Source organism: Levilactobacillus sp. HBUAS70063, from assembly GCF_038374745.1.
Lineage (GTDB): Bacteria > Bacillota > Bacilli > Lactobacillales > Lactobacillaceae > Levilactobacillus.
The window spans coordinates 1-57671 of sequence record NZ_JBANSM010000003.1; the positions used below are offsets into that span (position 1 = coordinate 1).

Genomic DNA, 57671 nt, shown 5'->3' on the forward strand with positions numbered 1-57671 from the left:
TGATGTGCTTGAATAGCTCATCGATTGTTGTTACATTTTTAAAAGCGAATTGACTTCGCAAATATTGTTTGGGTTTGAATAAATTCAAACCGCCCTACACATATTTGGTTTGTCGAAACAATGTTCAGTTTTCAAAGGTCTACCTAAGTGATTACCAACGTAATCAGCTTAGTTATCATATCATGTTGCTGATGTGATGTCAACAAGAAGTTTGATTTAACAACGTTTCCCGCTGATATGCTGTCTTAAACGCGACAACTTAACCACTATACCATTTCTTTGACTTATCTGTCAACAAGTATTTTATAACTTTTAAATTGGTCTAGCTAAGCGTCTCACATGACAACGAATATAACTATACCAAGCCAGTGGGCCCCCGTCAATGAAAACTATGAATAAATGGTATCTTTTTTTCAAAAGCGAATGACCTTGGTTAACATCCCCAACTTGATACGGATAGACCGTGTGTTTCTTCATTTGGTTACGCCGATGGTTCGCCCGTGTTTTTCAGAGCCGGCAGGACCCCGACGATTAATCCCAGGACAATCAGGCCATTCACGAGACCACATAACAAAAATAGTAATGAAAAGGCCTGCGATGAGCCAATGATTAAACCGCCCATCACCGGACCCACTGCCTTACCTAATGAAGAAAAAGCGTTGACTAGTCCCTGGTACTTCCCCTCATTACCAACCGTGTAGGCATTAATCAGTGCAGGAACACCTGGGACATAGATGGCTTCGCCCAGCGTTAGCAACGTCATCGCCACAAATAGAACCAACACGCCCGTCGTACTACTTAATAGTAGAAATGAACAGCCAATGGCCCCCAATCCCAGGATAATCTGGGCCGGTAAAGTCTTGGTCCGACTGACTTTAGTCATGAGTGATTGCACCACAATTAAGAGCAAACCATTGTAGACCCACAGGTGACTGTACAGGCGAATGCCGAGGCCCTGATTCTGAATATAAACGGAAACGTTACTCATCCATTGGGCGTACGTCAGCCACATCAACGTCAAACTCAGCAAGATCACCCCAATCTGAAAGGGTCGCAACATTGCTGGCCGGCCCTGGGTCGCCGTAACCGCTGCGGTGGCCCCGGTTCCCCGAACAGGTTGAGCCAACCGGTCGGCGTATTTAAGCCACAGACCAATTGCCCCGCCGTAACACGCAATTAATAGAAAGAAGATGGGTTGGAGGCTATGGTGGAACAGCACCCCAATGCTAGCCGTCCCCACAACCAAGCCTAGGTTAATGAAGATATACAGCACGTTGAAGAGCCGACCACTGCCCCGACTGAGATGGGCCGCCAACGCCGTAATCAGGGTTAGCATCCCCCCGGTAAGCAGACCAAAGACGACCAGCACCAGCGGGTATGCCACCCGACCGTTCCAAAAGAGACCTGCCACCGCATCAACGACCAGACCGGTCAACAAGGCCAAACCCACGCGTTTAACCGGGAACCGGTCGGTCAATAGGCCCCCAAGATAGCCACCTAACACGTTGAATCCCGAATAAACCGCCAAGATCACGCCGCTAACGACCAGACTAAGGCCCAAGTTCTGATGTAAATAAATGGTTGTTAACGGCCACATCACGCTATACGCCGTGTTGACCAACAAGCCTAAGACCAGTAGTGGCCACAGCGAGCGCACCAGTTTCCACATTGCAATTCCTCCTTACGGTAACCATCAGTCTATCATGTTTCCACCGGGGTCCGAAACCACCACCGGCCGGAAAAATCAGACAAATTATATTAAACCGTTTTCATTTTGACCACCGGCTTCATTCACCGGTCGCGTTTTGGCTTTTTCCTTATTTAACGGGCAATTAGGCTTGCTTATTGACCGAAAATCAACTAAATTTAAGGGAGGTCTGGATTCAATAGAACTTTTGAATCAATACTTAATAGGAGGACACAACATGGGTAACAGCAAAAATAATAATGCCGCACCGACCGATCTGAATGATCAGATGCAGGTTCGTCGGGATAAAATGAACAAGCTACAAGAACAGGGCATCGCGCCTTTCGGTCACCGCTTCGATAGAACTGACGACAGTAAGTCGCTTACCGAAAAATACGATAAGTACGATAAAGAAGAGCTGATGGAAGACAAACATTATGTTGCTGTTGCGGGTCGGATTACCGGTAAGCGTGGCAGCGGCAAGGCCGGCTTCATCGATTTACTCGACAGAACCGGTGTCATCCAGGGTTACGCGCGTCAAGACGAATTGGGCGAAGACAAGTACGCCCTCTACAAGACGTTAGATTTAGGTGACTTCATCGGCGCCAAGGGTTACGTGATCAAGACGAACACCGGCGCCTTAACCTTACGTTTCACTGACTTTGAATTCTTATCCAAGGCTTTACGGCCACTGCCAGACAAGTATCACGGTCTGACTAATCCTGAAACGATCTACCGTCAACGTTACCTGGATTTAATCTCTAACCACGACAGCTTCGACCGTTTCGTTAAGGTCACGCAAATCAAGCGGGCCATTCGCGAATACTTAGACAATGCGGGTTACCTCGAAGTCGACACGCCAGTTCTCCAAACGGAAGCCGGTGGGGCTGAAGCACGGCCATTCGTGACCCATTCCAACGCCTTCGATATTCCGTTATACCTGCGAATCGCCACAGAACTTTACCTGAAGCGCCTGATCGTTGGTGGGATGGAAAAGGTATACGAACTGGGCAAGGACTTCCGGAATGAAGGGACCGACTTACGTCACAACCCCGAATTCAACATGGTCGAAGTCTACACGGCTTACGCCGACTACACCGACGTCATGGATTTGACGGAAAACATCTTCCGCTACGTGGCCAACAAGGTTAACGGCTCCGGTCAATTGACTTATCAAGGTAAGGCTATCGACCTGGACAGCGACTTCAAGCGGGTTCACATGGTGGATGCCGTCAAGGACGCAACCGGCATCGACTTCTGGCAACCAATGTCCGATGAAGACGCTCGGAAGTTAGCTGAAGACAACGGTATCCACTGCGAACCTTACTGGAAGGTCGGTCACATCATCAACGCCTTCTTTGAAGAAAAGGTTCAAGACACACTGGTTAACCCCACCTTTATCTACGGTCACCCGGTTGAAATTTCACCGCTGGCTAAGAAGAACCCTAAGGATCCTCGGTTCACCGACCGTTTCGAGCTTTATATCGACGGTAACGAATACGGCAATGCCTTTACCGAATTAAACGACCCAATCGACCAACGTCAACGGTTCGAAGCCCAAGACGCCGAACGGGCAGCCGGTAACGAAGAAGCCCACGGGATTGATTCCGACTACATCGAAGCGATGGAATACGGGATGCCGCCTACTGGTGGTCTGGGAATCGGTATCGATCGGATGACGATGCTGTTAACCGACTCCACTTCAATTCGTGACGTCATGCTCTTCCCAACAATGCGGCCAAACGACTAATCCGAAAAGAGGCAATTGCATGAGAGTAAATCAGTTGATTGCGCTTCTCCAAGAACACAACTTGTATCAAGGCACCACGCTAACCGATGACGAGGTTGCTTTTGACGGTCTGGCTTACGACTCGCGTCAGGTCACGGCCAACAGCCTCTTCGTCTGCAAGGGATTCAACTTCTCAGTCGATTACCTGCAACAAGCAATCGCCAGTGGCGCCAGCTGTTACTTGGCCGAAAAAGACTACCACCTAGACACCCCGGGGATCTTCGTTTCCGACGTGCGTAAGGCGCTGTCTTTAGCGGCCCAACTGTACTTTGGCTTTCCCCAAAACGACCTGTTCGTGATTGGCTACACCGGGACGAAGGGAAAGACCACCTCCACGTATTTCACGCGAAACATCCTGGAGCGGACCTTTCCCCATCAAGTGGCCATGTTCTCCACGATTAATCACATCTTGGGACCCAAGCCGCAGGACCAATTCAAGGCGCACCTCACCACGGCAGAATCCTTCGATATCTTCCGGGAAATGCGGGAGGCTGTGACGAATGGCCAAAAGGTGTTGGTCATGGAAGTGGCCTCGCAGGCCTATCTGTTGGACCGGGTTTACGGTTTAAAGTTCAATGTAGGCTTGTTCCTCAACATTACGCCGGATCACATTGGGATCAACGAGCATCCCAACTTCGCCAACTATCTCTTCTGCAAGATGCAGCTCATGATTAACTCGGACAACTGCATTATTGATGCGGACACCGATCATTTTGACGAGGTGCTAGCGGCGGCCAAGGTCTCCACGGCGCCCGACCACATCTTCACGTACGGCGTTAATCAGCCCGACGCGACCGTTTCACTGACCAGCGAAGCGGCCACGCTAACGGACAGCCAGTTTAGCCTGACCGTTAACCGAGACGCCGCGCGGTTCGCCGAATTAGCCACCACGTACAGCGTTTCCGTCCCCGGCGACTTCAACCAAAGCAACGCCACGGCGGCCATTCTTGCCAGTTCTCTGGCGGGTGCCCACGTGGCCGACATGCAATCCGGCCTCGCCAACACGACGATTCCGGGGCGGATGGAGGTCTTAACGACCAAGCAACACGGGACCGTCTACATTGACTACGCGCACGACTGGGGCAGCATGAACGCCCTGCTTCATTTCCTTCACGCCCAATTCCCCGATCACCAGATTAAGGTGGTTCTGGGGAGCACCGGCGACAAGGGTGAGGACCGGCGCGAAGGCTTTGCTAAGGCCCTCAACGACTACGCGAACGTCGCCTTCCTGACGACGGACGACCCGGGCCACGAAGACCCAGCGGCCATTGCCAAGGAAATTGATAGTCATATCGATCACACGAAAGTTAAAACAACACTGATTCTTCAACGGGAAGCGGCCATTCACCAGGCGATTGCTTCCGCCACTAATCACGATTTGGTTATCCTTGCCGGTAAGGGCCAGGACGCTTACCAAAAGATTAACGGTGTCGATACCCCTTACGCCACGGACCCTGTTGTGGCGCAGGAAGCCATCGACGATTTGGAAAATTAGGATAAAAAAACGACGGACAAATTTGTCCGTCGTTTTTTGTTCGTTTCATAAAGTTACCGTCTCTTACGACGATTCCGGCGCCGCTTCTGACTGTATTTCAAGTGCTTAGCGGGCCGCTTCTTGATCAGTTGTTGATCCGTTGTGAAAAGCGACCGCCCCATGGCCGGGTGCGCGTTCAGATAGTCTTGCGTGAAGGCATCCACGGCCGCATGGTCATTGGCATCTACACCGGCCCGACGCATCGCAGACGCCAGTTCCTCGTAGAAACTTTCCAGTTTAGGATTATACATGGTCACCAGCGCCTCGTGGTTCTTCGCCACCCAGACCAACAGCTGGTCGGCGTGCTTTAACTGATGTTGCTCATCCAGATAGCTGAACAACGTGGTCAAGGCAAAGGGCACCAGGTTAAAGAGCGCGGGCACACGGTCCGACTCGTCCAATAAGTGGGTAAATGGCCCGAACATGATGGACGACACGGCCGCAACGTCCCAATCGGCCGGTTGACATTGCTTGCCGGTAATCATGAGCTCCGCCGTCGTGTGAACGATCGTCACAAAGTGTTGCCGGTCCTGGTCACTTAAGTTCGTGACCTCCGGCTGGGTGCCCATATCCTGAAGCCAGGATTCGACCAGCGTCACCACGCCCTCATAGGCCGCTTGTGCCGCGGCGGCTTCCTCGTGTTTTTCAACTAACGCCGGCCGCGCTTGCTTGAGGGCCGCTAGCAGGTCCTTGACGTTCGGTGCCGCCTGCGCCTTGAAGTAGGCCGTCAAGACGGGGACGACGGCCACGTAATAAACGTGCGGCCGTTCGACCACGGTCGGTAAGGCGGCCAAGGTGCCGGTCAATTGTGAAACCGACCACGCACCGGTCCCGAGATCAACGGTCTGCCGCGTCTTATCCACGTCCGTCAAGATATCCGCCGCATACTTCTGTTGGTTGGCGGATAACCGAGCTAAATGCTCCGGGGTCAGGAACGCCTTGGGCGTCATTAGTTCGGCTGCTGTTTCAGTTTCTTCCATAACTACAATTCCCCTATCTGTTAGAATTCCACCTCTCATTATAAGCGATGACCGTCCGAATGGAAAATCAACCCCTAATATTAACACGCAGATCCGGATGCCTGAACGTTTTGTCATCAATTATCAACATCCAGTTACTAATAATAAAAATTAATAATTAGGTTGATGCTGCCAATTTGACTCGGATTTCTTTAAGAAAACGCGAAGTCTCTCGACCACCGCGGCTAAATTCAAGACAAATCAGTAAAAGTCGGTTATATTTAAGGTTCGGAGACTTTCGGAAAAAGGAGAACGACTTAACATGGCAGAAGAAGTTGTAATTGTTAGCGCAGCACGAACCCCCATCGGAAAATTTGGCCGGGGCTTACGGTCCATTTCGGCCGTCAAATTGGGGAGTATCGCTGCTCAGGCCGCCGTTACACGCAGCGGCCTCGATCCCGCCATGATTCAGCAAACCATCTTTGGTACGGTGCTCCAAGCCGGCCTGGGGCAAAACGTCGCGCGGCAAATCGAACTCAACGTGGGCCTACCCGAAACGAGTACGGCCATGACCATCAATCAGGTGTGCGGGTCCAGTCTCAAGGCCATTCGGCTGGGACAATCCGCCATCCTCATGGGCGATGCCGATGCCGTCCTGGTTGGCGGCACGGAGAGCATGAGCCAGGCGCCCTTCCTGAATCATCAGTCGCGATGGGGCCATAAGTTTGGCGACGTTACCCTGACGGACAGCCTGACGCGTGACGGCTTGACCGACGCCTTCACCAACGTTCCCATGGGCATCACTGCGGAAAATGTGGCGGAACGCTTCAACATCAGCCGCGAGGAACAGGACGCCTTTGCCCTGGCTTCCCAACAAAAAGCGGTTCAGGCCCAGCAACATTACCAATTCAATGATGAAATCGTACCCGTACCCGTGGGTGAGACACTCGTTACGCAAGACGAGGCCGTTCGGGCCAACACTTCTCTGGAAAAATTAGCAGCGTTACCCCCGGCCTTTCGCGAAGATGGCACCGTCACCGCCGGAAACGCCGCCGGGCTAAACGATGGGGCCGCCGCGATGGTGCTCATGCGTAAATCGGCCGCCCAAGCCGCCAACATCCCCTACTTAGCCACCTTAACGGGGTATCATGAAAACGGGATTGATCCCGACATCATGGGCTATGCCCCGGTATACGCCATTCAAGACGTCCTCGACCAACACCATTTACAAGTCAGCGACATCGATCGGTACGAGGTCAACGAGGCGTTCGCCGCCCAGTCGGTCGCCATCGCACGCGACCTGAAGTTGCCTAGTGACCGTCTGAACGTTAACGGTGGCAGCATTGCCTTGGGCCATCCGCTGGGGGCGTCCGGCACTCGAATCGTGGTAACCTTACTGCACGAACTCATCCATAGCGATAGCCACCGCGGATTAGCGGCCATGTGTATCGGCGGAGGGATGGGCATCGCCCTGCTCATCGAACGGAATTAGCCGTCCACAGCGACTCTTCTGGTATAATGACGACAACGACTCAGAAAAAGGAAGCGCGCCATGTTAACTACGGATTTTGACGTCAAACTAAAATTGATCATTCTGGCAGTAGTGGGACTCGTTGTCCTCACCGGGATTCTCGGCTACGTTTATCACCTCGATCACCGCTTCAACCGCCGACTCTTAGGCATACTAGCGGTCATGATCGTCCTGGTCTTCGTGCTGATTTCACTACTCATGATTCATCAATAATTAAAAAAAAGTCACCGCAATGGCAGTCGTCGTTGCGGTGATTTTTGCGTTAAACGTTAAGGGTCTTGCGCGGAACCGCCACCAGATCCCCGGTCATTAAGAGGTAGAGGTATTGGTTCGTGACCGGTTGGCCCGTCATCTGGGTCAAAGCGGCCGCGTACAGATTAACCTGCCCACTGTACCGGTCGATAATCTTAGCGGTACTTTGATCAACGGCCTGAGCGTTGACGTGATCGGTCTTGTAATCGAACAAGGTGATGCCGTCGGCCGTCTGCAAGTAACCATCCACAATCCCGTGGACCAGGACCTGTGAGTCGGCTTCCGTGAAATCTTGAAATAAACTCTTAGCCGGCATTAATAGTGAAAACGGGACTTCACGATGGACTTGGTCGGGGTGCGCCAAGATCTGCTGTCCCACCGGCGTATCAAAGAACCGAAGAATCAAATCGGCCCGAACACGGTCGGCCACCTCGTGCGTTAAGATGCGGTCGGCCACCAGGCGGTCAATCACCGCCTGAATCGAGGCCTGCGTTGGCGGAACCGTCACGTCCAGCTGTTGAAGAACCAAGTGCGTCGCCGTCCCAATCTCGGTGGGTAAGGGGGCGCGGACCGTTTGCAGAAATTCGGGCCGGGCAAAGTCATGCGTCACGAAACGCCGACCATGCTGGCCGTTGCCCACCGGCTGATACTCCCCGATGGCGGCGTTGTCCGGGTCTTCGAAGAGTCGTTTGGCTTCCGAGACGGACTGGTAAGCCGTGGTCTGGGTCGCTGCTTGATGCGGATAGCGAAAGTCCATAATCTGGTGAATTTGATCAACATCAATCTCGGCTGGTGGAACCGCGTCCGCCTGGGGCTGGTTGGCCTTAATCCAGTCGGCTGTAGTCGCTTGCGCCGTGGCTAGCGATTGAAGGTCGTGGGCCGAGACAAACCGCACGGAAAAATTAGCCGGATCGCCCGCTAGCGCAGAAAGCGCCTGCCCGGCCGGTTGATCCGTCTTAAACTTCGCGTCTCGAACCAGACACATCCCAATCCAATCGAGGTAATTGGCCACCGTTGACTTCTCGCGCAGGGTCGCGTTTAAGACGAGGTCGGGACTCTGAAAGGCCTGCTGCCAGGTGCTCAGGGCCTCTTCTTCGGTTTGATGCGACCCCACGATATAGATTCGCGACTCGGCCCGCGTCAAAGCCACGTACAGTTTTCGCATTTCCTCGGCGAGGCTGGCCCGCGAGATGGCCTGAGCCGTCACGAGTTTCTGCAGGCTGGGGGCCTTGATTCGGCTGGTCGTGTCCAGGTAGTCAATCCCAATCCCCTGCTTACCGCTCATCACGTAGCTGCCTTGTTGGTCCTGCCGGTTAAACTGCCGCGAGGCGTCCATCAGGAAAACGACTGGGAATTCCAGTCCCTTACTTCCGTGAATCGTCATGACGGAAACGGCATTTTCTGCAGCCTGAACCGGTGCGCCGGCCAAATCATCGTCGCGCTCCTGTAGGCGTTCGACGAACCGTAAAAATTGAAAGAGGCCTTTGAAACTACTGTGTTCGTAGCCTTGGGCGCGTTCGTACAGGGCGTGCAAGTTCGCCTGCCGCTGTTCACCAGCCGGCATGCCACCCACGTAGTCCAGAAAGCCCGTGTCCTGATAGATGCGCCAAATCAGGGTAACCAATTGGTTTTGCCGAGCAATGTCTCTAAAGGTCGTCAATTGTTCCAGGAAGTGCCCCACCTTGTCGTAGAGCACCTGCTGGAAGTCACTGGCATTGTCCGGCGAATAACTCTGCTGGAAGTGCAGTAACGCTTGGTAGTAGTCGCCCGTTCGTTGATTGATGCGTAGGGCCGCGAGTTGATTCTCGTCAAGTCCGACGATTGGCGAACGCAAAACGGCCGCTAAGGGAATGTCCTGATAGGGGTTATCGATAATTTTCAACAGCGCCATCATAATCTGAATTTCGGTGGTCTTGAAATAGCTTTGCGCATCGTTAACCACAACCGGGATGCCCAGTCGCCGCAACTCATCCGTAATGATAAGGTTATTGGTTCGCGTGGGCGTCAATAAGGTGATATCGCCATAGCGAATTGGCCGAACCTGCCGCGCATCACGGTCATAGATTGGCGTTTGCGCGGCAATTAAATCCTGAATCTTTTGACCCGCCACCAATACCTCACCCTGATGTTTATTGTCCACCTGAAAACGTTCGTTCATGGCTTCTTGGTCCGGATCGTCCGACGCCAAATCGGCGGAACCGTCCGTCTCGTCATCCGTCAAGTACACCAGCAATTCGGCGGTACTGGTCACGTCATCGGGATAGTACGTGGCCCCAAATTTCAGTTGGGCGGCTCCCGTGTAGTCAATCTCTCCCAGCTGCCGATCCATGAGTTGCTTGAAGATCAGATTGGTAAAGTCATCGACATTTTTCATGGACCGGAAGTTCTCGGCCAAGACAATGAGTTCGCCGGACTGTGGGTCCACCGTATAGCGATCCGTCTTGTCCATGAACAGCGTGGGATCGGCCTGACGGAAGCGATAGATCGACTGCTTCACATCCCCCACCATGAAGAGATTTCCGGCCGGCGCCGGTTGAGCAATGGCCGTTAGAATCGCTTCCTGCAAGCCGTTGGTGTCCTGATACTCATCGACCATAATCTCGGCGTATTGCTGGCGGAGTTGCGCGGCAACCTGACGGGACTGGTCCGTATCCTGCGTTAAAATGGCGAGCGCCGCGTGCTCAACGTCGGCAAAGTCGAGGACGTGACGGCGCTGCTTCTCGGCGGCGTAGGCTTGCCGGAATTGCTTGACCACCCGGGCCAGTTCACCGACTAATTTACCAGACTGTTTAATCGTGGTCATGGCGGCCTGCTCCGATTGAATCAGATAGCTCTTCTTCAGCGCGTCTAATTGCTTGCGGGCTGGGTCATAGTAGGTCGTCTTGAGGCGATTGTAAACGGGATAGTCCGCATTGTTCTTACGCACGCTGGGCATCCGCCCCCAATTAAAGTCACTGACGGCCGCTCTAAGCGCGTTCCAACTGCCATGGTCGACGAGTTCTAAGACCGCGTCTAGTGCGCTGACAAGCGGCTTTAAATGGTCAGATTGCTTGGTTAAGTTCGCTTGCTTGGCTAATTGCTGGGCACTGGTCAAATCGGCTTTGATTTGCTGCAGTTGCTCTGTGAACAGCGGTTGGAGTTGTTCGCGATAAAACGTGGTCCCCGTGAGGGCCTGGCTATCCAGCTGATAGGGTCGGGGCAAGTTATCCAACCAAGCATCCGGGTCGGCGGTCGCGTTGGCAAAGGTATTCGTCCGTTGAACCAGCTCGGCTAACCCATCATCCCCCCGATCACCGGAGAAGTTTTCCGTCAGCTGGGCAAATAAACTAGGTGCCCCGGCGGCCAACAGTTCTCCCTTGGCCGGGGCTTGCTCACCTTGGGCATAGAGGTCTTCGCGGACGTCCGCCCAGACCTCATCGCGTAGGAGTCCGTTCTCCGTTTCATCGGCTAATAGACGAAAGACCGGGTCAAAGTCAATCACGTAATAGTAATGCTGCAAAATCCGCAGACAAAAGGCATCCAGCGTACTAATATCGGCCACGGGTAATTGATTCAGTTGCCGCAAGTAAAATTGCTGCTGGTCGCTATCCCCCTGACTATGGGCCAATTCCTGACGGAGCGCGGTCTGAATCCGGTCTCGCATCTCGGCGGCGGCCGCCTTGGTGAAGGTCACGATGAGCACTTCATCAATCCCGGTCCCCGCCTTGAGCTTCTCAATCACCCGCTGAACCAGTACCCGGGTCTTACCGGAACCGGCCGAGGCTGAGACCAATAAATTGTTGCCAGCATCATGGATGGCTTGATCCTGACTAGGGGTAAAACTAAATTTCGTGCTCATGAGGGTCCTCCTTTGCGAGTTCCTTTTTAATTCGGGCCATGACATCGTCCTTCTTGAGGGGTGCTAAGTCCCGGTAGTTGTTTTCCGTTAGTAGCGGATCGAATTGCATAATTGATTTGTACGGCGAGAATTGCAGGGCGGTCTTGTTCTGCTCCCGCGTGGGTGCCAAGTCCACCTTCCCATCGAAGATTTCGTTAGCCGCCCGCTTAATGAGGCCTTCCGTATGCTGGAGCAGGAGATTCAGCTCCGTTGGATTGACCAGCATTTTACTATACGAGGTGTAGTTGCCCTTAACGCCCCGGCGTAATCCGCAGAAGAGTAAGGAACTCCCGTGATAATCCGGCGTAGCAAAGAGCGAGTCTAAATTGGCGAGGAGATCGGGATCGTCCAGTAAAAGTCCCTGATACTGTTCGGCCTTCAGTAAGGCCAGCATCGGATCCTCGTCTAAGACATCCGCCGCTCGTAAGATTGGGTTTTGTAAATGCAAGTACACGGCTCCCGCCAACTCCGCCTGGTGGGGATCGAGTGACGAATCGGCCAGGAGTTCCGGCAAGTTCTTCTTAACCGCGTCCAAGTACGTCAGCATTTGCATGGCTTGACCATAGTAGGCGTCTTGATAACTAAATTTATGCTCCGAGCTCTTGTAGTCCACGATACCCAGATAGGCCTTGTTCTGGTCCTTGAGTTGCAGGGCATCCAGTCGATCGATTCGCCCCCGAACGGTCACTTGATGCTGATGCCCTAGATCAAAGGATAAGGGCGCCAGGCCATGCGGATCACCCAGGCCAAATTTCAATTCCATCTGCTTAGGCCGGAGTTGCGTGCGGCTACTCTGTTCGCGTAACGTCTTGGCCATTTGACGCATGGTTTTGATGAGTTGCGCGCGGATATACCGCATACGTGCGGAACGCTCTAACACAGCAAATTGTGGATTGACCGTCGTGTCTAAGACCTGACCCACCGCGTCGTCCGTCAGCTCGCGTAACTGTTGGTCGTCAAAGTCGGCGAGATTGAGTTGCTCAGCCTTTACCCGATTCATCAAACGCTCCAACGTGGCGTGGAAGAATTCCCCCGTGCTGGCCGGCGAAAGGTCAAAGACCTCTCGTTCCTGCAAGCGGAGACCGTACTTTAGGAAATAGGCGTACGGATTAGCATAGTACTCCTCCAGCTTGGAAATCGAGGTGCTGATTTTTTGTCCATAGAGTTGGATCACCGTATCCTTGGTGAGTTGCGTTGGCACGTTCTTGTAGGCCAAACTCCCCATGAGTTTAGCTGTCAATTGACCGTAATTCGGGTCTTGCCGCAAGGTTCGCCAAATGTAGAGCCACGGCTTAGACAGCGCCACGTTCCGAAGTTGCCCGTCATGACTGGCCTGCACCAAGTGGCGTAGCGTGGTTCGACGTGTCCCCACAAACGGCAAGATGGCCGTGTCTTCGGCCGTTGGGGTCGCCGCTGCTTGGATCACGGGTAGGTTAAAATGCTGGCGAATCCGCTCAACATACGGCGAAATTTGGAGGCCATTATGGTTATCATCGCTAGTGGCAGGATAGCTAAAAATCAAGCGCTCACCGCCACTTAAAAAGGCTAAGTAATTGAGGTAGGGTTCCCCAGCCAACTGGGTCGCCGCATCGTCGCGTAAGTAGCTATTCTCATCTACCGCCTGGAGCTGTTCACTGAGGTCCTGGCGGTCATTATCGGCCAGTAGACTCGTGGGAATCTGGTCGTCGGGCATGTCATCGGCGGTGGCGCCCATCAGAAAGGTAATCTTGCGGTTGTTGGCCTGCACAATCCCACTTTCCGTAATCGTGACCTGGTCCAAGGTAGACGGAATCTGACTGAATTTAGCGCCCTCAAAGCCCGACTGGAGTAACGCTTGGAAATCCGCTAGTTTAAAGGCCATGTCACCCAAGATGCTGTGGCACTCGTCCAACGTTTGACAGAAGGTCGCCCAAGTCTGTTCCGGTTGCCCCGCACGCATCAGATCACCGGCGGCAATCGCCTGATCCCGCCAAGCCATCAGTTGCGCGCTAACACCGGCGCGGTCCAAGAATTGATACAGAACGGTGGCCGCGTCCGTATAGGTCTTAGCGGCCTTTAACCGGGAAAAGAATGGCGGCAACGTTTCCTTCACAAAGTGACGAATGAGATTGATTTGTTGGGTAATCTGGTCATTGTGCGTGGTCTGAATCTCATCATCCCCCGCCGAGAAACGCAGATAAACCCAGTCGTCCTTTTGCGTCCACCAATGCTGGCCTTCGAAGCCATTTTTTAAGACAAAGTTTTCGGTCAGGGCCAACGCTTGGCGATAGGCATTTAATGCCATCGGCTCCCCGTTTTCGTCCTTAGGTAATAGTAGTTCCGACTTTAAAACGCGAAAGACATCGGCATAGCGATAGTCTCGGCGATTAACATCGAAGAGCGCGTTGATCAACTCCACGAAGGGGTGGTCGGCCATCTGGACATCCGCATCGTCAAAGTAGGGAATCTCCTGCGCCTTGAAGATGGGGTCAATGACCGTTTGATAATGATCCAGGTGCCGCGCCATCACGAGGAAGTCTTGATAACGGTATTGACCACTGGCGACGAGTTGGCGAATCTGCGTGGCGACGCGAGAAACTTCCACGTAACGATTGGTGGCCTGGACAATCTGAATATGCGTTGGCACCTGCTTGGCCGGCTGCGGTTGCGGCGATAAGGTATTGGACGCCTGCCAGAAATCATCCAACGCGATTAAATCGGCCGAGACCCGGGGCGCCTGGGCCCGCTGGTCAACGCCCACGGGAATCCCGGCCGCGCGGGCAATGCTGTACAACTGATGATACAGTTTGCCCGACTGGAAGAAGAGGCTCGTGGCCTCGGGCACGGTTTGCGGATAGCCCTTATCCAGATTCAGGGCGACCGTCACGCTGGCCGAGCGTTCAATCAAGGCGGCCGTTAATTTCCGCTCCTGCGCGCTTAATTGTGAAAAACCTTCCAGATAAAAATGAGCATGGCTTAAGTCCACCTGCCGATCCAAAAAATCGGCCAGCTGATTCAGGAGGTCCGTGTTTTCCACGTACTTGCCCAGCATCTGTTGCTCGAAGGCCTCGTAAATCACCATTAAGTCGTGAAGCTTGGCCTGGAGATCGGCATTCGTGGTGGACAGCTTCTCAATCGCCGCCAACAGGTCTGCGGCCGTCACTTGTCCCACCTTTAATTCCGAGAGCTGAGCCGTCAGCTGACTGACAAAGCCCGGACGGTCCACTTCCCCACGGAAAATGGTTAACTCATCGGCATGACTCTGAACAATTTGATAAATTAACATGTTCAAGCCGGCCGTAGAAATACGCGGCACCTGATAGATTGGCTCGTTTTTCATGAAGAACCAAGCCAAACGGGTAAAGGAAAAAATCTGGACCCGCGTCTGCGCAAATAACGCCTGATCCGGTGCCACTTGGGCCTTCAGTGCCGTCAATACATCGACTTCAGTCTCAAACTTAATATGGTTGGGAACGATGTAGTAGCACTGGTCCGTAGGTTGGGCTGTCATCTGGTGGGCCATTGCCGTCACCATTGGTGTTCGGTGGTCACGCCCGGCACTTCCCAGAATAAATTGTAAACTCATATGCCGACCTCCTAATGTCGCTAATTATGGCTAGTCTATCACAGGACCGTCATCTTATTTTGGCTGATCCGAGCCGTTAATCGCTGCTAGTCGTTTTAGTCAAAACGACTGCTCTAGTTCATTGTAACTTGATTATATTTTAGCATAGATTCCAGTGAAAGCGAACATATGTTTGCTACAAATTTACTTGTATTAGCAGACTTATCCCACAGAATAGTCGCCAACTGCCAGTGAGCGTGCTACACTTAGATTTAACATTAAAAATCAATGAGAAAGTGGGCTGTCTAATTTATGGAAGATCGCGAAAAGATTCAAATTCTCCAACATTTAATTCAAATTAACTCGGTTAACGGCAATGAAGCCGCGGTCGCCGACTACATCCAAAAGTTGTTTACCGAACACGGAATCACCGCTAAACAAATCCCCTACGCCGAGGGTCGTAGCAATCTAGTTGCCGAAATCGGGGATGCCTCATCCGACAAGGTCTTCTCGTTGTCCGGACACCTCGACACCGTGGCTACGGGTGACCCCACTGATTGGGAATTCGACCCCTTTGCCGCCCACATTGAGGGAAACCGCCTCTACGGTCGGGGCAGCGCCGACATGAAGAGTGGCTTAGCCGGCATGGTCATTACCTTTCTCAACCTCGCCGACCAGCAAACGGCCTTGCACGGGCGCCTGCGCTTCATCGGTACGGTTGGCGAAGAAAATGGCGCCATGGGGTCACGGATGCTGACCGAACAAGGTTTGGCCGACGATCTGAGTGCCATGGTCATCGGGGAACCGACCGGTGGGAACATCGTCTACGCCCACAACGGCTCGCTCAACTACCACGTATACTCGCAAGGCCGAGGCGCTCACAGTTCCATGCCGGAAAAGGGCATCAATGCCGTCACCAATTTAGCCAAATACATCACGGCCGAAGCCACTGCCTTTGACGATGCTCCGGTCAGTCCTGAACTGGGGCCCTTGGTCCACAGTGTGACCGTCTTCAACGGTGGTGAACAGGTCAATAGCATTCCCGCCAAGGCCGAGCTCCAAGGCAACATTCGACCAATTCCGGAATTCGACAACGCCGCGGTCATCCAGCGGCTAAATGAAATTGTCGACCAACTCAACACACAAAAGGACCAGCACCTGACCCTTCACGTGGACTACAGCTTTAAGCCGATCATTAGCCGGCAGGACTCCCCACTCGTCCAATTAACCAAACGGATTGCCGACCACGAATTCAACCGGGAAACGCAGCTACAGGTGATTCACGGCGCAACGGACGCGTCCGAATTTACCAAGTCCACCAACGACTTTCCCGTCATCGTCTACGGCGCCGGGGAGTGGAGCGAGGCCCACGCGACCAATGAATTTGTCGATCTTGATCAATTTATTCACGTTCAACACGTGTACCAACAACTCGCTCAAGAATTTTTAGCCTAAATAAAATGATTGGTTCTGCGATTACTCGTGGAGCCAATCATTTTTTTCATTATTTGCCGGCCGTTCGATAGTCGTGCACGCCAAAATACTGAAGCCCTGGCAAGGCCTGATTATTCAGCAACTGACTGACCGTCACTAGCTTGTAGCCCTTGGCCTTCAAGCGTTTAATGATGGTCGGCACCGCGGCGACCGATTGTGAGTGGATATCGTGCATTAAAATAATGTCGCCACCACGTGTATCCTTCATCACTTCATTAATATCTTTGTTCTTATTCAGGTAAGCCCAGTCGCGCGAGTCTACCGACCAACGCACGATTGGTTGTTCAATCGACCGGCCCTCAGCCGCCGTAATATTGCCATATGGTGGACGCACGTACTGTGGCAAGGTGCCTGTGGCCTGATAAATGGCCCGGTTGGTGCGGGTTACCTGGCTCACCGTTTTGGCTGTGCCAATGCTGTTAAAATTCGGGTGATTCCAAGAATGGTTGCCGACCTCATTGCCCCCAGCCAAAACGGCCCGGGTCACCTGCGGATAGCGACTGACGTTTTGCCCCGTTTCGAAGAAGGTGGCGTGCACCTTATACTTCTTCAAGGTCTTCAATAGACGCGGTGTCAGCGTCTTATCCGGCCCGTCATCGAAGGTCAGGGCCACCATTTTATTGGTCTTAACGGCCTTGGTGCGGTTAGCCTTAGGTAAGTAACGATTTAAAATTTTTCCCTTGAGCTGCGAATACGGAATCGTAATCTGCTTAACTTTAAAACTATTTGCCAGCAGATTCATCCGTAAGCCTTGTGGCGTCAAAGTGGCCTTCTTGGTCATATGTTTAGGTAACTTCACCCGGTAAACGGCGGCTACTTTACTGCTCTTCGCGTGCGTTTGCTTTAGAATCTGTTGCCGTGCGGCCTGTCGAATCGCGGCCAGACGGTGCGTGTTTTTATTCGTCAATTGACCGAACGTCACGGTCTTGTTGGTCGTCTTGGCTTGTGCCGGCAAACCGCCAATGCCTAGGACCAGTAACGTTACGGCCGCCAGTAAGCCAACATAAACCCATCGTTTGTGTTTCATCATAATCCCTCCTCAAATAAGACTCCCCTGAAACTACCTTAATTTTACCAGCTGTCACGGGAAATGAATCGTAAAACGTCTTACAAATTTGGTAATTAAAAAGCAGCGCAACGCGAACGTTGAACTGCCTAGTTTTCACCATCATCTGGCGGATTAATTGCTTGTTTATTTTCCTTCAGAACCTCGTTGGTATAGTATTCCAAATCGGCTAAGACGGATTCGTCAGTCGACTGCTGAGCCGCCATATTTTCCGCGACCGCCCACCGAGCCAGCGTATCAGAAATAGGCACAATGTCTTGGATGATCGCCATATCGGAGTCCGCGGCGTGTTGTTCTTGAATTGCCCGAAAACTCTCAATATCCGTAATCAATCGCAACACTTTTCCCGTCTTCCGCTCAACGGACTGAAAGATGACGAAATGAGCGCGCTGATTAGCTTCATCCATGCGCTCACGAATCGCCTGTAATTGCTGATCGTCTATATTTAATGCCAATGCTTTCACCCCACTGACCTTATTCTAACAAACTATTGCTCACAACAGGCACTATTTTATGGGGAAACGGCAAACTTTGCGAAAGATTTAGCAAATCGCTAAGGATTGGTAGTCGTAGCCCCCCTGCGTCAACAGCTGGGTGGCGACGGTCGCAACTGTTTCACGTGAAACAGTTCCCGCCGGTACGGCCGCGCCCTCCGTTAAGATCTTGGCTTCGCTTGCTGGCGTAGCCGTCATCGTCACCGGTCGTAAAATGGTGTATGGAAATTCCGCTTCGTCCACCAACTTAGCCGCGTACCGCTGTTGGTTGAGGTATTCTTTCACGTCGGTAATGTTCGGATAAGACAATTCGCCCGTCACCTCGTGGTCCACCCCGGCCGTACTCAACATGACAAAGCGGGTCAGCGTCAATTGCTGATGGTACTGCGCATCAAACAGGGCCTCAAAAGCCAGGTCGACATCCATCCCCGTCAAAGCTGAAAAAACAACGGGCTGATCCTGCAAGGCCGCCGTGTACGTGGCCTCCTGAGTCAAGTCACCCGTCAGTTCCGTCACTTGTGCGGCCAATTCGGTCGGTAGAGTCTCGTCTGCGGCATGTAAAACCCGAATCGTTCCGGCCGCCTGTGCCAATAGCCGTTGAGCCACTAACTGACCGACCGGATTGGCGCCAATAATTAAGTAAGTTGTCATCTCGCTGTCGCTCCTTTTCCTTGCCTCCCAGTGTACCAGAAAGTCCGGGGCAACTGCGCATTTCCGATCAAACTTTCGGCGAGAATCTCCCCTTTTCATCGTAAAATTCGGTATAATGAACGCGTAATGAATCCGGTACCAACAGCCATTTATTAGGAGGTTAATGATGACACATACTCAGGTAACGATTGGTAAAACTGACGTGACGGCCACCCCGTTGGGACTCGGAACCAATGCGGTGGGCGGCTATAATCTCTTTCCGAACTTAAAAGATGAAGATGGCCTCAATCTGGTCAAGGCCGGCTTGAATCATGGAATTAAACTGCTGGACACGGCCTTCGTCTACGGCCTCGGCCATTCCGAAGAGCTGGTGGGCCAAGCCATGCACGACTTTGACCGGCACAGCTTTGCCCTAGCCACCAAGGGCGCTCAGGACTTTTCCACGGGTGAACAGGTCATCAACAACGATCCCGCCTTCCTGACGCAGCAGGTCGAAGCGAGTCTGAAACGACTCAACACCGATTACCTCGATATTTACTACATTCATTTTCCAGATAAACAGACGCCCAAAGCCGAAGCCGTGGGTGCCCTGCAACGCCTACGCGAGCAAGGAAAGATTCGGGCGATCGGCGTATCCAACTTTAGTCTGGCCCAGGTCAAAGAGGCTAATGCGGACGGCTACGTTGACGTGGTCGAGGACGAATTTAGCCTGCTTCACCGCGATCACGAAGCAGACCTCATGCCTTACCTAAAGGACCACCAGATTAGCTTCGTGCCGTACTTCCCACTGGCTTCCGGACTGCTCACCGGTAAATACGATCGGGACGTCACCTTCCCGGCCGATGATATTCGTAGCCAGATCAGCGACTTCCAGGAACCCCGTTACAGTCAAGCCCTGCAGGCCATCGCACAAATTAAACCGATTGCGGCGGCTCATGACGCCACGGTGGCCCAAACGGTCCTCGCCTGGTACATGCACGATCCTCTCGTCAGCGTCGTCATTCCCGGGGCCAAGCGAGCCAGTCAGGTCGAAGCCAACGCCCAAGCCCTGGACGTCACGTTGAGCGAAGCGGACTACCAGACGATTGATTCGGCCTTTGCCACCTTCAAAGCCACGGCTAATGGGAAATCCCTCGCCGATCCGGATTAAGTTTTGATTTTCATCATCTAAGAAATAAAAGAAGATATCCGTCAATTGGATATCTTCTTTTATTCACGAACTTTCATTTTATAATTTTATTTGTAATTCGTGATTGCAATCATCTAAAATTCATGGTAAGCTCTTTTAGTAGTGATTTGAGAGAGAAACCCGAACAATATTCTCGAACGTTCGGGTCTACTATGTTTAAGGGAGCGCATACGATGCAGAGAATTGCCAAATTTTTTCAGTTTGAGGAATTAGGGACAAATTATAAAACAGAAATTTTAGCCGGGATTACGACCTTCGTTTCGATGGCCTACATCCTGTTCGTGAATCCACAGGTTTTAGGCGCTTCCGGCATCAGCCAGGGGGCGGTCTTCACCGCCACGGCCTTTGCTTCCGCCTTCGGTTGTGCCTTGATGGGAATTTTAGCTAACTATCCCATCGCCATTTCCGCCAGTCTCGGGATCAACGCCTTCTTCGCTTACTCCGTGGTTATTGGCATGAAGGTGCCTTGGCAAACGGCCTTAGCGGGCGTCTTCGTTGCCTCGATTCTCTTTATGATTTTGACGGCCTTCAAGTTACGAGAAAAGGTCGTAGACGCCATTCCTCGCGACTTAAAGATGGCCATTAGCGCCGGTATTGGGCTGTTTATCGCCTTTATCGGTCTGAGCCAAGGCGGGCTAGTTACCGCCGACAAGTCAACGGTCGTTACCCTTGGGTCCTTACAAGTCGGGAGCACCTGGCTCACCATCTTCGGCCTATTGGTTACGTTAATTCTGATGAGTGCCAAGGTTCCCGGTGCCATCTTTATCGGCATGGTTGCCAACTCCGTATTGGGTTTAATCACCGGTTTGATTCCCATGCCCGCACACATCGTTGCCGGTATTCCTAGCATCAGCTCCACGTTCATGGTCGGGCTGACCCACGTGGGAAGCATTAACTCCTTACAATTAATCGTTGTGGTCCTAACCTTCCTGTTGGTCACGTTCTTCGACACGACCGGGACGTTGGTCGGGCTGGCCGAACAAGCCGGTTTGGTCAAGAACAACAAGATTCCGCGAATCGGTAAGGCACTGATGGCCGATTCCACCACGATGGTGGCCGGTTCTTTACTGGGAACCTCACCCATGGGCGCCTTCGTGGAATCTTCCGCGGGGATCGCTGTGGGAGGCCGTTCCGGTTTCACCGCGATTGTAACGGCTGTTCTCTTCGTCTTGGGAGCCTTCTTCTCCCCCTTGCTGGCCGTGGTCACCAATCAGGTTACCGCACCAGCCCTGATCATCGTGGGTGTCCTGATGGCTCAATCCTTAAAGAACATTCACTGGGAAAAGTTCGAGGTTGCCGCACCGGCCTTCCTCATCGTCTTGGGGATGCCGCTGACTTACAGCATCTCGGATGGGATTGCCCTGGGCTTTATCACGTACCCGCTGACCATGATTGCCGCCAAGCGTGGCAAGGAAGTTGGACCCATGATGTACGGCTTAGCGGTCGTCTTCATCCTCTTCTTGTGGATCTTAAACGCCGATTAATCCTAATTAAAAAAGCGTGCTGACCATCGCCTTCATGGGATGTCAGCACGCTTTTTACTTTATCCGCACCCACTCTTGATAGACGGCCGGTTGTAGTACCGCCGCCATAATCATGGTCGTGACGGTAGCCAATTCCGCCGGCGTATCCGCATACAAGCCGGCACGAACCCCTTGGGCAAAATGAAATACCGGTCGTGTGAGAAAGTACCGATGGAAATTTAAGTCAACCGACCGCAATATCTGCCGTTCTACGCCCGTACGTAACAACCGCTGAATCTGTTGATTGGCTGGGTCGTTGGCCTTCATCGACAATTTAGCCTTCAGCTGCCCATCATCCAGTAACAACTGAATCACCGTCACGAATTCCGGTTGGTCCAGCGCAAACCGATAGATTCCCTGAATACTGGCCGTAAGCTGATCAATCACCGCCATCTCTGTTTTTAATGACGCTGTAGCCGCCACGCTTTCTGCGTGAACCGCCAACCGAAAAACCGCCAGCAAGAGTGCCTGCTTATTTTTAAAATAAATATAGAGATTTGATTGCGGAATTCCCGCTTGCTTAGCAACTTTGGTGGTTGAAAATCCCGCCAATCCAACCGTAGCCAACACGTGAACCGCTGCCTGTAAAAGCCGATCGTACTTCTGCTCATCTTTAACCTTCATCTGTTGCAACCTCCCCGTGTCTTTTTATTCAGTTTACCAGTTGACAAAGTATAAGTCTATCTCTTATAATGAACTCACTTAAAAGATAGACTTATACTTTATGAAAGAAGATCAGCACATGAAAATTATCTTAACTGGTTCGCTGGGCCACATTAGCCGTCCATTGGCGCAAAAATTAATTGCCATCGGTCACACCGTTACCGTCATTAGTCACACCGCCGCGCGAGCCGACGAAATCACCGCACTCGGCGCCACTCCAGCAATTGGTCGTATCGATGATCTGGACTTTCTGACCGCGACATTTACCGGGGCAGATGCTGTCTACCTTATGATTACCAATGCTACCGGCGGACAAGGTGACCTCTTTACAGCTGGAAAGCGTCAAGCCACCACCTACGCCAACGCCGTAAAAGCGGCTGGTGTCCAGCGCGTCGTTAATCTCAGCAGCGTCGGCGCCAACCTCGGTCCTGAAGTAGGGGCGCTACACATCTACAACGTGATTGAAGGGGTCTTGACCCAGGAGCTCCCAGGAGTCAACCTCACTTTTCTCCGACCAACCGGTATGTTCTACAATCTCTTCGGTAGTCTTCAGAGCATCAAGCGCGATCACGTCATTTATACCAACAACAGCTTAACCAAGCGTGGGTCATGGGTCGCTCCCGCTGACATTGTCCCCATCGCGACACAAGCACTAACTGCCCCACAACCTGGCGTGACTAGCCAATATATTGCCAGCGATGAGCGAAGTTATACCGAAATTGCCAGTATTTTAGGTCAGGCACTGGCGCTCCCCGACTTGAAGGCCGTTCAGATTGACGATGCCACCATGACCCGCAACCTAATTGCCGGTGGCATGCCAGCAGCCTTCACGACGCAGTATGTCAAAATGCTGGCTTACGAGCGGGAACATGATTTTTATGCCGACTATCGCGCACACCACCCTCAACTGGGGCCAACTAAATTAACCGATTTTGCGGTAACCTTTGCCCAGGCTTATCGCCAAGCCTAGCTGATCACCGGCTAGGCCGTAACCAACGATCTTTCATCCCAAATCTAAAAATAACCCGGGAAATTTCACGCACGAAATTTCCCGGGTTATTTCAATGTCGTCGTTGTGGCCGGTGCCACCAGCGCCAACTGCCGGCTACCGCCAGAATCACGAAGCCTACGCCGGATAGCCAGCTTCCCAAAATAAAGCCCGGCGTCCGATACGTGAGCTGGATGTGGTGCACACCGGCCGTTAATTTAGCACCCACAAAGCCATCGTTGACCCGCTGTGTCTTCACGGATTGGCCATCCACTTTCAACCGCCAACCTTTTGAATACGGAATCGAGGTGGTCATGATACTCGTGCGGGTCGTGTGCAAATTCCCCGTAACCCGATTGGCACTGACCGTGGCATTCTTCAAGCCCCGCTGTTGAAGCGCGTGGACCCGCCGGTTATACGCCGCACCATAGGGCATGGCGATCAGCTTAACCGACTTGAAATCAATCTGGCGGGTGGCGTTAAACGTCAAATCAATCGTTTGGCGCCGTTGCTTAGAATAGCCCAGGTTCAGCAGCATCTGGTGTTTGGGCTCATAGTCCGATAAATTATCAATCCCAAACTGGGAAAAACTCGTCGTATTATTTCGCGTCTTCACCCGCAACCAATAGTCCCCCATATCCGGATTCCGGACGGCCGTTCGCCAATCGTTGAGTTTGGTCAGGTCAGAACGGGGCGTATTGCCCAAAATACTGGTATTATCCTGGGCCTTCAGCTGGGCCGCCGTGGTTAGGCGTTTAGCACTAATCCCATCCAACGCCAAATAAAGTTCCGTGCCCTGCGCGCGCTTCGGTCGTTTAAGCGTGAGCGTGTATTTAATCTGATGGCCCTGCGCATCACTGGTCATCTGACGTAGGCCACGCTGATTAATCGTGGCCGTGTCCTGCAAGATCTGTTGATTAGCGGTCAACACCCGATCCAAAGCCGTCCGGTTGTGATTCAACCGTACCTGTTGAGCGTATTTTTGTTCATTTTTGGCACTGATCAAGCCATTCTGATCGACCGGTAATTGTGGTAATTGAAGGGACCGGCCGTAAAGATCGAGCTGCTTGTCATTGAGGCCCTTCTTTTGGCCGGCAAGTGCTTGCTGTAACCGGTACTGAACCACCTTATTGGGGCTATCGATAACCGGTACGGCGTCCGCGGTCACCGTGTATCCCAGTTGCCGGGCGGGTGAACGGTAAGCGGTCTTGTCGACACCGGCCACCTTGGTCGGCGTCACCGCCCCCTGGGTGAGGCTCCGCTCCCGATTTACCGGCGATAATCGTCGCCACTGGCGTTCCGTCAGCGCTTGTGGTTGCGTGTATACCAGCGGGAAAGCCAGCGACGTGGTTAATTTCTGTGTGCCCTCACCATTCGACAAGCCATAGACCGACTGCTCAGGATAGACCTTCTTCGTCGCGCGATAGCCGTAAGGTAGCGCGGCGTGATTAGCCACCTGATCTTCTCTGGCAAAGATGGTCTTGACTCCGAGTAAATGATTCAAGGTTGAGCGATTATCACCTTGGCCGATGGGCGAATTCATGGCGTACGCCGAATTTTGAATATCGCGACTGAATTGGCCAACCGCCCCATTCTGCACGGAGAAATACGACATAGTCCCATGGAGGTTGTGTGCCATTTCCATGTTATTGCCAACCGTTCGAAAGAGGTTAAAGTTTGGCGAAGTATTGACTCGCGAGAAGTTGCGGTCCCGTTGCAGCGATCGTTCGGCCCCGTCGTAATAGTCTTGAATATACTTGGTGGCATCACCCTTACGTAACTGTTGGGTGGCCTGCTGGCTGGCATTAGGGTTGTAATACCCCCAAGCGTTGTTGATCAGATTAAGGCCGAGTAGACTCCCTACCAGCACAAGCGTCACGCGCGGCGGTTGTTGGGCACTCCCCACTAAAACGACGGTCATGGCCAGTAGTAAACCATACGTGATGAGGTTACGGGCCGGATTACTAAAGACGAAGCCGTTGCTCAAATACACGATGGCTAGGAGGGCCGCCGTACTACCGGTTAACCACCACCGGTCCACCGGCGTCAAGGCTGTCACGTGATCCATCAGGACCATGGTCGCTAGGCCAAACGGAATCGTTGCCAGGAGTAGCCACCGATTCGACGGGGTTGATAGAACATTAAAGAATGCCGCGACCGCCGGAAAAATCAGCCCGATGGCGACCAACACGAGGGTGCCGGCCAATGCCCGTTGTCGTTTCCAATGAACCAGCGTGTAGACACAGCCGAGAAAAGAAAAGCCCGTCATTCCCAGGACTGCCCAATAACTCAGCGCATTACCGGTCGTTAGCACGGCATTTCCTAGCTTCAAATAATAGCTCGCCGGATACAGCCACAGACCGTTAGCAAAGACGGTGCCGGTTCGCGTTGACCCCAACATCATCAGAATTGACGGCACGAGTAAGATGCCGGCCAGGAGTAAACCGGCCGCGGCGGCTAGGAGGAGTCGGCCAATCAAACGGCCTCGTTTAACCATAACCTGGCCCTGCTGTCGCAAATCCCAGTGGCGAATCACGGCATAGATGAGACTCCCCAAGCCCAGTATGTAAGCAAAGTAAAAGTTACTAAGAACCGTCAATCCGGTCAGCACACCCAGCGTGGCCCAGCCCTGTCCCCGTAGAACTCGGTCAATTCCCCAGAACAATAGGGGTAGCCAAATCATGGGCATGATAAAGAAGGGATGGTGCACGCCAATCATGAGGGAATACCCCGCAAAGGCATAGGTTAAGGCCCCGACCAATTGGCTAAGCGGCTTAAAGGCATAGCCCCGAACAAAGACCAGAAAGGCCAATCCGGAAGCATATAACCGCAAAATAATAAACCAGCCATAGCCGGCCTCCATGAGATGCGTGGGCAATAGGGCCAATAAATAGGCGAAGGGGTCGCCCAGAACGTAATAAGCCAGTGTAGTGAGCTGATCGGCCCCGAGGCCCAGCGTCCACGACCACCCGGTAACTCCCGCCAAGCCGGACTTCGCCAGTAAGCGATGAAACTCTAACATTAACGGATAGTGTTGGGTCACACCATCCATATTCCAAATTAACGTACGATTAGCCATGATAAACACCCCAAAGCTAAACGCCGCAATCACCACGAACGCCAGAGTATACAGGGCCCACAGCGGCCATTGGTGGTGTGCGATTTTCATGATGAGACCTCCCATAACCTACGATTTTAAGCGGCCCTAGTGGACCCTATGCTTCCAATTTACAAACCTCCGCGGACCGTGTCAATCATTCTCGGCAAACGATACGGCATTGTAATGTTTCATGTGAAACAGGTTTTGCCAAACCGGCCAATTTGCGGTAACCTTACAACAGCTCCAAAAATCGAATAATTAGCAAAGGAAGGAATTTCTCGTGAATTCTAAGAAAAGTTTTCTAGGAATCGATGGTACCCGTGGGATGGTACTAGCGGCCCTAGTCGCTGCACTCTACGTCGTGGTTACGACGGTCTTGGCGGCCTTTAGCTTTGGCGTCGTGCAAGTGCGGCTGTCCGAGATGTTTAACCACCTCGCCAGCTTCAACAAGCGCTACATTGTCGCCGTAACTTTGGGCGTCTTCATTGCCAACGTGATTGCCTCACCGTTGGGAATTTTAGATATTGCGACGGGGACCCTGCAAACTCTACTGGCCCTGCTGGTCATGTACGGGTTGAGCCGCGTGGTTCACAATCGCATTGCCCAAATGGCGCTAAATACCGTGGTGGCCGTCTTCTTCATGTGTATGATTGCTTGGGAGATTGCCATCGTGGCCAAAACGGCTTTCTGGCCAACTTTTTGGGCTAATTGGCTGTCCATCGGCATCGGCGAATGTGTCAGCATGATCGTCGGTGGCGTTCTGGTCTTCTTACTTAGCTTAAAGATTGACTTTACTAAATAAGCGTCTCAATCCGCTGGGCATCACCGCCAAAGGTGTTGTTCAGCGGATCTTTGCGATTGCACTCAGCTTACCAGATGGTCGTCGTCTCGCCTAAAGAAAGCTCCCGCGATCAATTTAATCTCGTATTTATCCGTCGAAACGACTACTAAATGGGTAAAACGAAAGTGAGGCAACTTCCTCGCTTTTCGCTGGTCAATCCTGTAAAGTCATAATCAACCCCAAACCAACAGTAAGATTAGCGACCGTCAGTCATTTACACCAATCACGGGTTCATCCGAGATAGCAAAAGTCCCGCCGAGTAATCGACGGGACTTTCACTACATATTAACATACTCTTCTGTTGCCAGCGTCAGTTGGGAATCGCCGAACCGACCGACGTAACGGTCTCAATCCGGCTCAGCTATGCTCAACTTTAACGCCATCATACACCCCATTATGGGAACTGCCAACGATTAGCTTTCGGAAACTAACTTGTCTTCCGCAGCAACGTTGTCTGGCAATTCTTGGTAATCGAAGTGATCGAACGTTGCGACTTGGCCGTAACCGGCGTAGTCGACGGCGTACAGTCCCACGAAGGCCCCGGTAAAGAAGCCACCAGAAGTTTGCAGAACATAATCGTCGGAGAGAATAGCGGCATCCAATTCAACCGGAACCGTTTCCCACTTCTTGCCATCAAATGAGTATTCGTAAGTGTAAGATTGCTTGCGAACCTTCGTCCGGAACCAAACGTATTCGGTACCTTCAGGAATGGCAATCGCGTCATCCTTCAAGTAAGACGTGTAGTTGTTGTTATCGTTTTGAGCAACTTCGATGACGTGACCCTTCTTCTCATCCCAAGTGATGAAGATTGAAGAATAGTGCTTGTCGTTGTAGAAGTTAGCCAAACCAGCCATTTGTTGATACGTAAATGGATCGAATTTGACCTTAGTTTCTGCATCGAAGTTGAAGGCTTGCCAACGCCGAGCAACATAGGAAACATCGAAGGTGCTGGATAAGGATTGGTTACCCACTAACTTCAATTCGCCGTTGCCAACCGTCCCCAATTTCTTGGTAAATGGTTGCCGCAAGGTGTTCCAGTTCAAGTCTAATTCTGACTTGTCGAATTCATCGTGTTGTGAGTGATCCTTAGGTGCCTTAGTCAAGATGGCATCCTTAGGGGCTTCAACCTCGACTTGACCACCATGGCCGCCGACAACGCGTGGCCAACCGGCATCGTCCCATTCAACCTTTTGAATAGACGTTTCACGACCAAGCGTACTCCACCCACGTGGATCATAAGCAGATTCGTTCTTGTGGTTCCAAGGACGAGATACCAAGGAAGCGTAGTACCATTCGCCGCCTGGTGTGTTAACCAGGGCACCGTGACCTTGCTTTTGTAAGTAGAAGTCCGGCGTATCCATGTTGGTGATGAATGGGCCATCCGGTTCGCTTTCGAAGGATAACTTGTCCAGCGTCTTGGAACGTGCCACAACTTCTTGGTGGGTAAAGACGGTCCCACCTTGAGCAGCGAACAAGTAGTAGTAATCATTGATCTTGTACAGATGTGGCCCTTCAACCAACTTAACATCGGTCCCGTTGTAAATGTTCCGTGCCGTTTCTGGCTTCAGTTGCATCGTGTCCGTATCGAATTCGGTCAAGGTAATCCCATCAAATGGATGGTGGTATTCACGGTGATCCCAGGTCTGTTGAACCAGGTACTTGCGCCCATCGTCATCGTGGAATAAGGAAGCATCAAACCCAACACCGTTAACCTTGATTGGGTCGGTCCACGGTCCGCGAATATCCGTAGCCGTCGTTAAGTAGTTGGTCATGTCCTTGAAAGGACCATCCGTAATCTTAACATCGGTGTAAATCAACCAGAACTTGCCATCAGCGTAGCTCAGATCTGGTGCCCAAATCCCACCGGAAGCGGGGTTGCCGACCATATCCAACAGCTTCGTGGTTGACAGTGGTGATGGTAACAAGTTCCAGTGAACCATGTCCTTGGATTCATGCAGCCGAACACCAGGGAACCATTCAAACGTTGAGTTCGCAATGTAATACGTGTCGCCAACTCGAATCATGCTAGGATCCGCGTTAAAACCAGGTAAAACGGGGTTTTGAATCTTCATAAAAGAATCTTCCTTTCCTTAACAAAATGTATGAATAAAAGCTTGTGACCTAGACTTCGTTTGCCTTCCGTTCAGCGTTAAGCTCTTCGTTCATCTTCTTAACGTCGGCATCGGACAAGGTGTACTTACTCATGATCCACATTGCGACTAAGGCCAAGATGATTGGTAACCAATGCCTTAAGCCTATTAATCAATGCTATTAGTATCGATCATAATTACATTTTGAACAATTCCTATTCCAACCTTATATCGAAAACGAACTTCTGTATCATGATTACACAATTAGGGCTTGCTAGATAAGTGAAATTACGTTTTCTTAGTCGATTATAATCTTTATCTCTACCCTTCCTTATACTGTTAATGTCAGATATCATCAGCGATATAAGAAAATCAAAATCACACTGTTCCAGTTAATCACAAAAGCAATTGTAATCGTTTTCAGTTCCAATATCTATCTTATTTTGTGACTACTTTTAGTTGTTTTATGGCCTTTAATATTCGGGATAATTTTAATACGAGCTTAAATTTAGCTAACATCAGCTTCATTTTTTATAATTAATTTTGTGGACGAATTTATAGTTGAAGTGCAACACTAATTGAATAAAAAGGCCCATAGCGGGTACAATTACTTAACGATCAAGAAAAGTAATTGTACCCGCTATGAGCTATCATCGTCTCACCATAAATGAACGAGAAAGTATTCTAGAGCTTTCAGCTGAAGAGATATCAATTAGTGACATAGCCTGGAGATTACGGCGTTCACCGAGTTCCACTTCAAGAGAATTGAAACGATTAAAAGGACACTACTCGCCGTCTAAAGCTCAGAAAAAATATCAAGACAACCACCATAATTGCCACAAGCCTAGATTACTTGATCAGTCTCCAAAACTACGTAAAAAGTCGTTGATCTCATCACTAAGTACCACTGGTCACCCCAGCAGATCGCCAATCGCTTAAAGATAGAAGATAAGCCTGGTATCAGCCATAACACCATCTATCGACGAACAACACAACCTTAATCAACACTTCACTTCGCATGGTGACACGGGAATTCGCCGTTGCCTAAGACATCGTGAGCGTCAACGACATCATCCGGGAGACCGCAAGCATCGCGAACATAAAGTGGGTTATCTCTCTATCTACGAACGTCCTAAATTTATCAATAAGCGCTGATGAATTGGTGACCAGAAACTAGATACCGTCCAAGGTAAAATTGGCGAAGAAGTCTTAGTAACTGCCGTTGATCGTAAGACACGGTACACGTTGATGATTAAAGCACCACATAAGGATGCCAAGCTGATAAATCAGGCGCTATTCCTAAAGAGTTTGTCTTGTCAATCACACCAGAGCACGGCACAGAGTTTTTACAACTCGCAGATATTCGTGATGGCCTGAAGGTGATGATCTACTGGCCTGATCCATATTCACCAGAACAGCGTGGGACTAATGAAAACACTAACGGTTTAATCCGAGAATACTTCCCCAAAGGAAAGCACCTGGGTAATCGAACTCTAGCTGAAGTTAGACAACGCCAGAAGCAACTGAATCGCCGACCCAAGAAGGCTTTAAACTATCGTACCTTTAAGGAAACTTTATTTGATAAAGCGTTGCACTTGGTTTGACAATTCGCCTCCGCCTAAAAGCTACAAATTGACCGCCAAAAACCTACATTTCTTAACCGCCATTTTCCTACAATTTTGAACCGTTATTGACATCTCCATGGCCTATTTGTTTGCTCTAGTTGGTGTTGCACTTCGATTTTAAATCCGGGTAATTTGATAAAGACTGCATATGAATCATATGTTTTCATTCGAAATAACCACTCCCCTTAACAGTCCTAACCCGACGTTTTTGCTTCATTTGACGTTGATACTTGCTCGGCGTTGTACCGGACCATTTTTTAAATTGCTTACTAAAATTCGACACACTACTTGCTCCCACTAAATCTGCTACATCCTCAATAGAACGTTCCGGAGACCCCAGTAGCATCTTTGCTTTATTATACTTTTGACTTTCTATATAGTGTAGTGGGGTAATACCATAGACTTTTTTAAAAGTTCTATGACCGTAACCACAACTAATTCCAATCTTTTGACACACATCCCCAAATGTGAAGCTTTTTACCTCTTCACGTTCAATATTTCTTTTAATCAAGGTTGCAATCTGCCGACTCGTTTTCGCCTCATTCTCTGAATAATAAATCTTCTTATGAGCTTTATAATCTCGCAATTCTTCTGTCAAATCATAGAAAAATTCTAAAACTGTAATCTGAATTTTTAAGTTAATCTGTTCCTTACTCAGAGAATGATTAGCGCTATAAGCCACCATTTTTTTTGCAGTCCGTACCGCTGATTTCGCAATAGGCTGATCAGATGAAATAACAGTATTCGCAATCTTTCCAATAATCTCCGACTTCAATGCTAAGTTTTCGATATTAAAATGAAAACAGATATACGTCATAGACTGATCCAAACTACTATTTTGATTAGTATGAACCGTTCCTGGAGAAATAATTATAGCATCACCCGCACCATAATCATATGTAATTAAGTTTTTAATTTCTGTAGTTTGACGACCATCAACAACAACCATTAGCTCAAACATCTGATGCTTCTGCTCAAAAAATTGCCATCCACCAGGAACCGTTCTCATATGACCACCAAACAGATATAGGCTAGAGTCTACAACCGGCAATGAAACAAACCGCTTCATGTTAAGACCTCCCTGAATATTTCAACTTTAATGTAACCGCTTTATAGTCACGCTATTATTATACCTTCCGAGTTGGTAAAAATAAACAACTAACCTCTATAGTTTAAGCATCAAATCTGAAGAAAACGGAATTAATACATCAAGTTATTTTTAAAAGTTGTATATAAGAACTAGTTGATCTAGTTAACTAATTATTCTTGATACTGATATGCAAGTTTTCCTTAAATATTTATCTTAATATAGTAAACAAAAATAATTAGTCGACTAATTTTGTCAAATAATGATATTTCATCCGCTTTCATTGTAATAAACCGCTTTCAATGTTACCATGTATACGTTTACTGATATATCTGTTTGACATATACAAATAGGAGGGATTTTTATGGCAGCTGATCTACTCGCACTTTTGTGGGTTGTTATTGGTATCTTACTTTTAGTCTTCTTAATTGTTAAGACTAAAGTACATAATATTATTGCACTTTTAGTTTCCGGACTCTTTATTGCCTTTGCTGAAGGACTACCCCTTGTAAAAATTGCCACAACAATCGAAGAAGGAATTGGCAGCGTCATGTCATCGTTGCTGCTAATCGTTATTTTCGGTGCAATCATCGGCAAAATGATGACTGAATCAGGAGCATCACAACAAATTGCGGACACAATCGTTCATGCCATGGGCCGTAAAATGCTACCTTACGCTTTACTAATTATTGGGACTATCTTTGGGATGTCCATGTTTTACGAGGTAGCCTTTTTAATCACCATGCCTCTAGTCATTAGCATTGCTAAAGAGGCTAAAATTCCTTACATGAAATTAGTAATTCCGACAATTGCTGGGGCTACCATGGGACATAGTATTTTTCCACCTCAGCCTGGTCCAATGGCTTTAGTCACAGCCTTTCATGCTGATATTTCTCAAGTTTACATTCTAGGACTTATCGTTATTATCCCCACAATCATTTGTTCAGGAGTTCTCATTCAACGCTTCATTCCTGGCCTAGCAGATATGCCACTTGGTAACGTTATGAAACCAGCACCAAAAAGAGCAGCCAGCGACCTGCCAAGTTTCAGAACCAGTATTATTATTCCTTTGCTTCCAGCCATTATTATCATTTGTGCTTCTTTAGCAAAGTCACTATCCGCTTCCAGTAGCTGGATCTTTAAATTTTCCAGCTTTATTGGTAGCGCTGAAATCAGCATGCTAATTACGGTAATCACTGCAATGGTTCTATTTGGTTACCGTCGGGGTATGTCAGGTAAGCAAATTTCAGATCACATGACCAGTGCCATTGCTGGTATCTCTAACGTCTTAATGGTTATCGCTGCTGGTGGTGTCATGAAGGAAGTTATTATTGACAGCGGCATTGGTAGCAAAATTGTTGATCTAGTCGGTCATACTAATATTTCACCGCTAATTTTAGCCTGGGTTATCACCGTATTGATTCGCTTAATGACAGGACAAGGTGCGGTCTCTGCAATTACCGCAGCTGGTATTGTCGCCCCCATGGTTGTAGCTTTCCACGTTAATCCTGCACTAATGATGCTAGCGTGTGCCTGTGGGAGTAATACCACCACCCTCATGTATGACGGTGGATTCTTACTTTATCAGCAATCGTTTGGCATCTCACTAAAAGACACCTTCAAAACTTGGGGCCTCCTGGAATTCGTCAATTCTTTCGTAGGCTTATTGATGGTTCTTTTAATTAGCGTCTTTATCCACTAACTTTGAATAATATGTATCAGTAAACAGCGTATCAAACCATACCAAATACAATCGGTATGTAAAAGCATTCAGCCCTTGGATACAATGGCTGGATGCTTTTTGAACTGCTTAATACCCCACATTCTGTAGGGAATATTTGATAGAAGCCATCCCTTCGGAGTGCCCGATAGGATCACCCCCACACCTGTGGGGAATACACTAAACAATCCCTATCACACCGGCATTCTCATTTTCGGAATACCCGAATTTTAGTCAGTTTACCATTTCCAGCATACAGCAGTCGGCACCGATTCACAACGAAAATGGCCTACGCTAAATCTCAAAAATAAGAGATCGTGCTTACAAGAATCAATTACCCTCAAAAACCATAAAGCGCCATGCAAATTTTCATTTAATTTGCATGGCGCTAACTGATTATAAAATTGGTGATAGTAACCGGGACGCGGTCTGTTTAAATTTCAAATACAACGACTGGTCATCGAACATCTCTGGCGTAATCAACTCGCTATGGGTCATATCCTGTTCAAAGATATTCTCCAATTGGCAGGCTATCCCCTCATCGTAAATGAAGGCGTTAATTTCGAAGTTTAATTTAAAACTCCGATAGTCCATGTTCGCGGACCCCACCGAAGCAATCCGCCCGTCCACCACAATCGTCTTGGCATGAATAAACCCATTATGATAGTAGTAAATCTTCACGCCGTCATCGGCCAGCTGGCGCGCGTAATACTGCGTTGCCCGGTAAACGAAGGCGTGGTCCGGCTTATCCGGAATCATAATCCGAACGTCAATCCCGGCCATCGCCGCAATCCGCAGGGAGTCCAACACACTATCGTCTGGAATCAGATAAGGCGTCTGAATCCACAAGGTCTTTTCCGCCGTCTGAATCAGGCGCATGTAACCCATCTTAATCTGCTGTAAATCCGAATCCGGACCACTGGATACAATCTGCAGGCTAGTATTGCCCTTCACCTTGCTCAGTGGGAAATAACGCGTATCAATCTTACGGTCGTTAAACGGATGATCCTTATCTGTGGCATTCCAGTCCAGCATGAACCGGGCCTGCAGGGAAAAGACGCCGGACCCCACAATTCTCAAATGCGTATCTCGCCAATAACCGAACTTCTCTTTCCGGCCCAGGTACTGGTCGCCGATGTTAAAGCCACCCACGTAGCCCACTTGGCCGTCAATCGTCACAATCTTTCGGTGATCCCGGAAGTTCAGCCGAAAGTCAATCACGGCCGAACGCGTTCCCAGGAACGGCTCAACGTGGCCACCCACCGCCATCAGTGGCTTGAAGAAGCTCTTCCACGTCCCCATTGACCCCCAGGGATCGTAAATCACGCGAACCTCTACGCCGGCCGCCGCCTTCTTAACCAACAAGTTTAAAATCTCATTTCCAATCTTATCGTTATAAAAGGTGTAAAATTCAATATGAATACTGGAATGGGCCCGCTCAATATCCTCCAGCATGGTATGGAAGAGGTCGTGGCCATCCGTATAAATCTTCACTCGATTCTTCCGCGCCAAGAATGCCTGGTCCGTTTCCATAAACATATTAACCATGTTAATGACCGAATGGCTAATCTTATCGGCCGGCATAATCTCGGTTCCCAACTGCTCGCGCTGCTGGGTTAACCGCTCATTGAGCTGAACGGCCACTTGGTGTTGCAACCGAAACATACGGCCCTTGGGAAGTTTTCGGCCAATAAAGGCGTAGGCAATAAAGCCCACGACCGGCAGTAAGACCAGCACCAACATCCAGGCCCAGGTTGCAGCAATATCGCGCTTTTCTCGAAATACCGTGACGAATGCCAAAGCTGCGTTAATCACCACGACAATTTCAAAGATCAGCATATAATTCACGCTCACGGGAAACCCTCCTCTGCTCTCTGTCTTTTTTATCATACCCCAATTCATTCAAATGTCTTTACTTTTTTTTAATTTTTTCCGGATAACGACAACCCATCACTTGGAGGTCAGCTATGTTTACGCAATTTTCGACTTTACTCGGCGGTTTACACGGTGTCCATTCCGTCCGCATTTTCCATTGGATTTTTCGCGAGAATCCCATGATTGGCACCATCCTGATTGTGGGCCTCGTGTTATTTCTCATCTATCGCTACATGAACCGCCGCTAACTAGCAAACGGGACGGCCCACCGCTTAATCTTGGTGGACCGTCCCGTTAGTTGTTGCGCCTTAAAAGGCAGCTGCCGGATTCCCATACTGACTGGTCCCGGTACTGTAGTTAATCTTCACACCTGCCTGAATATTGAAAATGTAGACATTGTAGGAAATGCCCTTACTCCCCACCGACTGTGCCTGCATGTGAACCCCCCGGGCGACGAGCTCGTTACCCCGGAAAACCGGCTCCACCTGGTAACGCACGTAATCGCTAGGATGGCTCTTGAGGAAGCTCGCCACGGGATTCTCATAGGCCGTCATCCCCGGATCGTTTAATGAGCGGGTCCCGGTCATCAGATTCTTCAGGTTATTATTCTGCCCCGTCAACTGGTAGCCAATCAAGTGGCTCCGATTGTAGAGGTAGCCCCGTTTGCCATTTACCGTGTAGGGCTTGTTCTTCCATCCCGTGGGACTAACGTAGAGCGGCTCTCGTTTGGCCGTGGGCATCAACTTTTTATTTAATAGGGCATTAGCCGTCGTCACCCGGTTCAGGCTGTCTAGGGTGCCGTACGTCGCCCAGCCCCCCTTCTTCGTGGAGAGCTGAGCCGCAGTAAAGGTTGGCCGGTTGTGGTTCACCGCCACAATCTGGGTCCCCGTATATTTCTGCTGCGCCAGTGCCTTGGTGGCGACTGACTGCTTAGGCGTGCTGACCGCCGAACTCTCCGTCGACTGCCGACTAGACGAGGTCCCGACCACGCGGTTAACCGCCGTGGTTAAATGCCGGGCCGTAGAGTCGCCCTGACTGCCCAGACTGCCAATCGCCCCAATCGCAATCAGTAAAATTGCCGCATAAATCGACAGGCGACTCCCCCGCCGACCGCGATGATAGTGCCGTTTACTCATATCCAATTCCCCTCTCAAATCCGCGATACTTTCTGCCTTTCATTCTACCAAAAGAACATGTGTTTGTCTTTAACTTTTTGTTCTTCCCCACAATGGTCATCGGAACTTAACGTTTTTTTAACGGTGAAAATCAGAATTTACCGTGGTCAGCATGCTATACTGTGTGAGGGACGGGGAGCACGCTATTTGTACGCGGACTCTAAAACTGTTATCATTTTTGATGAGGTGATTGGATTATGAAGAAAACCCGGACACTGACCGTCGTCTTTAGCCTATTGGCCATTTTGACCATTGGCTTAGCCGGCTGCAGCAGCAAGAGTAGCAAATCGGGGAGCACGCAACAAGCTAGTTTTAAAAACAAAACGACCAAGAAAGCCGACGTTAAGTCAACGTTGACGAACTCAAAGAAGCTCTGGTACGTTACCGGTTCCGTTAACGCCAAGAGTAACTCCGGGATGGAAGCTTATCGGTTCAACAAGAACGGTAAGGTGACCGTCTACAACGTAAATAAATTCTATAAGACTTACGCCGCCGCTAAGAAGGCCGATGCCTTGAACAAGTCTGGTGTGTTGAACACGACCTTTAAGACTAAGGGTGACAACACGGTCATCAACTTCAAGGGTAAGTTGTCAGACATTCCAATGACCCAAAAGTTCACGGTCAAGAAGACCCTGACTGGAACGAACAAGGCCACGAAGTTGAAGGTCGCCGGTTACCACATTTCGCGCGATATCGATAACGATGTCACTAAGGCCGTACTGGTCAAGGTAGGCAACTAAGCTTTGGTAGTCATGTAATCTGAAACGGGGCCAGTTAATGGCCTCGTTTTTTGTGGTTTTGAGACAATTGCGTACCCCCTTTAAATGGCCAAAACGGCAGTCAGTTCTGATTAAAACTGCTAACCAAGCCATTCCCAATCGAGGTTAGTCGGTTTGCGGCCTTAATGCGCACCAACTAATCGCCGCTTGTCTCACTCTTTATATTTGGAGGCAGTCTTATGAAAAATATTCTCCCGGCACTCGGTGGCCTATTGGTGATCGGTGGCGTCCTCGTTTATCAGCAGTTTCGCCACGTCAGCGGCATCGCAATGCTAGAGACGGCGGTTCTGGGAATTGCGGCGGTCCTCGGGGTGCTACATCTCATCAGCCATTGGCGAAACCGTTAGTTTGTTCCACGTGAAACACAACGGCTGACAGCGCTCTCACTTTGGGTTATGATAGGGCTTAAAGGAGCGTGATTCTGATGTTAAAACATAAGTGTCTAACGGCTGTCGCTACCCCGATCGAACAGGAAGATATTCACCGTTTCGCCGACCTGATTGACGAGAATCCCTGGCTGATTCCAGCCACGGTGATGTTGGAGATCATCCCCATCACCGTTGTTGCCCACGGATTCTGGAAAAATCGCCAACTCAAGAAGCAATTGCAAATTGAACGCGAACGCACGAAGCAACTGCAAATCAACCGCTTCCGGCCAGGTCATCACGATGGCCAACCACGCCCACTCGCGGATCATCCGCACCACGGACCTTTTCACCACTAATCTTGTTAATGACCAAAATCGTTGCTGAAAAGTGACGATTTTTTTATTTTATAATCTATTCACTAGACCTTATCGAATACATAAAATTATTAGAAATATTCGTGATTTTCCGTCTCAGTTTCTTGAATAATTGCCATTTTACCCATCTAAACGATTAGTAAAAAGTAATCCAATCACTGAATTGACCGGAATTTTGCCACTATTAAGAAAATTCTTATCGTTTTCATTTAACTTACATAAATAAGCTTCATACTTTCTTCACAATTTCGTTCTAAGATGACAGTAACTCAAAAATGTTTTAACCAACCACTTTTGTCATTAACGATGACTAACCGTTGCCCTAACCACGTAACGGTCGCCGCCTCCTAACCAGGGGCGGCTTTTTTTAGTCATCAGTTGCCATTTATAAGGAAAACGACCTGTCATTGTTCACTTGAGTACCCCCACAGAACTCGTATACTAAACCTATTCAAAGAGGAGGATTATTCATGAAAAAAGTGACATCAATTGCCCTAATTGCAGCGACCACTTTGAGCCTTTCCGCTTTTGCCCCACTAGCCGAGACCGCTCAAGCTTCCGCCTGGCAGATGAAGTATATCGATGTCTGGTATCGGATCAAAATCAAAAAGACCACCAAGGTTAAACGAATTAAAAATGGGAAGTTAGCCTATCAAAACAGAGTTATCGGCCACTACACCCTACATAAGGGGTCCATTGTCCAAACCACTTACTCTGGTCATGAGGGCTATGAATTTATTATCAAGAGCCCGCACAAATATAAAATGACCAATAAATACGGTTACAGTGCACACTTCAAGAAGGGCTCATTCACCGTAATCAAACACCTCAAATAAAGATACACGACTCCCCCGCAAAATCACCAACGATTTTACTTTAATTCAGTAACGTTATTGCTCTGGATTTTATTTCGGCGTAAACAAATAACAATATAGGCACAAGTTAGCGGATTAAACTATCCATTGCGGCCAAAACTGCCGTGGCACTATCACGAGGCTGCCACCCCAGGACGGTCCGCGCGTGCTGATTGCTGACATGGTGATTCAAGTGCAACATCAGATTGGCTTCACGAATCGTTGCGTTAAATGGCGCCAAGAGATGCACCAATCCCGTGGGTAACAAGTGGTTGGGCAGAGTTGCGGCCAACTCTGGGCGTTCCCGCCGCAGAACGGCAATGATCGTTTGCATATCTATCGGTACATCAGCGACGGCTAAAAAACGTTGATTCCGCGCGGCTGGGTTGGCCAAGGCTAGGACGTGTAGGGCGGCGACGTCCCGGACATCTACGACATTGACCGTCAAGTTAGGCGTTGGTTGGCCGGTCAATAACCGTTTGATCAATCCAAAGCTGCCAGACACGTGCGTTCCCAATGCCGGTCCTAGCATGGCGCCAGCATTCACTGTCACCAATTCTAGGCCTGAATGTTGCGCCACAAAGTCCCACGCGGCGTGTTCCGCGATTAATTTCGATTGCTCATAAGCTGATAAGCCACGTTGCTTTTCAGCCGTCCAATCTGCCTCGGTAATCACGTGGTGTGAATCAAAACTACTGAAGCCCACGGCCCCCAGATTGGCCGTCATGACCACGCGTTGAACGCCTGAAGCTAGTGCCGCGCGTAAAATTCGCTCGGTTCCTGCCGTGGCTGCGTTGGTCATCATCGTCGTGACCCGTTCATGATTTACAAAGACCGGCGCAGCCACGCTCATGACGGCGTCCATTCCTGTCATTGCATTCTCCCAGCCCGCGTCTTGTGTCAAATCAGCGGTCACAAAGTTCAGTCGCTCTAAATGCGGCGTCTGCACAGCCAACAGTGTTTGCCGAACACCGGCTGCCTTAGTCAGTGTTCGTAAGGTGGCGCGAACCTGGTAGCCCTGTTCCAGTAGCGTTTTGATGATGTGCAGCGCCAAGAACCCATTACCACCCGTTACTAAAATTCTGTTAGTCATATTTATTCTCCTTGTCAGTCATCTTTAAAGTATTTACAATGAGTGTAAACCCTAGATGACGCTCTAGGGCAACCGCTTTGGAGGAAAAATTATGACTTATTCGATTAAAACCGTCTCCCAAAAGACTGGCCTATCCATTTACACCTTGCGTTTCTATGACAAGCAAGGCCTGCTTCCCTTCGTCAGTCGTGATGCCTCGGGCTACCGCGCTTTCACAGATGGTGACTTACAACTGCTCCATACCATCTGCTGTCTCAAGGACACTGGCATGAAGATTCGCGACATCCGTGAATACGTTGCTTGTGTCATGAAAGGACCGCGATCCATCCCCCAGCGCAAACACCTGTTACAGGCCCACCGACACGCCATTTTAGCCCAACAGGCTGCCCTACAACGCAACCTACAGGAAATCGATATGAAACTCATCATCTACGAATCTCCGGTCGCCGCTAAAATCGTCGGTCAGGAACTGACAGCCATCCAAGCCGAAAAAACTGCCAATCACCTACCGAACCCCTTTCAGGAAGTCAACGACTAAACCAAATCGGACGCATCAGGAAAAATTTCCGGTGGGCGAATTTTATAATCAAGTTAGCCACTTAGAAATTCAGACCAAAATAATACACCAAGACATAAATTTCAGATATCATTAGGGTTATCACACAAGCAATGAAAGAGGTCTTTGCCTTGATGCAAGAGCAGCTTACCATGAATCGTCCTAAGAGGTCATCATTCTAAAAAGGAAACGGTTATTGTCACCTATCCTGGGGCTAAGGGCAAAGACATTTTTACGCTAAAGCCAAAGGGTAAGCACGTCAAAATTCATGCAACATTTGGCTCCCTTGATGGCGGTCATTTTTCAAAAATTAATATTGGTCTGCCGCACAACAAAACCGTCAAAAGATAACTTAAAACGCCTTCGAGCAGACACACCCGAAGACGCATTATCGGAAACATAAATATTTCAATATCCCAAAAAATACACGACTCCCCCGCAAAGTCACCAACGATTTTACGAGAGTAGTCGTGTATTTATTTAACTTCTATTGTAAGGAATCCCAAGCCGGTAATTCCTGTGGTTCCGTCGCGAGAACCGCCTGTTGGTCCGGCGTGAGGAAACGCTTGTGAACCACGACTTCGTAGACAAAGTCAGTCATCCAATCGTCCGTCATCACGAAGTAACCCTTATCGCCATTCTTCTCGCCCCAGCTGTTTTCAACCTTCCAGCGCGTGGGTTCGTCGGCCACCAGGTCAACCCCGGTTAACGTCATGGCATGGGAAACCTCGGCTTCACCGGTAGCCAAGCGTTGGGCCTTCGTCAGGCTCAGGTCGACCCCGAATAAGTCGGCCGTCTTGTAGAGCTGGCTGTCCAAGAAGCCCCGTTCCCGGCTCATCTGTTGTAAGACATCGTTGCCAAACCAAACGGCCTCACCAGCTTGCAATTGAGCGATCGCCGTGCGTTTCAGCTCCGCCATGGGCAAGTTGAGGAAGGTAATGTGCTTCCCGCCCACGATATTATCCTGACTCGGTAAGCTATAGAGCCGATCGAAGGGCTTGTCCGGCGAATTTGAAATAACGACATAATCGTCCAAATCGATATCGAAGTATTTTTCAAAGAAACCTTGAGGCGTCAAGCCAGCATCGCGATGATACTGATGCTTATCGTCCTTATATTCCAAATCAAACGTGACGGGCGGTTCGCCGAAGGCATAGGCCGCCATCCGATAGACCTCCTTCAAGGCCTGCGCCCGAGTCGCGGCAATCTGGTCTTCGCCGGCTTGTTGCGCTACCAGTGCCCGCAATGCCAAGGCATCCTTCCGTAATTTCAGGTTCAATGTGGCCGCAAACCCGGTCGTATCATTGGTGTTAAAGGATTCTGGCATGGCACTGGCCGGGACAACCCCGTATTTTTGAACCAACGCGGCGCCCATCGCCCATTGACCACCATCGTCTCCAGGACGGCTCAGGTAAAAGGCTACCTCCCGATCGTCCAACGGCCGGCCCGCCGTCCGTAAGATGTTGTCATAGAAAATATTGGCGCGTTCCACCTTATCCCAGAAGAAGAGGTAACTCTGAGAGAGCTCGAAGTCCTTGACGTGATACTTGGCGGCAAATTGATGCCGAATGGTATTTAACGTCGAGAATAACCAGCACCGACCGGAATGCTTCTGGTTGGAGACTTTCCCCGTATCCAGTTCAACGGAAAAGGTTCGGTTCAACCGCACCGCCGCTTGGGGATCCTCGGAAGCCGCTAATACCCCGTTTTTGATGACCGCGCGACTCACCACGTCATGGGCAGGTTGCTGCTCAAGATCGGCATGAAGGGCCGCTGTTTCGGCCGCTGTTAAAGGATGTTCCGTCTGTGTTTCTGCCATAAAATCTACCGCTTCTTTCTCTTGTTAGAAATCTCATCGAAATCTCATATTTTAATTTAAATTCATTCTAACCCTTTCGGTCGCAAGACGCAACGTTTCTTCCTACGCCGTTATTTACCAACACAAAAGGCCCCGACAATCGCCAGAGCCTCACGTTTAGCCGTTAGTTAAGCACCCTCGTGTGGCGCTAACTTATGGTCAAATTGATCCTTGTCATAATCCGGTTGGTTGGAGATGTGCATGGCCGACTTCAACCGCACCGTCAGGAAGTTCCACATGGCCGGGGTAATGCCCAGGTCATCGAGGTCTTGTTCGGAAATGGTATAGCGGATGCTGGCCTCATCGTGGGTCGCCACCTTCTGGACCCACTTGGGCTCACGCAACATTTCCCGTCCCAGGGCGACGAAATCGATACCGGCCGCCATGACCTTTTCGGCATCGGCGGGTTTCTCCACCGACCCCACGGCAATCAGCGGCAGACGCCCCGCCACACGGCGCTTAATCTTCAGAATTAGCGGTTCCTGGTCGCTACTGTCGTTCAACGAGGTCCGCCAAGCGTAGCCCATCGAAATGTGCAGGTAGTCCAGGGGCTGACCGCAAAGGACATCGACCAGCTGTAGCGTGTCAGCCATCCGAATACCCGGCGTTTCGATTTCTTCTGGTGACAAGCGATAGCCTAAAATAAACGGCCGATCGGCATTCTTCTCAATAACCTCGTGGCACCGGTCAATGACGGCTAGCGCGAACCGCATGCGATCGGAAACATCGCCGCCCCACTGATCCGTCCGTCGATTAGAGTGCGGAGAGAAGAATTGTTGTAGCAGGTAGGTGTTGGCCCCGTGGAGCTCGACCCCATCGAAACCGGCCTGAATAGCCCGGCGCGTCGCCTCACCGAAGTCCGTGATAATCTGCTCAATTTCTTCGGTCGTCAGTTCCCGTGGCGTCTCTGCATTGGGCCGTTCGGCGGCCACCGCACTGGCACTCACGGTCTGCTCGCCCCGCAACACGTGGGAATTGGACATCCGACCGGCATGAAAAATTTGGAGGATTGCCTTGGTACCGTCCTGTTTCATCGCATTGGCCATCTTCGTCAAGCCCGGTAAGAAACGGTCGTCCGTAATCGATAATTCGCCTTCAAATCCCTTGCCACTGGCGGAAACATTTGCGACCGGTGAGATGAACATCCCGACACCGCCACTATGAATCCGGAAGTACCGGAGCTCATCACGGGTGACGGAGCCTTCCTCAAAAGCGGAAGCCTCCGTCATTGGTGGAATCACCACGCGGTTCTTAACCGTGACGCCATTCGCGAAGGTATAGGGTTGCAAAAATTGATAATCTTCAGCCATTTCTAACGCACCTTTCTTCTTGTTGCTGGTTAGTTTTGATTAGCGTTATCTTCAGTATAGTTCGATAAATCACAAAGTCGAATACTTTTCTGATAACGTTTTCAGAACTAAATGGTTATACTATTAGTGAGGTGATTTTTATGGCATCCAGCACCAACCGACTTGCCGAAATCCTATCGGCAGTCAATACCCTCGGCAGTATTACGGCCGCCGCACAGCACCTATTTGTCTCCCAACCCTATATCAGCCGGACGGTTAAGGAAACGGAACAACAGTTAGGTATCCAACTGATTGACCGGACCACCAAGCCCACCCGTCTCACCTACGCCGGCACCCAGTACCTCATGGGGCTGGAAAAGATTCAACATCAGCTGACCGATCTCGATCAGACTATGCGTGAACTTGCACAATCTAAATCGGGCCACATCTCCATCGCGCTGTCCGAAAGCATGGCCAGCCAAATTCTCCCCCGACTCGGCAGTCAGTTTCTCCGACAATACCCGCACTACCATCTCGATATCCACGAGATGCCCTCTTTGGCCGCAGAAAAGGCCGTCACCGATAACCAAAGCGACGTCTACATTGGTCCCAAGTCGCCCCACCACCGCGACTTCTACTACCGCATCATGCAAGCCCAGACGTTTAGTGTCCTCTTACCCACGGACAGCGCCTTTTCCCTGGCCCGGATCGACGACGCCCAGCAGTTAACTCCCCTGCTAACTCACCCCTTCATTGGCTGTGACTTACAGATGGTGCTGGGCGAAATTATTCGCGACTTCATGGCCACCCACCACCTCTTCTTACAACCGGAGCTCACGCTAAACAACCTCGAAACGATCCAGCACCTGGTCGAACGAGGTGGCGGTTGGACGATTCTCCCCACGCCCACCTCGACCAGCGCTCGGGTCATCCCCATCAACGCCAACGCCCTCACTTATCAGCTCATCATGGCTCACCGCGCCAGTAAGGAAAACACACCGGAGATGCTGGCGTTTCTGCAGGTCGCCCAGCAGACCTTTAACATCGACCCGGCCACCCAGCTCAAGCAACGCGACCGTTAAGATTAGGCGCCAAAAAAGACTGGAACGCATCGTCCAGCCTCTTGGTCATTCGCTAAATTTACTCGGGAGCTAACCCCTTTTCTAAAAACTTTATAATCGTCGGACTGGCCATTGCGATCTCTTCCGGGACCAATAAACTGCGGACCAGTTCGGTGAGCATCGTGCCAATCATGAACTGAGCAATGCGCGAGTTCGGCCAGTCAACCAGCTCCCCGCAGTCCTTCAGCCGATCGAGAACCGGAAATAGGTTATTTTTCAGCAGGGGTTCCGCGTGGGCGATAAATTGACTTCTCAAGTCTTTTCTTACCGAAATCTCACGAATTAAGATGCGGAGAACCGGGCCATTTTTTTGGATAAAGGCCAACCGGTCCTCGGCAATTGATTGAATCATCTCGTGGCGCGTCAGGTATGGCCGGCCGACGACCCCTTCGCCAAATTCCGTGATTAATTTCGGCAACACCTGCGTAACAAACGGCGCCAGCACGGCCGCCAACAACTCATCCTTGGTCTTGTAACGCCGATAGACGGTGCCCTCGGCCACGCCGGCCTTGGCGGCAATCTGCTTCGTGGTCGTGTTGGCAAAGCCTTGCTGCGCAAAGAGTTCCAGACTCGCTGCCAGAACCTGTTGCTGCTTGGGCGGAATGTCACCATTAGCCGCCATGACGGCCTTAAAGGCCTCCTGAATATTCATGTCTTCTTTCATGCTAAACCCTCCGATACCGTTTCATCCCCACGACGTTTAGAATCGTGAAGAGGACGGCGAATAAAACGAGAATACCCAACTCCAGGGCAATGCCGCCGAAGCCGACACCCCGGGTGGCCACGTTCATCAGCGCATTGCCACCATAGTAGAGCGGGAAGATGTGGGCAATCCACTGCAACCAATTGGCCATCTGGTCGACCGGAATCAGGCCGGAGAAGAAGACTTGGGGAATGACCAGAATCGGAATGAACTGCATCATCTGGAATTCCGAATTGGCAAAGGTGGAGACGAAGATGCCCATGGATAACGCGACCAACGCCAGTAGGAAATTAATCAATAGAATCAGCCAGACGCTACCAATCATGTGAATCTGGAAGACCGTCAGCGCAAACGTCACGGTAATCACCGTTTGAACCAGCGCAAAGAGCCCGTAGCCCATCAAATACCCCGTGATAATTTCTCCGCGGCGAATCGGCGTTGCCAGTAGCCGCGTCAGGGTTCCCGTGGTCCGTTCGTTTAACAAGGAAATTCCCGAAATCAGGAACACGAAGAAGAAGACGAAGAAGCCCAACAGAATCGGCAAGAACGTGTCAAAGAAGGTGGAGTCCGAGCTCCCGTAGAGGTAGTGGCTCGTCACCTGATAATTGGTCGGCGCCTTGAGCTTGGTCTGGGTTGCCGTCGGGGCAGTCGTTGCGCTCGCTGTTCCGGTGGTGCCCTGTGCGGCCGCCATCTTTTGTTGTTGCGCCACGAGCGTCTTGAGCACCTTAGCCTGCTGTTGTAGCGCCTGCTTCTGGGCCTTGGTGGCGGCGGCTAGGGCCTGCACCCTAATCTTGGTAAGGCCGCCCTGCAAGGCCTGTCGGACCAACGCGGAGTCTCCCGGCTGGCTGTTTTGGTAGGTCACCGTCAGCTGGCCATCCTTTTGCTTGATGAAGGCAGCCAAATTGTCCTCGCGTACCTGCGTTTTCGCCGTGGCGCTGGCGCTATACCGGTGGACCTTCACGTGTTTATTCTTAATGGCTTTGACCACCGTGGTGTCCACGTTGCTGACGCCAATCTTGGCCACGCTATCCGAACTCGTGTTGAACAGAAAAAACATCAACGTCAGGATAAATAGCGGCGCAATAAACATCAAGGCCAGCGTCCGTTTATCCCGTAACATCTCACGTAAAACGCGTTTAAAGATTGCTATGACTCTCATCTTGTAGCCGCCCCGCTTTCAAAAAGACTTGTTCAATCGTCGTTACCGCGTAATCTTTCTCCAGCTGTTGCGGGGTCCCTTGCGCTAAGGCAATCCCCTCGCGAATCAGCATCAGGTAGTCACAACGTTCCGCCTCATCCATGACGTGGGTCGTCACCAGAATCGACTTGCCCTGTGACTTGAGTTGGTACAACTCCGTCCAAATTTGTTGGCGAAGCTCCGGGTCAATTCCGACCGTGGGTTCATCTAAAATCAAGAGCTCGGGATCCTGAACTAAAGCGATTGCTAAGGACAGCCGCCGTTTCATCCCCCCGGAATACGCCGACACACGGCGGTCCAACGCATCCGTTAGATTTACAACCTGAGCGACGTGATCAATCGCAGTCGTCAATTTTGTTTTGGGTACGCTCATCAGCTCGGCGAAGAAACGAATGTTTTCACGCGCCGTTAAATCCTCATACAACGCATCGCTCTGAGCCATGTAGCCAATACGCTGCATGACTTTTCGATTGGGCATCGGTGTCCCCAGGACCGTGGTCGTCCCGGCATCGACCTTTTCCATGCCGAGAATCGCCTTGACCAGCGTGGTCTTGCCGGCCCCCGACGGTCCAATGAGGCCCATGATTTGGCCCACCGGCAATTGGAGACTAATCTGCTTTAACACGGGGTTGTCGCCGAACTTCTTGGCCACGTCCCGCACATCAATTGTGTTGGCTACCATCTTAAGTTCCTCCTTGCATGCTTTTTGTGAGTGTTTGCTCACTCATTTATAGCCCTAGCATACGTCCTGACCGCCGAGAAGTCAAGACTTATTTGTATCCGATTACATCCCCGAGCGGTTGCCTTTTAAGCCGACATAAAAAGTGGTTCCTCGGTTAAGGAGCCACTTGGTTAAACCATCTTTATTTACCTTCATTGGGCGTCTCGTTCGCCACGGCGGTCAACGCCAGCTGCCGAATCTGATCGACCAATTCATCGTGGTCGCCCGCAATCTCCGTGAGTAAGTTCTCGGCAACCTCCTGACGTAACTTGACGATTTCGGGATAAATCCGTTCGCCCCGCTTCGTCAACGACAGCTCGTAAACTCGCCGATCCAACTTCGACTGGCGCTTACGCACGTAGCCGAGATTAACCAGCTGATTGACCGCCCGCGTGACGTTGCTGGGATTGAGATACGTGAGGCTAATCAACTTATCCTGAGTGAGGCGCGGATGCTCATGTAACCGTAAAATATAGTAATACATGCTGGCATTCAACCGATACGGCTGTAATCGTCGATCCAAAGCGATGCGGGTATAGCGATTAGCGATTGAGAGCCATTTAACGATGTCTGAATCATTTCCCGTGGTGGCCATGCGCCGCCTCCTTCTCCGTAAACTACGTGCGCAAGCATATTCTAAAATCTCGGAAAAGTCAAGCCGCCTACCGCACTGGCTTCGCCCGGAAATTATGGTGTAAGCCGGGCCAGACCAGGTGATCGGCCAAACCAATCAGCGTTCCATTGAAGAGCAACGTAAACAAGGTTCCCCAGTTCACGGAATACAGCTGATGCGTGTTAATCCAGCAGACCAGAATGATAATAACCGGTGGGGTAAACGTGAGAAGTTGGGCCACGATGACATTGTCATGGCAGTATAGAAATCGCAGAATATTCGTGGTATCGTCATTGGGATGCATGACCAGGTTGGCCCGCTGATACATGGAAATGGCCGCACAAAAGATGACGATTCCCGTGATGGCTAGCAGTAGCCGAACGATCGCCGATAACCGCATGATACCAAGTCTGGTAAAGGTCGTCGAGAAGATGTCCACGAAGTAGCTAAAGAATAAGACAAAGCCGATTTCACCCAACAATCGCGGAAAGTCCCAGTGGCGCAAAAGCAGTTGATTCACGAACGCGGCCAGACAGCTCACCACAAAGATGGCCAAGCCCACGCTAGTCCCCAGCCAATGACTGAGATTAACCTCGGAAGCCGTCCAGGGACTCGTCCCCATATTGGAGGCCACCGAAAGGCCGTTACCAAAGGCATTGACCACCAGTCCTAGAAGCAACGCGAGCCATCGTTGCGTCATTGTATTCTTAATGGTTAGTCGCCTCCTGGGCCGATTTAACGGCAAAGTTATGCTTTAGGCTGGGCCAGATGAAACGGTCGGTTAAATTGATGATGGTTCCCGTAAAGATTAAAGCAAAAACCGTGCCTAAGTTAATCGCAAATAACTGATGCGTCACAATCCAACTCACGACGATAATCGTCACCGGTGGAATAAAATTCAGTAGCTGCGCGTGTAAAACATTGCCATGGCAGTACATAAACCGGAGAATATTGGTCGTATCATCATTGGGATGCATGACCAAATTGGCCCGTTGGTAGAGTGAAATCGCAATACAAAAAATCGTGACCCCAGCCATGGCCAAGAATCCGCGCGTCACAACCGATAATCGCAGAATTCCCATCTGATAAAACATATGCGTAAAGAAATTTACGAAGAAGCTGACAAAAAACATGAACCCAATTTCGCCAAAGAAACGACGCGCGTCCCAATGCCGCAACAGAAATTGGTTGGCAACTGCCGCTAAGCAACTGACGATGAATACCGGCCAGCCAATCGCCACCGTAAACCACTCGCTCAAGTTGACTTCTGACGCCATCCAAGGACTAGCGCCCATATTGGCGGCCACCGTCAACCCGCTGCCAAAGGCGTTGATGACTAAGCCCAAGATCAAGGCGATCCAGCGTTCTTTCAACGTATTTTTGATAAGTACCATCTCCTGATTCAGAACTCGTGACGTTGGTTGCTTCCCAACGCTATATACGTTCTACAATACGCCTATCCTTCCAAAATGTAAGCGGCTACTAAAAATTAATTGGCTCCCCATTCAAAAAACGTTGCGCATCTCCCTATACAACGGAGAAATCCGCAACGTCTCATTTTCATATTTAGTAAGCCAATGAATTGATATTAACCCGTTTTGTCTTGCTGGAGGCCCAGAATGGCACCTTGACCACGCCAACAATCTTATCCTTGTCCACGAAGCCCCAGTAACGACTGTCGTTGGAAACACTCCGGTGGTCACCCAACACGAAGTATTTCCCTTTAGGAACCACGGTCGCAATCTTTCCGTTCTTGCCACCCTGCCAATCGTTTTGACGTTGTAGACTGGCCAGCGTCCAATTCCCGGTCCCAGAAGTCCGTTCACTCTGGCTGATAAAGCTTTGGTTAACCCGCTTGTTGTTCACGTAAATGTAGCCGTTCTTGCTCTTAACCGTGTCCCCAGGCAAACCGATAACGCGCTTGACGTAGTTGGTATTGGGCTTGGCGGTCGGGTCTTCCCCGTGCGCGTCAAAGACAATGACGCTGAGATGCTTAACTTTCGACATCTTCCAAGCAAAAACCTTTTCATTATTATTCAGATTGGGCTCCATGGATGGTCCATCGACCCGCACCCGGGTAAAGACAAACTGCTTGAGGGCTAAGGCAATGGCCAGTCCAATCACGATTGGCACAATCCAACTCAAAACTTCCTTTAGATTCTTCATGATGGCACTCCTTATTTTCGGGAATCTCTAATTATGTTATTATCATACACCACCGGCGGCACTTCGCACATTTATTTTAGCCGGCGGCGTCGCTTTTAATCATAACATTTACGTTCCGGCGTTCCCACGCTTTACACAAAATTTACGTATTTGAGACCAAATTGAAAAATTCCTGTCACGTTAGGTCTTGCAAAATCCCCAGTTTCCAGCAATAATGGAGCAATACGCTTTACCTTACATAATGACCTGGGCCGCCATTCTGCAGTAGAGTGGCGGCCCAGCGCCGTCTTCACTGGTTATTGCGAAATTAATAATTACATTGAAAGGGCTGACTGCTTTTGAATCCTACTCTTACCCGGCGCCGGCAAATCTGGCTAACCCTCCTTCTGGGAACCGTCAGTGCCACCGGTCCCTTAGCCATTGACCTCTATCTGCCAGCCTTACCGCAAATGCGAACCCAGTTTGCCACCAGCGCTTCGCTGATGCAACTGAGCATTACCGCCTGCCTTATCGGCCTCGCCCTGGGGCAGCTGATTGCGGGGCCATTGTCCGATCAATACGGTCGCCGTAAGCCTTTGATTACGGGCTTTGTCATCTTCGGCCTGGTCTCACTGGCGATGGCCTTTATTCATTCAATCACTTTATTAATCATCCTTCGCTTCGTTCAGGGGCTGGCCGGAGCGACCGGTCAAGTCATGGCCCGGGCCGTGGCGCGTGACCTCTTTTCCGGGAAAAAATTGACGCGGTTCTATGCGCTGTTAAACACCGTCAACGGCGTCTTTCCCATCATTGCACCGATTATTGGGGGCTTCATGATTCACTACGTGGACTGGGAAGCCATCTTTATTCTGCTCGCGGCGATTGGCCTGGCCATTGCGCTAGCCGTGGCGTTCGGCCTCCCCGAATCGCTACCCGTGGCCGATCGACAGACGGGCGGTTTTCACAGTTCGTTAGGGGCAATGGGGCGGCTGGTCGTTCAACCGGCGTTCTGGCCGTTGATCTTAGCCACTGGACTGGTCTATGGCGGCCTCTTTAGCTACATTTCCGCCTCAACTTTCGTCTTTCAGACGGGCTTTGGCATGGCGCCACAGACCTTCAGTCTTCTCTACGCCTTCAATGGTTTGGGGATCGTGGTCGGCAGTAACCTCCCCGGACAGCTCTCTCGGCGTTACACCAACCGCCAACAGGTCACGAGCCTGCTCGCCATTGCCGCAGGCGTTAGTCTGGTGCTTTTGGCTAGTCTGCTGTTCCCCGCCAACGTGTGGGTCGTCAGTGGCTTGGTTCTCGCCATGGTCATTTTGATTGGCGCGCTCCTCACCCTGACGGTCACCATCATCATGGACCAAGCCAGCAAGAATGCCGGCGGCGCCTCCGCCGTGATTGGCCTGGCCCAGAATGCCTGTGGTGGTTTGGCTTCGCCTTTGGTCGGTTTGACCGGTCAATCCTACGCCGCCATGGCCGTGATGTTATTCGTCTGCAACGCCGGGGCCTTGGGGCTGGTGAAGCATCAAGGTAAAACGGTCAAATCTGCTTCATAAATTTAAAATCATAGCGCCACGCGCCGTCAAAAAATGCGTCCTACCAATTCCCTGGTAAGGCGCGTTTTTTACTTGTCGTTGCCCCATTGATTCAGCTGGGTGACGACATTTTTTAAGATTTTAATGCCTAAGCTCAAAACTACTAGTTTTAAGTAATTCTGCCCCATCACTAATACATTCTTCAAAGACTAATCACTAATCAATTACGAACGTATTAAACGAATTAGGTTCCAGCGTTGCCTGAACACTCTTAGAGCTATCTTCTGGATCAGCAAAAGTAAAGGGTAATGACCGATTCAAAGCATTTTGTACTACAACTACCAATTGGCCATCTGGATTACGAAAAGCTTTACCCATTGAGTTAAAGTGCCCCGTTGTTTCCAAAACTTGAGCACCGGGCTTTACGTAATGAGCATAGTGTCGCATGACATAATATTCTGGATTGCGCGTCACTTGTTTGGTCTTAGAATCAATGGAGAACAGGGAATTCTGATGCCACCCCCACGTGCTAATACTGTCGCCCAAAATGATGTTCCAATACGTATAAGCAGTCGCTCCAGCCGTGAAATAATGATTAACTAAATGGAAAATATATTCTGCATACGCCCAACTATTTTCACCGTAACCACATTCCGATTCCGTTTGGATGAGCTCCAATTCTGGCCAAGATTCATGCGTCCGCTCGATCGCATTTTTACCGGCCCATTGATACCCGATTCCCTTGATATACTTACGCGCCTCATCGTCAAATAAGATATTATCCACATAACGATTATAGTTGTCTAATTTAACACCTGCAGCATTAAATGACATATCTTCAGGACCATTCAAAGTCCCCAAGAATATCTCCGTATCAAGGCCCTCTCGCTCAAACGTAGGCCCCAGATAATCTCTAATGAACACTCGTAAGTCTTCACTATTCCAAAGACAAGAAGGAAATTTTTGATCTGCAAAAACTTCATTTTGTGGACAAACCCGCTCAACATGAATACCTTGTTCTTTGTATGCACGAATGTATTTTACAAAATAATTTGCATAAGCTTGTAAATTCTCGGGTGTCATCACCAGCCGACCAAAATTATAAACTTTTGGAAATTTCATCCAAGTTGGCGGTGTCCAAGGGCTAGCAAACAACTGTAGATTGGGCTGATACTTCTTCGCATTCTTAATATAAGGGATTAAGGTTTGCTTATCATGATCCACAGAGAAATTGTCTAAGTCATAATCGCCATCGGTCTCATCGTAACTATACCAAGTTTCAGCGAAGTCATTAGCACCAATGGGCGTACGATTGAAAGTAAAGTTCAGTCCAGACGGTGAAAATAGATCTCTGTAAATTGCTTGCTGATCATCATCAGCTAATTGCTTTAGAGGCAAATAGCCCAATTCATTAAAACAACCGCCAAATCCACGTAACTTTTGAAGCTTCTTCCCAGTCAATTGTAAGTCTTTAGATGTCGTCACATTAGGTATTTCTGGGGTCTTCTCTTGTAAATAATTATCTGGGGTACTTGCAATCCAAATACTCATCAGTCATTATCCTCCTTAAAAAACAATCATTGTTTACTTAGTGGAACGAATCATTTGAATGAAGACGCAAGCCAGTAAGACGAAAACAATCGCAATTGGGAAAACTAGCTTATAGCCGCCCATTACCACGACAATACTCGTTACAATTGGTCCAACCGTTTGACCAAGGGTCGTCGCAATGTTTAGAATTCCCAAGTCTTTACCAGCTTCTTCTTTATTTGGTAACACATCGATATTAAGTGCTTGATCAACGGCCCCATAAACAGCATATCCTAACCCAGCAAAACCAGCGAACAGAATCATAGAGAATGGTGAACGCATGACCCAAGGCAACAAATACCCCACAGCCAGTAAGATCGCGGATACAATCACTGGCAACTTTCGACGACCAATCGCATCAGAGATAGCTCCAGAAGCTAGTGAGCCAACTAAACCAACAACCATTGTCACCACAGACATCACAGAAATAGTTGCAGCTGCATCCGTCTTCCCTTGTCCAATGTAGCTCTCCAAAATATATAGCTGGTAATTCAAAATCATGTAATAACTGAAGATCAACAGTGTCCGACCCAAGAAAGCCAGCCAGAAATCACGAGCTCCCTTTAATGGTGGACGGAAGGAGGCCATCAACTCAGCAAATCCACCTTCCACAGCAGGTAAGTCCTTAGCCGATTTTTCATGTGGCCATACAATAACAGTACAGATGCCAGCGATTCCCATTAAAATCCCGGCAATAATAAATCCTGGAATTTGAATGGAAATGAATCTTGCACCAATCAAAGTCCCTACAGACGTCCCACAAGTCGTTCCGGCAGACATGAATGCTGACATGGTAGCCCGCATATCGTCTGACACCCGATCAGATAATGTTGCAATAACTGGAGCAATCATCATGTTTAATCCAATCATGCTGACACAGTATGAGATACCAATAGCCCATGCATTGTCCAGAATTCCAATCAGAAATAACGAGACACCACCTACAATCCCACCGGCAACAACCCATGGCGTCCGACGACCAAAGCGGGAACGTGTACGATCAGACAAGTTTCCAAAGACTAAGTTAGCAACTAATGAAGCAATCGCCGTTGCCGCATTTAAAACACCGAAAATCGCAGTTGAGGTATTGGGTCCCACCAAGTCCTTCAAATGTTGAGGGAGTAGAACGGCTGAAACAATACCTAGACCGCCCATCCATAACAACGCGAAAATGAAGAAACTGATTGAGAATCGAACCTTACTTGTTTTGCTCATCGTTATTTTTTCTTTTGAATTTTCCATATTCTTTTCTCCTCAAATGTTTGCGCTTTCATTTTATGCAATTAAAGAAGACGCTTAGTCTCCTTCAATAATGGCAACGCCCCAAGGTTCGAGTTCAAGAGAGTCATTGACCTCTTGATCTTGAATTAAGTCTTTTCCATTCGCTGGTCGCTGTACCGTCTGTACCGTTTCGGAATAATTAAAGTAGTACGTTAGGGTCTTACCCAAATCATTTTGTCCCTGCTTTACAATTACCGGGAAGTTTTCAGCAAAAGTACTCAGATTAATTTCTTTGGCATAGGCCCGTACTAGGTCAGCAATAACCTCCGTTGACGGGTAACAACCAATGTAGATAACCGACCCTTTACCAAACTGATTCTTAGTAATAGCTGCGTAATCAGCCCAATTAGGATCATCATACTTAGCCAAAACTTCGGCCGTATCAGGTATCAATAGTTCCATCCAGTCTTGCAAGGAATTATCCTGGATCTCCCGCAAGCTAGCAGTTTGACCCACCAACTTTGTTCCCTCGGGATCTACAAACATCTCGTAATGAACCCCACTAGCCGCAGAGATAATCCCCGGTTGCCGGTCAGTCCGTACTTTAACATGTTCGTCAGTAAAGCCCGACTTAAACGTGTAAATAACGTGGCCACCACGTTTGACATAATCATTTAGTGCTTGTAAAAATTCATCGCTAATGCTATATAATGCAGGAACCACAATTAACTTGTAGTCGTCTAGCTGAATGTGATGTTCATCCGTGATATCAGTTCGAATATTTAGTCGATAGAACTGGTCGTATAACGACCGGAAAAGATCATTGTACGTATTTTTATCAGAAAACGGAAATGTATTGAGAGCCGTAAAGCTTTGGTTGCTAACCAAGAAAGCAACTTCCGATTTAATTTTGAAATTAACTAAATGTGGGGATAATTTCTTTAACTCTGCCCCAGTTTGCCGAACTTCATGATAGACTGGATTCGGCTGGAAGTCATGACTTAGAATACCTTTCCAGTACGTCTCAGCGGAATTGTGAATAGAATGCCAGTGCCAATATTCCACCATATTTGCCCCCGAAGCTAAATGACTGTAAGCCAATTGCCTCAGTTGGCCTGGATAAGGAACTTGCCACTTAAAGGCTTGTGCTTGCGTTTCCATTACGAGATAATTGTCATGTTTAAGTGTTCTTAACTCATCTCCAGCAAAAGAAACTTCTGTCCCCGTCAGATATTTACGAGACGGATGGTAAATATCGCCACCAGCATAATCCAACGCCTCAGCGGCATCAAAGTGATTGACATCCGGCTGAACACCGTACGAATATCCTCGCCATTCAAAATCGAAATTATGGGTAATGAATTGCTCTGGTTGGCGGTATTCCTTAACTAAGTTAACCTGCCACTGTAAATAGTCTGTAACTAACTTCTGTCGATATTTATCAAATTCTGCCTTTAAGCTTCCATTGATGGTTCCATCCATAGACGGAAAATCTTCCCAGGTATTAATCCGGTTACTCCAATAATTCAGTCCAAATTCATCATTGAAACGTTCTAAGTCATTATCAAATTCTCGCTTAACGTATTGCACAAACCCTTTTTGAACATTGTCACTAGATGTCCCATAATGCTTGGTTTCATTATCAACCTGAAAACCAATAACCGCCGGATGACTTGCAACGTGAGCAATCATTTTACGAATAATCCGTTCTGCATAGTATAAGAAAGTTGGGTTGCTGATATCGAAAATTTGACGTGCACCATAAGGTCGACGTTGGCCATTAACTTGAACCATAACCTCTGGATACTTCTTAGCTAACCAAGTCGGGATAGCATAGGTCGGCGTTCCTACGATAACTTTAATCCCAACAGCATGCATGGCATCAAGCACTTTGTCCAATGGTGAAAAATCAAAAACACCGTCTTGTTTTTCATAAGTTCCCCAAGTACTCTCACCGATACGAACCACATTGATATTGGCTTCTAACATCATCTCAATATCTTTATCTAATCGGTCTGTTGGTAAATATTCGTAATAATAAGCTGTTCCATATAAAATATTTTTCATTGTTTAATCCTCATCCATTTCTTGTAAACGCTTACTTATGTCATTATTGCCGATTTAACTGTACTTGTACATGGCTATTTTTAGCCAAAAAAGACCCAAATCAAACATTTGAGAAAGGAAAATACCCATGGATATCCTGAAGAATGCCCACCGTCTTCCAGTTCTCGATTGGAATCTTAATTTCTTTGGCGGACACTACCAAAAAGTTGCCAATAACTGGACTGTTCCCCTAGACAAGCACCAAGCCTTTGAGCTAATTTTTGTCATTGAAGGCCAGGAATACCTCTCTATTGAGCACGAATCTTATACCCTCAACCAAGGAGATTTCGTTTTAATTCCGCCTGGTTTTCGGCATCTCGCTCGTGCGATAGACAATTTAACCTACTTCTGCTTTCACTTTGACCTAGACGAGCCTAATTTTATCGTTCAACTCATTCAAAGCTCACCGATCTTCTTCCCAAAGAGTGAACCGTTAAATAATCACATTATCCCTATTTTACGTGAATTGATTGGACTAGTTTCACTCTCAGCAGACTATTCCTTCAAGGATAAAATGCAAATCCAAATCTACCTCTCACAGTTACTAATGATTTTTAGTGACCTCATCCCAGCCAAATCACCAACTACCAATGCAAGTCAATCACGTTACGCCAAAATCATTGCCGAAACGCTTAAATCAACTTTAAACGATGCTATCCTCCATCCTGTAACGGAAACTACTGAACAAATTTCCATTGCGGATCTGATGGCTTCAATTGGTATTAGTGAGGGTTATGGCAATCGTGTTTTCAAAGAAGCTTACGGATTTTCCCCACAAAAATACCTTTCA

General features: G+C 49.6%; 45 protein-coding genes and 1 pseudogene (1 of these 46 running past the window's edge). 20 read left to right on the plus strand and 26 right to left on the minus strand.

Annotated features, from left to right (window positions below):
• Nucleotides 1–481: 481 nt before the first annotated feature.
• Entirely contained in the window at nucleotides 482–1669 is a 1188-nt protein-coding gene (locus tag V8I28_RS04980) for an MFS transporter (protein ID WP_341779021.1), read from the minus strand.
• 256 nt (nucleotides 1670–1925) lie between these two features.
• Here V8I28_RS04980 and lysS point away from each other — a divergent pair, with 256 nt between their 5' ends.
• Both lysS and V8I28_RS04990 read left to right on the plus strand, forming a co-directional pair.
• A complete protein-coding gene (gene lysS / locus V8I28_RS04985; RefSeq protein ID WP_341779022.1) occupies nucleotides 1926–3437 on the plus strand; it encodes a lysine--tRNA ligase in 1512 nt (503 codons plus the stop codon).
• A 19-nt stretch (nucleotides 3438–3456) separates the two neighbouring features.
• The gene (locus tag V8I28_RS04990) at nucleotides 3457–4971 is read left to right on the plus strand and encodes a UDP-N-acetylmuramoyl-L-alanyl-D-glutamate--2,6-diaminopimelate ligase (protein WP_341779023.1); all 1515 of its coding nucleotides are present in this window, start codon (nucleotides 3457–3459) and stop codon (nucleotides 4969–4971) included.
• Between the two features lie 53 nt (nucleotides 4972–5024).
• On the opposite strand, the gene V8I28_RS04995 is transcribed toward V8I28_RS04990, so the two are convergent.
• Nucleotides 5025–5990: a hypothetical protein gene (locus V8I28_RS04995; protein WP_341779024.1), complete on the minus strand. Its 966-nt coding sequence runs from the start codon at nucleotides 5988–5990 to the stop codon at nucleotides 5025–5027.
• Nucleotides 5991–6291: 301 nt separating this feature from the next.
• Here V8I28_RS04995 and V8I28_RS05000 point away from each other — a divergent pair, with 301 nt between their 5' ends.
• Nucleotides 6292–7461, plus strand: a complete 1170-nt coding sequence (locus V8I28_RS05000) for a thiolase family protein (protein WP_341779025.1) — start codon at nucleotides 6292–6294, stop codon at nucleotides 7459–7461.
• Nucleotides 7462–7521: 60 nt separating this feature from the next.
• Nucleotides 7522–7713 carry a hypothetical protein gene (locus tag V8I28_RS05005; protein ID WP_341779026.1) on the plus strand — a complete coding sequence of 64 codons (192 nt, stop codon included), beginning with the start codon at nucleotides 7522–7524 and terminating at the stop codon, nucleotides 7711–7713.
• Between the two features lie 49 nt (nucleotides 7714–7762).
• On the opposite strand, the gene addA is transcribed toward V8I28_RS05005, so the two are convergent.
• Nucleotides 7763–11590 (minus strand): helicase-exonuclease AddAB subunit AddA, encoded by a 3828-nt coding sequence (gene addA / locus V8I28_RS05010; protein ID WP_341779027.1) that lies wholly within the window; start codon nucleotides 11588–11590, stop codon nucleotides 7763–7765.
• Nucleotides 11574–15194: a PD-(D/E)XK nuclease family protein gene (locus tag V8I28_RS05015; RefSeq protein ID WP_341779028.1), complete on the minus strand. Its 3621-nt coding sequence runs from the start codon at nucleotides 15192–15194 to the stop codon at nucleotides 11574–11576. The genes addA and V8I28_RS05015 overlap by 17 nt, the downstream gene beginning before the upstream one ends.
• Before the next feature lie 291 nt (nucleotides 15195–15485).
• On the opposite strand from V8I28_RS05015, the gene V8I28_RS05020 reads away from it, so the two are divergent.
• Nucleotides 15486–16628 carry an ArgE/DapE family deacylase gene (locus V8I28_RS05020; RefSeq protein ID WP_341779029.1) on the plus strand — a complete coding sequence of 381 codons (1143 nt, stop codon included), beginning with the start codon at nucleotides 15486–15488 and terminating at the stop codon, nucleotides 16626–16628.
• Between the two features lie 49 nt (nucleotides 16629–16677).
• Here V8I28_RS05020 and V8I28_RS05025 read toward each other — a convergent pair whose 3' ends face one another.
• From V8I28_RS05025 to V8I28_RS05035, 3 genes are all read right to left on the minus strand, one after another.
• Nucleotides 16678–17694: a polysaccharide deacetylase family protein gene (locus tag V8I28_RS05025; RefSeq protein WP_341779030.1), complete on the minus strand. Its 1017-nt coding sequence runs from the start codon at nucleotides 17692–17694 to the stop codon at nucleotides 16678–16680.
• 128 nt (nucleotides 17695–17822) lie between these two features.
• Nucleotides 17823–18197 (minus strand): hypothetical protein, encoded by a 375-nt coding sequence (locus tag V8I28_RS05030; RefSeq protein ID WP_341779031.1) that lies wholly within the window; start codon nucleotides 18195–18197, stop codon nucleotides 17823–17825.
• A 78-nt stretch (nucleotides 18198–18275) separates the two neighbouring features.
• Nucleotides 18276–18878, minus strand: a complete 603-nt coding sequence (locus V8I28_RS05035) for an NAD(P)-binding oxidoreductase (RefSeq protein WP_341779032.1) — start codon at nucleotides 18876–18878, stop codon at nucleotides 18276–18278.
• 166 nt (nucleotides 18879–19044) lie between these two features.
• On the opposite strand from V8I28_RS05035, the gene V8I28_RS05040 reads away from it, so the two are divergent.
• Together V8I28_RS05040 and V8I28_RS05045 are read left to right on the plus strand one after the other, a co-directional pair.
• Nucleotides 19045–20028 carry an aldo/keto reductase gene (locus tag V8I28_RS05040; protein WP_341779033.1) on the plus strand — a complete coding sequence of 328 codons (984 nt, stop codon included), beginning with the start codon at nucleotides 19045–19047 and terminating at the stop codon, nucleotides 20026–20028.
• A gap of 212 nt (nucleotides 20029–20240) precedes the next feature.
• The gene (locus V8I28_RS05045; protein WP_341779034.1) at nucleotides 20241–21551 is read left to right on the plus strand and encodes an NCS2 family permease; all 1311 of its coding nucleotides are present in this window, start codon (nucleotides 20241–20243) and stop codon (nucleotides 21549–21551) included.
• Nucleotides 21552–21605: 54 nt separating this feature from the next.
• Here V8I28_RS05045 and V8I28_RS05050 read toward each other — a convergent pair whose 3' ends face one another.
• On the minus strand, nucleotides 21606–22214 hold the full coding sequence (locus V8I28_RS05050; protein ID WP_341779035.1) for a TetR/AcrR family transcriptional regulator: 609 nt from the start codon (nucleotides 22212–22214) through the stop codon (nucleotides 21606–21608).
• 118 nt (nucleotides 22215–22332) lie between these two features.
• On the opposite strand from V8I28_RS05050, the gene V8I28_RS05055 reads away from it, so the two are divergent.
• Nucleotides 22333–23223 (plus strand): NAD(P)H-binding protein, encoded by an 891-nt coding sequence (locus V8I28_RS05055; RefSeq protein WP_341779036.1) that lies wholly within the window; start codon nucleotides 22333–22335, stop codon nucleotides 23221–23223.
• A 91-nt stretch (nucleotides 23224–23314) separates the two neighbouring features.
• Here the strand turns inward: V8I28_RS05055 and V8I28_RS05060 are convergent, their stop codons facing one another.
• Nucleotides 23315–26410 carry a YfhO family protein gene (locus V8I28_RS05060; protein ID WP_341779037.1) on the minus strand — a complete coding sequence of 1032 codons (3096 nt, stop codon included), beginning with the start codon at nucleotides 26408–26410 and terminating at the stop codon, nucleotides 23315–23317.
• A 211-nt stretch (nucleotides 26411–26621) separates the two neighbouring features.
• Here V8I28_RS05060 and V8I28_RS05065 point away from each other — a divergent pair, with 211 nt between their 5' ends.
• Complete coding sequence (locus tag V8I28_RS05065) at nucleotides 26622–27143, plus strand: QueT transporter family protein (protein ID WP_445928184.1); 522 nt, start codon at nucleotides 26622–26624, stop codon at nucleotides 27141–27143.
• 452 nt (nucleotides 27144–27595) lie between these two features.
• Here V8I28_RS05065 and V8I28_RS05070 read toward each other — a convergent pair whose 3' ends face one another.
• Complete coding sequence (locus V8I28_RS05070) at nucleotides 27596–29254, minus strand: glycoside hydrolase family 43 protein (protein WP_341779038.1); 1659 nt, start codon at nucleotides 29252–29254, stop codon at nucleotides 27596–27598.
• A 660-nt stretch (nucleotides 29255–29914) separates the two neighbouring features.
• Here V8I28_RS05070 and V8I28_RS13110 point away from each other — a divergent pair.
• Nucleotides 29915–30876: pseudogene (locus tag V8I28_RS13110) on the plus strand (IS30 family transposase).
• A gap of 184 nt (nucleotides 30877–31060) precedes the next feature.
• Here the strand turns inward: V8I28_RS13110 and V8I28_RS05085 are convergent.
• The gene (locus V8I28_RS05085) at nucleotides 31061–31966 is read right to left on the minus strand and encodes a helix-turn-helix domain-containing protein (protein WP_341779041.1); all 906 of its coding nucleotides are present in this window, start codon (nucleotides 31964–31966) and stop codon (nucleotides 31061–31063) included.
• Between the two features lie 382 nt (nucleotides 31967–32348).
• Between V8I28_RS05085 and V8I28_RS05090 the strand changes: the two genes are divergently transcribed.
• On the plus strand, nucleotides 32349–33686 hold the full coding sequence (locus V8I28_RS05090; RefSeq protein WP_341779042.1) for a gluconate:H+ symporter: 1338 nt from the start codon (nucleotides 32349–32351) through the stop codon (nucleotides 33684–33686).
• 414 nt (nucleotides 33687–34100) lie between these two features.
• Here V8I28_RS05090 and cls read toward each other — a convergent pair whose 3' ends face one another.
• A complete protein-coding gene (gene cls / locus V8I28_RS05095) occupies nucleotides 34101–35558 on the minus strand; it encodes a cardiolipin synthase (protein ID WP_341779043.1) in 1458 nt (485 codons plus the stop codon).
• A gap of 113 nt (nucleotides 35559–35671) precedes the next feature.
• On the opposite strand from cls, the gene V8I28_RS05100 reads away from it, so the two are divergent.
• Nucleotides 35672–35827, plus strand: a complete 156-nt coding sequence (locus tag V8I28_RS05100) for a hypothetical protein (protein WP_341779044.1) — start codon at nucleotides 35672–35674, stop codon at nucleotides 35825–35827.
• A gap of 60 nt (nucleotides 35828–35887) precedes the next feature.
• On the opposite strand, the gene V8I28_RS05105 is transcribed toward V8I28_RS05100, so the two are convergent.
• A complete protein-coding gene (locus tag V8I28_RS05105) occupies nucleotides 35888–36715 on the minus strand; it encodes a DNA/RNA non-specific endonuclease (protein ID WP_341779045.1) in 828 nt (275 codons plus the stop codon).
• A 236-nt stretch (nucleotides 36716–36951) separates the two neighbouring features.
• Here V8I28_RS05105 and V8I28_RS05110 point away from each other — a divergent pair, with 236 nt between their 5' ends.
• From V8I28_RS05110 to V8I28_RS05125, 4 genes are all read left to right on the plus strand, one after another.
• A complete protein-coding gene (locus tag V8I28_RS05110; RefSeq protein WP_341779047.1) occupies nucleotides 36952–37494 on the plus strand; it encodes a hypothetical protein in 543 nt (180 codons plus the stop codon).
• Between the two features lie 218 nt (nucleotides 37495–37712).
• Complete coding sequence (locus V8I28_RS05115) at nucleotides 37713–37880, plus strand: hypothetical protein (protein ID WP_341779049.1); 168 nt, start codon at nucleotides 37713–37715, stop codon at nucleotides 37878–37880.
• A 77-nt stretch (nucleotides 37881–37957) separates the two neighbouring features.
• A complete protein-coding gene (locus V8I28_RS05120; RefSeq protein ID WP_341779050.1) occupies nucleotides 37958–38257 on the plus strand; it encodes a transposase in 300 nt (99 codons plus the stop codon).
• A 488-nt stretch (nucleotides 38258–38745) separates the two neighbouring features.
• Nucleotides 38746–39111 carry a hypothetical protein gene (locus tag V8I28_RS05125; RefSeq protein ID WP_341779051.1) on the plus strand — a complete coding sequence of 122 codons (366 nt, stop codon included), beginning with the start codon at nucleotides 38746–38748 and terminating at the stop codon, nucleotides 39109–39111.
• Between the two features lie 106 nt (nucleotides 39112–39217).
• Here the strand turns inward: V8I28_RS05125 and V8I28_RS05130 are convergent, their stop codons facing one another.
• On the minus strand, nucleotides 39218–40222 hold the full coding sequence (locus V8I28_RS05130; RefSeq protein ID WP_341779052.1) for an NAD-dependent epimerase/dehydratase family protein: 1005 nt from the start codon (nucleotides 40220–40222) through the stop codon (nucleotides 39218–39220).
• A 91-nt stretch (nucleotides 40223–40313) separates the two neighbouring features.
• Between V8I28_RS05130 and V8I28_RS05135 the strand changes: the two genes are divergently transcribed.
• The gene (locus tag V8I28_RS05135; protein WP_341779053.1) at nucleotides 40314–40760 is read left to right on the plus strand and encodes a MerR family transcriptional regulator; all 447 of its coding nucleotides are present in this window, start codon (nucleotides 40314–40316) and stop codon (nucleotides 40758–40760) included.
• Between the two features lie 505 nt (nucleotides 40761–41265).
• Here V8I28_RS05135 and V8I28_RS05140 read toward each other — a convergent pair.
• Both V8I28_RS05140 and V8I28_RS05145 read right to left on the minus strand, forming a co-directional pair.
• Nucleotides 41266–42597 carry a C1 family peptidase gene (locus V8I28_RS05140; protein WP_341779054.1) on the minus strand — a complete coding sequence of 444 codons (1332 nt, stop codon included), beginning with the start codon at nucleotides 42595–42597 and terminating at the stop codon, nucleotides 41266–41268.
• 167 nt (nucleotides 42598–42764) lie between these two features.
• A complete protein-coding gene (locus tag V8I28_RS05145) occupies nucleotides 42765–43946 on the minus strand; it encodes an NADH-dependent flavin oxidoreductase (RefSeq protein WP_341779055.1) in 1182 nt (393 codons plus the stop codon).
• Between the two features lie 140 nt (nucleotides 43947–44086).
• Between V8I28_RS05145 and V8I28_RS05150 the strand changes: the two genes are divergently transcribed.
• Nucleotides 44087–45007, plus strand: a complete 921-nt coding sequence (locus V8I28_RS05150) for a LysR family transcriptional regulator (protein WP_341779056.1) — start codon at nucleotides 44087–44089, stop codon at nucleotides 45005–45007.
• A gap of 58 nt (nucleotides 45008–45065) precedes the next feature.
• Here V8I28_RS05150 and V8I28_RS05155 read toward each other — a convergent pair whose 3' ends face one another.
• The 7 genes from V8I28_RS05155 to lepB form a co-directional block, all read right to left on the minus strand.
• Nucleotides 45066–45710 carry a TetR/AcrR family transcriptional regulator gene (locus V8I28_RS05155; RefSeq protein WP_341779057.1) on the minus strand — a complete coding sequence of 215 codons (645 nt, stop codon included), beginning with the start codon at nucleotides 45708–45710 and terminating at the stop codon, nucleotides 45066–45068.
• A gap of 1 nt (nucleotide 45711) precedes the next feature.
• The gene (locus V8I28_RS05160) at nucleotides 45712–46908 is read right to left on the minus strand and encodes an ABC transporter permease (RefSeq protein WP_341779058.1); all 1197 of its coding nucleotides are present in this window, start codon (nucleotides 46906–46908) and stop codon (nucleotides 45712–45714) included.
• Nucleotides 46886–47629: an ABC transporter ATP-binding protein gene (locus V8I28_RS05165; RefSeq protein ID WP_341779059.1), complete on the minus strand. Its 744-nt coding sequence runs from the start codon at nucleotides 47627–47629 to the stop codon at nucleotides 46886–46888. Before V8I28_RS05165 ends, V8I28_RS05160 begins: the two co-directional genes overlap by 23 nt.
• A 181-nt stretch (nucleotides 47630–47810) precedes the next feature.
• Nucleotides 47811–48263 carry a MarR family winged helix-turn-helix transcriptional regulator gene (locus V8I28_RS05170; RefSeq protein ID WP_341779060.1) on the minus strand — a complete coding sequence of 151 codons (453 nt, stop codon included), beginning with the start codon at nucleotides 48261–48263 and terminating at the stop codon, nucleotides 47811–47813.
• Between the two features lie 67 nt (nucleotides 48264–48330).
• On the minus strand, nucleotides 48331–48981 hold the full coding sequence (locus tag V8I28_RS05175; RefSeq protein WP_341779061.1) for a YczE/YyaS/YitT family protein: 651 nt from the start codon (nucleotides 48979–48981) through the stop codon (nucleotides 48331–48333).
• A gap of 7 nt (nucleotides 48982–48988) precedes the next feature.
• Nucleotides 48989–49675, minus strand: coding sequence for a hypothetical protein (locus V8I28_RS05180; RefSeq protein WP_341779062.1), 687 nt, complete (start codon nucleotides 49673–49675; stop codon nucleotides 48989–48991).
• 172 nt (nucleotides 49676–49847) lie between these two features.
• Nucleotides 49848–50447: a signal peptidase I gene (gene lepB / locus V8I28_RS05185; protein WP_341779063.1), complete on the minus strand. Its 600-nt coding sequence runs from the start codon at nucleotides 50445–50447 to the stop codon at nucleotides 49848–49850.
• Between the two features lie 338 nt (nucleotides 50448–50785).
• Between lepB and V8I28_RS05190 the strand changes: the two genes are divergently transcribed.
• A complete protein-coding gene (locus V8I28_RS05190) occupies nucleotides 50786–51985 on the plus strand; it encodes a multidrug effflux MFS transporter (RefSeq protein WP_341779064.1) in 1200 nt (399 codons plus the stop codon).
• 195 nt (nucleotides 51986–52180) lie between these two features.
• Here V8I28_RS05190 and V8I28_RS05195 read toward each other — a convergent pair whose 3' ends face one another.
• The 3 genes from V8I28_RS05195 to V8I28_RS05205 are packed head-to-tail and all read right to left on the minus strand — an operon-like array spanning nucleotide 52181 to nucleotide 56842.
• Nucleotides 52181–53515 carry a glycoside hydrolase family 30 protein gene (locus tag V8I28_RS05195; RefSeq protein WP_341779065.1) on the minus strand — a complete coding sequence of 445 codons (1335 nt, stop codon included), beginning with the start codon at nucleotides 53513–53515 and terminating at the stop codon, nucleotides 52181–52183.
• Nucleotides 53516–53548: 33 nt separating this feature from the next.
• Nucleotides 53549–54796 carry an MFS transporter gene (locus V8I28_RS05200; RefSeq protein ID WP_341779066.1) on the minus strand — a complete coding sequence of 416 codons (1248 nt, stop codon included), beginning with the start codon at nucleotides 54794–54796 and terminating at the stop codon, nucleotides 53549–53551.
• 54 nt (nucleotides 54797–54850) lie between these two features.
• Complete coding sequence (locus tag V8I28_RS05205) at nucleotides 54851–56842, minus strand: beta-galactosidase (RefSeq protein ID WP_341779067.1); 1992 nt, start codon at nucleotides 56840–56842, stop codon at nucleotides 54851–54853.
• 127 nt (nucleotides 56843–56969) lie between these two features.
• On the opposite strand from V8I28_RS05205, the gene V8I28_RS05210 reads away from it, so the two are divergent.
• Nucleotides 56970–57671, plus strand: the 5' portion of a protein-coding gene (locus V8I28_RS05210) for a helix-turn-helix domain-containing protein (protein ID WP_341779068.1). Its footprint extends 168 nt past the window's final position; the window shows 702 of its 870 coding nt (coding positions 1–702); it begins with the start codon at nucleotides 56970–56972; its stop codon lies off the right edge, out of view.

What these genes read in the sequence shown, in the direction of transcription:
- V8I28_RS05100 (WP_341779044.1), top strand. Translation starts at nt 35,672, where the DNA reads ATGTTTACGCAATTTTCGACTTTACTCGGCGGTTTACACGGTGTCCAT.
- V8I28_RS05175 (WP_341779061.1), bottom strand. Translation starts at nt 48,981, where the DNA reads ATGACGCAACGATGGCTCGCGTTGCTTCTAGGACTGGTGGTCAATGCC.
- lysS (WP_341779022.1), top strand. Translation starts at nt 1,926, where the DNA reads ATGGGTAACAGCAAAAATAATAATGCCGCACCGACCGATCTGAATGAT.
- V8I28_RS05130 (WP_341779052.1), bottom strand. Translation starts at nt 40,222, where the DNA reads ATGACTAACAGAATTTTAGTAACGGGTGGTAATGGGTTCTTGGCGCTG.
- V8I28_RS05165 (WP_341779059.1), bottom strand. Translation starts at nt 47,629, where the DNA reads ATGGTAGCCAACACAATTGATGTGCGGGACGTGGCCAAGAAGTTCGGC.
- V8I28_RS05140 (WP_341779054.1), bottom strand. Translation starts at nt 42,597, where the DNA reads ATGGCAGAAACACAGACGGAACATCCTTTAACAGCGGCCGAAACAGCG.
- V8I28_RS05155 (WP_341779057.1), bottom strand. Translation starts at nt 45,710, where the DNA reads ATGAAAGAAGACATGAATATTCAGGAGGCCTTTAAGGCCGTCATGGCG.
- V8I28_RS05045 (WP_341779034.1), top strand. Translation starts at nt 20,241, where the DNA reads ATGCAGAGAATTGCCAAATTTTTTCAGTTTGAGGAATTAGGGACAAAT.
- V8I28_RS05020 (WP_341779029.1), top strand. Translation starts at nt 15,486, where the DNA reads ATGGAAGATCGCGAAAAGATTCAAATTCTCCAACATTTAATTCAAATT.
- V8I28_RS05040 (WP_341779033.1), top strand. Translation starts at nt 19,045, where the DNA reads ATGACACATACTCAGGTAACGATTGGTAAAACTGACGTGACGGCCACC.
- lepB (WP_341779063.1), bottom strand. Translation starts at nt 50,447, where the DNA reads ATGAAGAATCTAAAGGAAGTTTTGAGTTGGATTGTGCCAATCGTGATT.
- V8I28_RS04990 (WP_341779023.1), top strand. Translation starts at nt 3,457, where the DNA reads ATGAGAGTAAATCAGTTGATTGCGCTTCTCCAAGAACACAACTTGTAT.
- V8I28_RS05120 (WP_341779050.1), top strand. Translation starts at nt 37,958, where the DNA reads ATGTTAAAACATAAGTGTCTAACGGCTGTCGCTACCCCGATCGAACAG.
- V8I28_RS05145 (WP_341779055.1), bottom strand. Translation starts at nt 43,946, where the DNA reads ATGGCTGAAGATTATCAATTTTTGCAACCCTATACCTTCGCGAATGGC.
- V8I28_RS05015 (WP_341779028.1), bottom strand. Translation starts at nt 15,194, where the DNA reads ATGAGTTTACAATTTATTCTGGGAAGTGCCGGGCGTGACCACCGAACA.
- V8I28_RS05070 (WP_341779038.1), bottom strand. Translation starts at nt 29,254, where the DNA reads ATGAAGATTCAAAACCCCGTTTTACCTGGTTTTAACGCGGATCCTAGC.
- V8I28_RS04980 (WP_341779021.1), bottom strand. Translation starts at nt 1,669, where the DNA reads ATGTGGAAACTGGTGCGCTCGCTGTGGCCACTACTGGTCTTAGGCTTG.
- V8I28_RS05055 (WP_341779036.1), top strand. Translation starts at nt 22,333, where the DNA reads ATGAAAATTATCTTAACTGGTTCGCTGGGCCACATTAGCCGTCCATTG.
- addA (WP_341779027.1), bottom strand. Translation starts at nt 11,590, where the DNA reads ATGAGCACGAAATTTAGTTTTACCCCTAGTCAGGATCAAGCCATCCAT.
- V8I28_RS05200 (WP_341779066.1), bottom strand. Translation starts at nt 54,796, where the DNA reads ATGGAAAATTCAAAAGAAAAAATAACGATGAGCAAAACAAGTAAGGTT.
- V8I28_RS05050 (WP_341779035.1), bottom strand. Translation starts at nt 22,214, where the DNA reads ATGAAGGTTAAAGATGAGCAGAAGTACGATCGGCTTTTACAGGCAGCG.
- V8I28_RS05110 (WP_341779047.1), top strand. Translation starts at nt 36,952, where the DNA reads ATGAAGAAAACCCGGACACTGACCGTCGTCTTTAGCCTATTGGCCATT.
- V8I28_RS05150 (WP_341779056.1), top strand. Translation starts at nt 44,087, where the DNA reads ATGGCATCCAGCACCAACCGACTTGCCGAAATCCTATCGGCAGTCAAT.
- V8I28_RS05000 (WP_341779025.1), top strand. Translation starts at nt 6,292, where the DNA reads ATGGCAGAAGAAGTTGTAATTGTTAGCGCAGCACGAACCCCCATCGGA.
- V8I28_RS04995 (WP_341779024.1), bottom strand. Translation starts at nt 5,990, where the DNA reads ATGGAAGAAACTGAAACAGCAGCCGAACTAATGACGCCCAAGGCGTTC.
- V8I28_RS05090 (WP_341779042.1), top strand. Translation starts at nt 32,349, where the DNA reads ATGGCAGCTGATCTACTCGCACTTTTGTGGGTTGTTATTGGTATCTTA.
- V8I28_RS05105 (WP_341779045.1), bottom strand. Translation starts at nt 36,715, where the DNA reads ATGAGTAAACGGCACTATCATCGCGGTCGGCGGGGGAGTCGCCTGTCG.
- V8I28_RS05005 (WP_341779026.1), top strand. Translation starts at nt 7,522, where the DNA reads ATGTTAACTACGGATTTTGACGTCAAACTAAAATTGATCATTCTGGCA.
- V8I28_RS05205 (WP_341779067.1), bottom strand. Translation starts at nt 56,842, where the DNA reads ATGAAAAATATTTTATATGGAACAGCTTATTATTACGAATATTTACCA.
- V8I28_RS05115 (WP_341779049.1), top strand. Translation starts at nt 37,713, where the DNA reads ATGAAAAATATTCTCCCGGCACTCGGTGGCCTATTGGTGATCGGTGGC.
- V8I28_RS05195 (WP_341779065.1), bottom strand. Translation starts at nt 53,515, where the DNA reads ATGAGTATTTGGATTGCAAGTACCCCAGATAATTATTTACAAGAGAAG.
- V8I28_RS05170 (WP_341779060.1), bottom strand. Translation starts at nt 48,263, where the DNA reads ATGGCCACCACGGGAAATGATTCAGACATCGTTAAATGGCTCTCAATC.
- V8I28_RS05035 (WP_341779032.1), bottom strand. Translation starts at nt 18,878, where the DNA reads ATGACAACTTACTTAATTATTGGCGCCAATCCGGTCGGTCAGTTAGTG.
- V8I28_RS05125 (WP_341779051.1), top strand. Translation starts at nt 38,746, where the DNA reads ATGAAAAAAGTGACATCAATTGCCCTAATTGCAGCGACCACTTTGAGC.
- V8I28_RS05060 (WP_341779037.1), bottom strand. Translation starts at nt 26,410, where the DNA reads ATGAAAATCGCACACCACCAATGGCCGCTGTGGGCCCTGTATACTCTG.
- V8I28_RS05180 (WP_341779062.1), bottom strand. Translation starts at nt 49,675, where the DNA reads ATGGTACTTATCAAAAATACGTTGAAAGAACGCTGGATCGCCTTGATC.
- V8I28_RS05025 (WP_341779030.1), bottom strand. Translation starts at nt 17,694, where the DNA reads ATGAAACACAAACGATGGGTTTATGTTGGCTTACTGGCGGCCGTAACG.
- V8I28_RS05085 (WP_341779041.1), bottom strand. Translation starts at nt 31,966, where the DNA reads ATGAAGCGGTTTGTTTCATTGCCGGTTGTAGACTCTAGCCTATATCTG.
- V8I28_RS05135 (WP_341779053.1), top strand. Translation starts at nt 40,314, where the DNA reads ATGACTTATTCGATTAAAACCGTCTCCCAAAAGACTGGCCTATCCATT.
- V8I28_RS05160 (WP_341779058.1), bottom strand. Translation starts at nt 46,908, where the DNA reads ATGAGAGTCATAGCAATCTTTAAACGCGTTTTACGTGAGATGTTACGG.